Annotated in this window: 47 protein-coding genes and 2 pseudogenes (1 of these 49 only partly in view); 35 read left to right on the forward strand and 14 right to left on the reverse strand. The window is 73.1% G+C overall.

The window, feature by feature from the left end; translation table 11 throughout:
* Positions 1-405 precede the first annotated feature (405 nt).
* Entirely contained in the window at positions 406-2,172 is a 1,767-nt protein-coding gene (locus ACF09K_RS21810; RefSeq protein WP_392245832.1) for an NlpC/P60 family protein, read from the reverse strand.
* A gap of 544 nt (positions 2,173-2,716) precedes the next feature.
* On the opposite strand from ACF09K_RS21810, the gene ACF09K_RS21815 reads away from it, so the two are divergent.
* Complete coding sequence (locus ACF09K_RS21815) at positions 2,717-3,631, forward strand: HipA family kinase (protein ID WP_392245834.1); 915 nt, start codon at positions 2,717-2,719, stop codon at positions 3,629-3,631.
* Positions 3,632-3,668: 37 nt separating this feature from the next.
* Here ACF09K_RS21815 and aceB read toward each other — a convergent pair whose 3' ends face one another.
* On the reverse strand, positions 3,669-5,300 hold the full coding sequence (aceB, locus tag ACF09K_RS21820) for a malate synthase A (RefSeq protein ID WP_392245835.1): 1,632 nt from the start codon (positions 5,298-5,300) through the stop codon (positions 3,669-3,671).
* Positions 5,301-5,556: 256 nt separating this feature from the next.
* On the reverse strand, positions 5,557-6,156 hold the full coding sequence (locus ACF09K_RS21825) for an NTP transferase domain-containing protein (RefSeq protein WP_392245837.1): 600 nt from the start codon (positions 6,154-6,156) through the stop codon (positions 5,557-5,559).
* Between the two features lie 227 nt (positions 6,157-6,383).
* On the opposite strand from ACF09K_RS21825, the gene ACF09K_RS21830 reads away from it, so the two are divergent.
* The gene (locus ACF09K_RS21830) at positions 6,384-6,671 is read left to right on the forward strand and encodes a DUF5955 family protein (RefSeq protein ID WP_392246013.1); all 288 of its coding nucleotides are present in this window, start codon (positions 6,384-6,386) and stop codon (positions 6,669-6,671) included.
* Positions 6,672-6,727: 56 nt separating this feature from the next.
* Here the strand turns inward: ACF09K_RS21830 and ACF09K_RS21835 are convergent, their stop codons facing one another.
* A complete protein-coding gene (locus ACF09K_RS21835; RefSeq protein ID WP_392245838.1) occupies positions 6,728-7,528 on the reverse strand; it encodes an IclR family transcriptional regulator in 801 nt (266 codons plus the stop codon).
* 327 nt (positions 7,529-7,855) lie between these two features.
* Here ACF09K_RS21835 and allB point away from each other — a divergent pair, with 327 nt between their 5' ends.
* Together allB and alc are read left to right on the forward strand one after the other, a co-directional pair.
* Positions 7,856-9,193 (forward strand): allantoinase AllB, encoded by a 1,338-nt coding sequence (gene allB, locus ACF09K_RS21840; protein ID WP_392245840.1) that lies wholly within the window; start codon positions 7,856-7,858, stop codon positions 9,191-9,193.
* A gap of 71 nt (positions 9,194-9,264) precedes the next feature.
* On the forward strand, positions 9,265-10,434 hold the full coding sequence (gene alc / locus ACF09K_RS21845; protein ID WP_392245842.1) for an allantoicase: 1,170 nt from the start codon (positions 9,265-9,267) through the stop codon (positions 10,432-10,434).
* Positions 10,435-10,708: 274 nt separating this feature from the next.
* Here the strand turns inward: alc and ACF09K_RS21850 are convergent, their stop codons facing one another.
* Positions 10,709-11,731 (reverse strand): Gfo/Idh/MocA family oxidoreductase, encoded by a 1,023-nt coding sequence (locus ACF09K_RS21850; protein WP_392245844.1) that lies wholly within the window; start codon positions 11,729-11,731, stop codon positions 10,709-10,711.
* A gap of 130 nt (positions 11,732-11,861) precedes the next feature.
* On the opposite strand from ACF09K_RS21850, the gene ACF09K_RS21855 reads away from it, so the two are divergent.
* The 9 genes and pseudogenes from ACF09K_RS21855 to ACF09K_RS21895 form a co-directional block, all read left to right on the forward strand.
* A complete protein-coding gene (locus tag ACF09K_RS21855; protein WP_392246015.1) occupies positions 11,862-12,599 on the forward strand; it encodes a GntR family transcriptional regulator in 738 nt (245 codons plus the stop codon).
* Between the two features lie 262 nt (positions 12,600-12,861).
* On the forward strand, positions 12,862-13,866 hold the full coding sequence (locus ACF09K_RS21860) for a sugar ABC transporter substrate-binding protein (protein ID WP_392245845.1): 1,005 nt from the start codon (positions 12,862-12,864) through the stop codon (positions 13,864-13,866).
* Complete coding sequence (locus tag ACF09K_RS21865; protein ID WP_392245847.1) at positions 13,863-14,894, forward strand: ABC transporter permease; 1,032 nt, start codon at positions 13,863-13,865, stop codon at positions 14,892-14,894. Before ACF09K_RS21860 ends, ACF09K_RS21865 begins: the two co-directional genes overlap by 4 nt.
* Complete coding sequence (locus ACF09K_RS21870; RefSeq protein ID WP_392245848.1) at positions 14,891-15,694, forward strand: ATP-binding cassette domain-containing protein; 804 nt, start codon at positions 14,891-14,893, stop codon at positions 15,692-15,694. Before ACF09K_RS21865 ends, ACF09K_RS21870 begins: the two co-directional genes overlap by 4 nt.
* Positions 15,695-15,954: 260 nt before the next feature.
* Positions 15,955-17,106, forward strand: a complete 1,152-nt coding sequence (locus ACF09K_RS21875; protein ID WP_392245851.1) for an ROK family glucokinase — start codon at positions 15,955-15,957, stop codon at positions 17,104-17,106.
* Positions 17,103-17,696 (forward strand): sugar kinase, encoded by a 594-nt coding sequence (locus ACF09K_RS21880; RefSeq protein ID WP_392245853.1) that lies wholly within the window; start codon positions 17,103-17,105, stop codon positions 17,694-17,696. The genes ACF09K_RS21875 and ACF09K_RS21880 overlap by 4 nt, the downstream gene beginning before the upstream one ends.
* Before the next feature lie 150 nt (positions 17,697-17,846).
* Positions 17,847-20,693: an SNF2-related protein gene (locus ACF09K_RS21885; RefSeq protein ID WP_392245854.1), complete on the forward strand. Its 2,847-nt coding sequence runs from the start codon at positions 17,847-17,849 to the stop codon at positions 20,691-20,693.
* The gene (locus ACF09K_RS21890; RefSeq protein WP_392245856.1) at positions 20,693-22,837 is read left to right on the forward strand and encodes an SWIM zinc finger family protein; all 2,145 of its coding nucleotides are present in this window, start codon (positions 20,693-20,695) and stop codon (positions 22,835-22,837) included. Before ACF09K_RS21885 ends, ACF09K_RS21890 begins: the two co-directional genes overlap by 1 nt.
* A 269-nt stretch (positions 22,838-23,106) precedes the next feature.
* Positions 23,107-23,295 (forward strand): annotated as a pseudogene (locus ACF09K_RS21895) (IS481 family transposase); the annotation flags it as partial.
* Between the two features lie 14 nt (positions 23,296-23,309).
* Here the strand turns inward: ACF09K_RS21895 and ACF09K_RS21900 are convergent.
* From ACF09K_RS21900 to ACF09K_RS21915, 4 genes are all read right to left on the reverse strand, one after another.
* Positions 23,310-23,885 carry a YdeI family protein gene (locus ACF09K_RS21900; RefSeq protein WP_392245858.1) on the reverse strand — a complete coding sequence of 192 codons (576 nt, stop codon included), beginning with the start codon at positions 23,883-23,885 and terminating at the stop codon, positions 23,310-23,312.
* A gap of 320 nt (positions 23,886-24,205) precedes the next feature.
* A complete protein-coding gene (locus tag ACF09K_RS21905) occupies positions 24,206-24,487 on the reverse strand; it encodes a DUF427 domain-containing protein (protein ID WP_392245859.1) in 282 nt (93 codons plus the stop codon).
* The gene (locus tag ACF09K_RS21910) at positions 24,487-25,026 is read right to left on the reverse strand and encodes a DUF1697 domain-containing protein (protein WP_392245861.1); all 540 of its coding nucleotides are present in this window, start codon (positions 25,024-25,026) and stop codon (positions 24,487-24,489) included. Before ACF09K_RS21910 ends, ACF09K_RS21905 begins: the two co-directional genes overlap by 1 nt.
* A gap of 186 nt (positions 25,027-25,212) precedes the next feature.
* The gene (locus tag ACF09K_RS21915) at positions 25,213-26,178 is read right to left on the reverse strand and encodes a glycoside hydrolase family 6 protein (protein WP_392245863.1); all 966 of its coding nucleotides are present in this window, start codon (positions 26,176-26,178) and stop codon (positions 25,213-25,215) included.
* 373 nt (positions 26,179-26,551) lie between these two features.
* Between ACF09K_RS21915 and ACF09K_RS21920 the strand changes: the two genes are divergently transcribed.
* Positions 26,552-27,565 carry a LacI family DNA-binding transcriptional regulator gene (locus ACF09K_RS21920; RefSeq protein ID WP_392245864.1) on the forward strand — a complete coding sequence of 338 codons (1,014 nt, stop codon included), beginning with the start codon at positions 26,552-26,554 and terminating at the stop codon, positions 27,563-27,565.
* On the opposite strand, the gene ACF09K_RS21925 is transcribed toward ACF09K_RS21920, so the two are convergent.
* Positions 27,501-27,719 (reverse strand): endo-1,4-beta-xylanase, encoded by a 219-nt coding sequence (locus ACF09K_RS21925; RefSeq protein WP_392245866.1) that lies wholly within the window; start codon positions 27,717-27,719, stop codon positions 27,501-27,503. The genes ACF09K_RS21920 and ACF09K_RS21925 overlap by 65 nt on opposite strands.
* 340 nt (positions 27,720-28,059) lie before the next feature.
* On the reverse strand, positions 28,060-29,697 hold the full coding sequence (locus ACF09K_RS21930; protein ID WP_392245868.1) for a glycoside hydrolase 43 family protein: 1,638 nt from the start codon (positions 29,695-29,697) through the stop codon (positions 28,060-28,062).
* Positions 29,698-30,061: 364 nt separating this feature from the next.
* Between ACF09K_RS21930 and ACF09K_RS21935 the strand changes: the two genes are divergently transcribed.
* The 8 genes from ACF09K_RS21935 (at position 30,062) to ACF09K_RS21970 (ending at position 38,088) form a co-directional block, all read left to right on the forward strand.
* Positions 30,062-31,708 carry a glycoside hydrolase family 27 protein gene (locus ACF09K_RS21935; protein WP_392245870.1) on the forward strand — a complete coding sequence of 549 codons (1,647 nt, stop codon included), beginning with the start codon at positions 30,062-30,064 and terminating at the stop codon, positions 31,706-31,708.
* A gap of 31 nt (positions 31,709-31,739) precedes the next feature.
* Positions 31,740-33,044 carry a cellulose binding domain-containing protein gene (locus ACF09K_RS21940; RefSeq protein WP_392245872.1) on the forward strand — a complete coding sequence of 435 codons (1,305 nt, stop codon included), beginning with the start codon at positions 31,740-31,742 and terminating at the stop codon, positions 33,042-33,044.
* Positions 33,045-33,541: 497 nt separating this feature from the next.
* Entirely contained in the window at positions 33,542-33,745 is a 204-nt protein-coding gene (locus ACF09K_RS21945) for a cold-shock protein (RefSeq protein WP_023586116.1), read from the forward strand.
* A gap of 345 nt (positions 33,746-34,090) precedes the next feature.
* Positions 34,091-35,584, forward strand: a complete 1,494-nt coding sequence (locus tag ACF09K_RS21950) for a DEAD/DEAH box helicase (protein ID WP_392245874.1) — start codon at positions 34,091-34,093, stop codon at positions 35,582-35,584.
* Positions 35,585-35,629: 45 nt separating this feature from the next.
* On the forward strand, positions 35,630-36,034 hold the full coding sequence (locus ACF09K_RS21955) for a CBS domain-containing protein (protein ID WP_392245876.1): 405 nt from the start codon (positions 35,630-35,632) through the stop codon (positions 36,032-36,034).
* 49 nt (positions 36,035-36,083) lie between these two features.
* Positions 36,084-36,392: an SCO5918 family protein gene (locus tag ACF09K_RS21960; protein WP_392245877.1), complete on the forward strand. Its 309-nt coding sequence runs from the start codon at positions 36,084-36,086 to the stop codon at positions 36,390-36,392.
* A gap of 909 nt (positions 36,393-37,301) precedes the next feature.
* Positions 37,302-37,640: a MerR family transcriptional regulator gene (locus tag ACF09K_RS21965; protein WP_392245879.1), complete on the forward strand. Its 339-nt coding sequence runs from the start codon at positions 37,302-37,304 to the stop codon at positions 37,638-37,640.
* Between the two features lie 244 nt (positions 37,641-37,884).
* Positions 37,885-38,088, forward strand: a complete 204-nt coding sequence (locus ACF09K_RS21970; RefSeq protein ID WP_030052720.1) for a cold-shock protein — start codon at positions 37,885-37,887, stop codon at positions 38,086-38,088.
* Between the two features lie 376 nt (positions 38,089-38,464).
* On the opposite strand, the gene ACF09K_RS21975 is transcribed toward ACF09K_RS21970, so the two are convergent.
* Positions 38,465-40,150, reverse strand: a complete 1,686-nt coding sequence (locus tag ACF09K_RS21975) for a ribonuclease J (RefSeq protein WP_392245881.1) — start codon at positions 40,148-40,150, stop codon at positions 38,465-38,467.
* Between the two features lie 225 nt (positions 40,151-40,375).
* On the opposite strand from ACF09K_RS21975, the gene pcaC reads away from it, so the two are divergent.
* The 5 genes from pcaC (at position 40,376) to ACF09K_RS22000 (ending at position 44,852) form a co-directional block, all read left to right on the forward strand.
* Complete coding sequence (gene pcaC / locus ACF09K_RS21980; protein ID WP_392245883.1) at positions 40,376-41,677, forward strand: 4-carboxymuconolactone decarboxylase; 1,302 nt, start codon at positions 40,376-40,378, stop codon at positions 41,675-41,677.
* A 148-nt stretch (positions 41,678-41,825) separates the two neighbouring features.
* Positions 41,826-42,461 (forward strand): MBL fold metallo-hydrolase, encoded by a 636-nt coding sequence (locus tag ACF09K_RS21985; protein ID WP_392246017.1) that lies wholly within the window; start codon positions 41,826-41,828, stop codon positions 42,459-42,461.
* A 39-nt stretch (positions 42,462-42,500) separates the two neighbouring features.
* Positions 42,501-43,280 (forward strand): exodeoxyribonuclease III, encoded by a 780-nt coding sequence (locus ACF09K_RS21990; RefSeq protein ID WP_392245885.1) that lies wholly within the window; start codon positions 42,501-42,503, stop codon positions 43,278-43,280.
* 200 nt (positions 43,281-43,480) lie between these two features.
* Entirely contained in the window at positions 43,481-43,903 is a 423-nt protein-coding gene (locus tag ACF09K_RS21995; protein ID WP_392245886.1) for a DUF6278 family protein, read from the forward strand.
* A gap of 205 nt (positions 43,904-44,108) precedes the next feature.
* Entirely contained in the window at positions 44,109-44,852 is a 744-nt protein-coding gene (locus ACF09K_RS22000; RefSeq protein WP_392245888.1) for an amino acid ABC transporter ATP-binding protein, read from the forward strand.
* Positions 44,853-45,102: 250 nt separating this feature from the next.
* Here ACF09K_RS22000 and ACF09K_RS22005 read toward each other — a convergent pair whose 3' ends face one another.
* On the reverse strand, positions 45,103-45,864 hold the full coding sequence (locus ACF09K_RS22005; protein WP_392245890.1) for a hypothetical protein: 762 nt from the start codon (positions 45,862-45,864) through the stop codon (positions 45,103-45,105).
* Positions 45,865-46,004: 140 nt separating this feature from the next.
* Here ACF09K_RS22005 and ggt point away from each other — a divergent pair, with 140 nt between their 5' ends.
* Entirely contained in the window at positions 46,005-47,840 is a 1,836-nt protein-coding gene (gene ggt, locus ACF09K_RS22010; RefSeq protein ID WP_392245891.1) for a gamma-glutamyltransferase, read from the forward strand.
* Positions 47,841-47,944: 104 nt separating this feature from the next.
* Here ggt and ACF09K_RS22015 read toward each other — a convergent pair whose 3' ends face one another.
* Positions 47,945-50,491 (reverse strand): ATP-dependent Clp protease ATP-binding subunit, encoded by a 2,547-nt coding sequence (locus ACF09K_RS22015; RefSeq protein WP_392245893.1) that lies wholly within the window; start codon positions 50,489-50,491, stop codon positions 47,945-47,947.
* Between the two features lie 344 nt (positions 50,492-50,835).
* Between ACF09K_RS22015 and ACF09K_RS22020 the strand changes: the two genes are divergently transcribed.
* The 7 genes and pseudogenes from ACF09K_RS22020 to ACF09K_RS22050 form a co-directional block, all read left to right on the forward strand.
* Positions 50,836-51,144 (forward strand): helix-turn-helix domain-containing protein, encoded by a 309-nt coding sequence (locus tag ACF09K_RS22020; RefSeq protein ID WP_392245895.1) that lies wholly within the window; start codon positions 50,836-50,838, stop codon positions 51,142-51,144.
* Between the two features lie 180 nt (positions 51,145-51,324).
* Positions 51,325-52,806 (forward strand): hypothetical protein, encoded by a 1,482-nt coding sequence (locus tag ACF09K_RS22025; RefSeq protein WP_392245896.1) that lies wholly within the window; start codon positions 51,325-51,327, stop codon positions 52,804-52,806.
* A 182-nt stretch (positions 52,807-52,988) separates the two neighbouring features.
* Positions 52,989-53,831, forward strand: a complete 843-nt coding sequence (locus tag ACF09K_RS22030) for a nitrilase-related carbon-nitrogen hydrolase (protein ID WP_392245898.1) — start codon at positions 52,989-52,991, stop codon at positions 53,829-53,831.
* On the forward strand, positions 53,828-55,111 hold the full coding sequence (locus ACF09K_RS22035; protein ID WP_392245900.1) for an aspartate aminotransferase family protein: 1,284 nt from the start codon (positions 53,828-53,830) through the stop codon (positions 55,109-55,111). Before ACF09K_RS22030 ends, ACF09K_RS22035 begins: the two co-directional genes overlap by 4 nt.
* A gap of 12 nt (positions 55,112-55,123) precedes the next feature.
* Positions 55,124-55,459: pseudogene (locus ACF09K_RS22040) on the forward strand (acyltransferase); the annotation flags it as partial.
* 93 nt (positions 55,460-55,552) lie between these two features.
* Positions 55,553-56,956 carry a dihydropyrimidinase gene (hydA, locus tag ACF09K_RS22045; RefSeq protein ID WP_392245902.1) on the forward strand — a complete coding sequence of 468 codons (1,404 nt, stop codon included), beginning with the start codon at positions 55,553-55,555 and terminating at the stop codon, positions 56,954-56,956.
* Positions 56,957-56,966: 10 nt separating this feature from the next.
* Positions 56,967-57,671 carry the 5' portion of a TIGR03842 family LLM class F420-dependent oxidoreductase gene (locus ACF09K_RS22050; RefSeq protein WP_392245904.1) on the forward strand. Its footprint extends 315 nt past the window's final position, so only the first 705 of its 1,020 coding nucleotides appear in the window; the start codon lies at positions 56,967-56,969; its stop codon lies off the right edge, out of view.

The following is a 57,671-nucleotide window of genomic DNA, read 5'->3' on the forward strand; positions in this document are numbered from 1 at the left end:
ACGCCCACCCCCGGGGTGCGGGGGGGGTGGGCGGGCGCCGGCCCCCGCGGCGCCCCCCGCCCCCCCCCCCGCCCCCCCCCCCCGCCCCCACGACCTCGGTCACCGAGGCGCGGGCGCCGGGCGGCAGGTCCGCCAGTGAGCGCGGCAGGGCGTCGGCGACGGAGACCCCCGGACCGTCCGCTTCGTCGAACACTCCGCCCGTGCGCCTCATGTGCGTCTCCACCCCGTCACGCCGGGCACGTCCGCCCGGCAGCCGATCACCGACAAGGTGAGGCTAGGCTTACCTGGAGAAGAAGGCCTGGGGCTTGCGACCTCCGGGGCATGGGCCGCCCGGCCCCATCGACCAGGGCCACCCGGCCCACCCGGCCGCAGCGAGAAGGCCGAGCACCCCGCCGGCTGCGCGGATCACAGGCGTCGGATCACCCGCAGCGTGTCCGTGTAGAGGTCGCCCGGCGTGCCGTCGACGATCGACTTCCCGCCGACGTCGGCCATGGTCGGCCCGTCCGGTGTCTTGCGGCTGGAGACGAAGCGGCGCCTGCCGTGCTGGTCGACGCCCAGGTGGATGCCGGTGTGGGAGACGGCGCCGTCGTCGGGGTCGTTCCAGAAGAGCAGGTCGCCGATCCGCAACGCGTCGAGCGGGGGCGGCGCGTCGGTGGCCCGGGCGGCGACGACGCCGGGGCTGGAGGCGGCCTGCCACTGCGACCTGCGCGGCAGGTACCGGCCGTCGGGGTCCTCCGCGAGGCCCAGGGGGACGCCCAGGTGGTAGCCGTAGACCATCCGGACGAAGCCCGAGCAGTCGAGGTTCCCGCGCCACTTCGGGTCCGGGGTCCCGGTGCTCTCGCCGCTGGGGAAGGTCCAGGCGAGCCCCATGTACTCGTGGAAGTCGGCGCCCACCTCGCGCAGCCCGGAGGCCAGCAGCGGGCTGTACCCGGACTCGCCGAGCACGGCCGCGTTCTGGCGCGCGGGGTCGGTGACGGCCGGCGCGAACGGCCGGTACATCGAGGAGTACGTGAGCGCGTCGGGCGAGGTGTCGCCCGCCCACGTGCGGATCCGCTGCTCCAGTGCGGCCGTCCACGTGCCGTCGAAGGGCTCCGGGAGGATCCGGACCCACGTGTCGTGGGTGACGACGGGCGGATCGGTCCAGGTCGCCGTGTCGATCCTGAAGTCGTAGACCCTCGCCTGCGGGAGAACCGTGGCACCGGTGGAGGCGAGGCCGCGGACCCCGACGGTGCCCGAGCGGAAGACGGCGTCCGGGGCCTTCTCCGGGTCGCGCACGCTGTGGTGCCACACGTCCGCCGGCTCGTCGGCCACGTCCGACGTGACGTGCCGCCAGGCACGGGCGCGCAGGACGTCACCGGTCTTCTCGACCCGGACCCACCAGTGGTCGAACGCCTTGAAGCCGGTGCCGACCGTCACGGCCTCGCTCAGGACGGTCGACGCGTCGGCGAGTTCCTTCTCGAGGACGAGCTGGACCTCTCCGGCGGGGGTGACGATCAGCCGGGCCCGGTAGTGGTTGTTCACGTCCTGGGCGGCGAAGACGAGGCCGAGGGAGACGGGCGCCCCGACGGGCAGCCTGTCGAAGGAGAACCGGGCGGCGGCGCTGACGTCGCCGATCCCGCGGTCGGGCAGCAGGGAGTAGCGGCTCCTGCCGGCGGCGAGCGTGATGGCGGCCCGGCCGCCCTCGACGAAGTAGTCCGTGTCGGCTCCGTTGTGGTGGGACCACGTCCCGCCGCCGGGCGACATGCCCCAGCCGCCGGTGGGCGGGGTCCGGTCGAAGGCGTCGCGGACCGCCTTCTTCTGCTCGGTGAACCAGCGCCGCGCCCCGCGCAGCGTCACCGTCCGTGCCCCCGTGGTCAGCGTCGCCAGCACGCCCTTGCCGTCCGAGACCTCCAGGCCGCCGGCGACGGCACGGGTGGTCAGCGCCCCGGCCGGGTGCGGGGCGTAGTGCCAGGGATCGCTCGGGTCGATCAGCACCGGGGCCCGGAAGCCGGGCGCCTGCGCGACGGTCCCGGCCGAGGCCGCCGTCACCGTCGGAAGGGACGCCGGAGGGGCTGCCGGGGCGGCGGCGGTCGCCGGCGGCGCCGCGGCGAGCGGCAGGGCGCTGCCCGCCGCCGCTCCGGCGAGGACGGTGAGCGCGGCTCTGCGGCTCAGCGGGAATTCCGGTGCGGACATGCGAGAGACCCCCAGGGCGGAAAAGCGCGATCGGACGATCATGCGAAGGGGGACACTACCCAGCTCCCTGTCCGCGCGCCGGAGCGGTGTGGTCCGAGCCGGACGACCGTCGTGGTGCTGTGCCACGGCGAGGTGGCCGCGCTCACCGCCCTCCCGGACACCGGTCCCGGCCCGCGCGACGGCGGGGAGTGAACCGCTCCGGGACCGGTGGAGGCTCCGGGGCTTCCTGAGTCCGGTGGAGTCGTGTCGACGCCGGCCGCCGGTCGCGGCCGGCGGCGGGGAGTCCGCGGTGCCGCCGGTACGACGGCTCGGGTGTTCCCCGCCGGGTGTCACACTTGGTCACTATGCTCACTTCATGCCGGGGACCGGAAGGGAAGCGGGGGCCGCACCGCCCCCGACGGGCTGCCGCCGGGGAAGGGGGACGAGCGTGCCGGTCGAAACTCCCCGGATTCCCCCCAGGGGTGAGCGCGGGTGTTCCCCCGAACCGCAGCGCCTCGGGGGTGGCCGTGGAATCTGAGGTGGACGCGCGAGGAGGCCCGCGAACATGCTGAGAGAGGTCACCGCGACCCGCTACGTCACGCCCCTCCGCTCCGGCGGCTCCGTCCCCGCCGTGGTCGAGGCCGACGACCTGGGGACGTACGTCGTGAAGTTCACCGGCTCCGCGCAGGGCCGCAAGGCGCTGGTCGCCGAGGTGGTCGTGGGCGAGCTGGCGCGGGCGCTCGGGCTGCGCTTCCCCGAACTGGTCCTGGTCCACTTCGACCCGGCGATCGCCGGCGACGAGCCCCACCAGGAGGTGCGCGACCTGCACGCCGCCAGCCACGGCGTCAACCTCGGCATGGACCATTTGCCGGGCGCGCGGGACTTCACCCCCGACGTCGCCGAGGCGTTCCCCGTGGACCCCCTGGAGGCCGGCCGGATCGTCTGGCTCGACGCCCTCACGGTCAACGTCGACCGGACCGTGCACAGCTCCAACCTGATGGTGTGGCCGACGTCCGGCACCGTGCCGCCGCGCCTGTGGCTGATCGACCACGGGGCCGCCCTCGTCTTCCACCACCGCTGGGACGGATCCGACCCGGCGAGGAGGTACGACTTCCGCCACCACGCCCTCGGCCGCTACGCGCCCGACGTCCGGGCCGCCGACGCCGAACTGGCGCCCAGGGTCACCGGGGAACTCCTGCGGCGGATCGTGGCCGAGGTCCCGGACGCCTGGCTCCTGGACGAGCCCGCCTTCGCCACCCCGGACGAGGCCAGGGCGGCGTACGTGGACCACCTCCACGCGCGCGTGCGGGCCTCCGCGGCCTGGCTGCCCACGGACTTCCCCACCGGGGACGAACTCGCCGCCGAGGAGGCCCGACGGGCGGCGAGGACCCGGCAGGGGCGGCCGGACTGGCTCAAGCGGGTCCCCGACCTGCACGGCAGGCCGGCCGCGGAACAGGACTGGTCGGTGCACCTCGGATGACGGACACGCGGTCCGGGGAGAGCGGCCCGCGGCGGCGTCAGCCCTCGAGCCGTTCGTAGGCCGGCAGGGTGAGGAAGTCGGCGTAGTCCTCGTCGAGGGCGACGGTCAGCAGCAGGTCGTGGGCCTGCTGCCAGCGGCCGGCCGCGAAGGCCTCCTCGCCGGTCCCGGCGCGGATCGCGGCCAGTTCGGCGGCGGCCACCTCGCGGGTCAGCTCCGGCGTCACCCGTACCGTCGTGCCGTCGCGCTCGACCTCGACGCCCGCGTCGATCCACTGCCAGATCTGCGAACGGGAGATCTCGGCCGTCGCCGCGTCCTCCATCAGGTGGAAGATGGCGACCGCGCCCACCCCGCGCAGCCACGCCTCGATGTAACGGATGCCGACCTGCACGGCGTTGACGAGACCGGCGTACGTCGGGCGCGCCTCCAGCGAGTCGACGGCGATCAGGTCGGCCGCCTTCACGTCCACGTCCTCGCGCAGCCGGTCCTTCTGGTGGGGCCGCTCGCCGAGCACCCGGTCGAAGGACGCCATGGCGATCGGCACCAGGTCGGGGTGGGCGACCCACGAACCGTCGAAACCGTCGTCCGCCTCGCGGTCCTTGTCGGCGCGGACCTTCTCGAAGGCGACCCTGTTGACCTCAGGGTCCCGGCGCGAGGGGATGAAGGCCGCCATCCCGCCGATGGCGTGGGCCCCGCGCTTGTGGCAGGTGCGCACGAGGAGTTCGGTGTAGGCCCGCATGAACGGGGCGGTCATCGTGACGGCGTTGCGGTCCGGCAGCACGAACCGGGCGCCGCCGTCCCGGAAGTTCTTCACGAGGGAGAACAGGTAGTCCCAGCGGCCCGCGTTCAAACCCGAGGCGTGGTCGCGGAGTTCGTAGAGGATCTCCTCCATCTCGTACGCGGCGGTGATCGTCTCGATGAGGACGGTCGCGCGCACGGTGCCCCGCGGGATGCCGAGGTGGTCCTGCGCGAACACGAACACGTCGTTCCACAGGCGGGCCTCGAGGTGCGACTCGGTCTTCGGGAGGTAGAAGTACGGTCCCCTGCCGAGGTCGAGCAGCCGCCGGGCGTTGTGGAAGAAGTACAGGCCGAAGTCGACGAGGGCGCCGGGGACCGCCCGGCCGTCGACCCGCAGGTGCCGCTCGTCGAGGTGCCAGCCGCGCGGCCGCATGACGACGGTCGCCAGCTCCTCCTCGGGGCGCAGGGCGTACGCCTTGCCGGACACCGGGTCCGTGAAGTCGATGTTCCCGCGGTACGCGTCGATCAGGTTGAGCTGGCCGCCGACGACGTTCTCCCAGGTGGGCGCGGAGGCGTCCTCGAAGTCCGCGAGCCAGACCCTGGCGCCCGAGTTGAGGGCGTTGACGGTCATCCTGCGGTCGGCGGGTCCGGTGATCTCGACGCGGCGGTCCTCCAGCGCGGCGGGCGCGGGGGCCACTTTCCAGGAGGCGTCGGCGCGGATCGCGGCGGTCTCCGGGAGGAAGTCGAGCGTGTGGGTGCGGGCGATCTCGGCGCGGCGCTCCGCACGGCGGGCGAGGAGCTCGTCGCGGCGCGGCGTGAACCGGCGGTGCAGCTCGGCCACGAAGGACAGGGCCGCGTCGGTGAGGACCTCCTCCTGCCGGGGCAGGGGTCCGGCGTCGACGACGGCCGCCGGGGACGGCACGGGTGCGGACATGAGCGGTCACTTCCTTCAGCGAGCCTGGCACCGGGGGCCAGGAAGCCAGGGGGCCAGGGGGCTCGGGTACGGCGGGGGAACGCCCGGGGAACGACCGAACGCCCCCGCTTCGCGGATATTAATTTCCTCATCGTGGAAGTTCAACGGTTTGTCGATGTCGAGGCCCTTCAGGGTGAGGAGAGGTGGTGCTCGGTGCCGCTCTCCCCGCCGGACACCGACCCGCGCGCCACTCCCTGTCCCCCCGCGCGCCGTCCGTTCACTCGAGGTGGACCAGGTCGTCGACGGTGTCGATGTCGTAGGGCCGTGCCACGTCCCCGCACTCCACCAGCCGGATCTCCTCCTCGTGGGCCGTCAGGTAGGCGCGCGCCCCCCGGTCGCCGGTCGCGGTCGCCGCGACGCCGGCCCAGTGGGCGGCGCCCAGCAGTACGGGATGCCCCCGCCTCCCGTCGTAGGCGGCGGACACCAGCGACGTCTCGTCCTCGTAGGAGGCGAGCACCCGCGCCGGGGCCCGCTCCCCGATGCCCGGCTGGTCGACCAGGCAGACCAGCGCGGCCCGCGCCCCCGTCCCGGCCAGCGAGTCCAGGCCCGCCCGCAGCGAACCGCCCATGCCCCGCTCCCAGTCCGGGTTCACCACCACCACGCACCCGCCGAGCCGCGCCCGCTCCCGTACGGCGTCGGCGTCGGCCCCCAGGACCACGTGCACGCGCGTGCACCCGGCCGCGCGCAGCGACTCCACCGCGTGTTCGACGAGCGGGCGCCCTCGGTGCGTCAACAGGGCCTTCGGGCGTCCGCCGAGGCGCCGCCCCCCGCCCGCGGCGAGGATCACCCCGGCGACCGGGGCTTCCGTGTGCGTCATGGGTCCTGCATACCCGACGGGGCGACGGCCGCACGGTGTCGTAGGGCTGAATTTCGGCCCCCGGTGTGGCGGAGCGGGCGCCGCGTGGCGTTTACTGGCCCGCGTCCTCGGCACGCCTGACCACCGTCACGAGGACGCTATGTACGGACGCGCGGACGCACGGACGCACGGACGCATGGACGCGTGCGCAGGGGGGAGCCGTGGTGCGGAGCTTGGGGCAGAGGCCGGTGGCCGACAGCGACGAGGATCCGAGGGTGGCGGAACTGCGGGCCGCGGTGTCCCGGCTGCGCCGCGAACTCGCCGCGCACCCGGCCGAGTTCCCGGACCGGGGCATCGCCGAGGAGGAACTCGCCGCACTCGCCGCGATGGCGGCCCACGGCACCCCGGAGATCCCGCGGCTGCGCCGCTCCCTGCTGTTGATCGCGGGCGCGATCGGCTCGGTGAGCGCGCTGGCGCGGGGGCTGTCGGACGTACGGGGCGCGGTGGAGCTGTTCGGGGACTCGCGGCGCAGGTGAGGACCCGCCGGCCGCGGTGTCGCCCGGGAGCTCAGGCCGGCGTGCCGCCCGGCACCTCAGGCCGGCGTGCCGCCCGGCTTCGACAGTGCCTCGGACAGGTCCCGGGCCACCTGCTGGAGCACCGGCACGATCCTCCCGGTGGCGGACTCGGTGACGCGGCCCGCCGGGCCGGAGATCGAGATGGCCGCCGCGGTGGGGGAGCCGGGCACCGGGACCGCGAGGCAGCGCACGCCGATCTCCTGCTCGTTGTCGTCCACCGCGTAACCGGTGCCGCGGACCTCCTCCAGCGCCGCCAGGAAGGCCTCCGGAGTGGTGATCGTCCGGTCCGTCGCGGCCGGCATGCCGGTACGGGCGAGCAGCGCGCGCACCTCGGCGTCCGGGAAACCCGCGAGCAGGGCCTTTCCCACGCCCGTGGAGTGCGGCAGGACGCGCCGGCCGACCTCGGTGAACATCCGCATCGAGTGCTTCGACGGCACCTGCGCCACGTACACGATCTCGTCGCCGTCCAGCAGCGCCATGTTGGCCGTCTCCCCGGTCTCCTCGACCAGGCGGGCCAGGTGGGGGCGGGCCCAGGTGCCGAGCAGCCGGGCGGAGGACTCGCCGAGGCGGATCAGCCGCGGGCCGAGCGCGTAGCGGCGGTTCGGCTGCTGGCGTACGTATCCGCAGGCGACCAGGGTGCGCATCAGCCGGTGGATCGTCGGCAGCGGGAGCCCGCTGCTCGCGGACAGTTCACTGAGGCCGACCTCCCCGCCCGCGTCCGCCATCCGCTCCAGCAGGTCGAAGGCGCGCTCGAGGGACTGGACCCCGCCGCTCCTCGACTTGGCGGACTCGGTGGTGCTGGCGCTGGACGTCGGCACGGCGCGTTCCTTTCGAAACCGGCGGGAGGGGCTGAAGCCTACCCGGCGGCCGGTCGACTCCCCGCTGGTGCGGGACGGTGTTCTGACGGTCGGAACATCGGTTTCGCCCTGTGGAAAAGCCGGAGCGGCGGCGGTGGCCGCGCCGGGGGGAGGGGCGGGAGAGGGTGGGCCCTTGACGGCGCGACGGCCCGGAGTGAAGACTCCTTCAACAGAACGTTGAATTCTGTTACGAGGAGGTTGCGCGGGAGCGCGCCCCGAGCGCGTCCCCGGCCTCCTTCCGCCCCCGGAGACGAACGGCGGCAGAGCGCCGAGAAGAGAGGGGCCCGGGTGTCCGACGCCGAACTGGTACTGCGCTCGACGCGCGTCATCACCGCGGAGGGGGCCCGTGCCGCCTCGGTCGCGGTGTCCGCCGGCACGATCACGGCCGTACTCCCGTACGACGCCGCCGTACCGTCCGGCGCCCGCCTGGAGGACCTCGGCGACGACGTCCTGCTGCCCGGCCTCGTCGACACGCACGTCCACGTCAACGACCCGGGCCGCACCGCGTGGGAGGGCTTCTGGACCGCCACGCGCGCGGCGGCGGCCGGCGGCATCACCACCCTCGTCGACATGCCCCTCAACTCCCTCCCGCCGACCACCACGGTCGGACACCTCCGCACCAAGCGGCGGGTGGCCGCGGACAAGGCGCACGTCGACGTCGGCTTCTGGGGCGGCGCCCTGCCCGGCAACCTCGAGGACCTGCGCCCGCTGCACGACGCCGGGGTCTTCGGCTTCAAGGCCTTCCTCTCGCCGTCCGGCGTGGACGAGTTCCCCCACCTCGACCAGGACCGGCTGGCCCGCTCGCTGGCCGAGATCGCCGGGTTCGACGGCCTGCTGATCGTGCACGCCGAGGACCCCCACCACCTCGACGCCGCCCCCCGGCGGGGCGGACCCCGGTACGCCGACTTCCTCGCCGGCCGTCCGCGCGCCGCCGAGGACGCCGCCGTCGCGAGCCTCGTCGCACAGGCGGAACGCCTCGGCGCGCGCGTGCACGTCCTGCACCTGTCCTCCGGCGACGCGCTGCCGCTGATCGCCGCCGCGAAGGCCGGGGGCGTGCGCGTCACGGTCGAGACCTGCCCGCACTACCTCACCCTCACCGCCGAGGAGGTGCCCGACGGGGCCAGCGAGTTCAAGTGCTGCCCGCCCATCCGCGAGGCCGCCAACCAGGACCTCCTGTGGCAGGCGCTGGCCGACGGCACCATCGACTGCGTGGTCACCGACCACTCCCCGTCCACCGCCGACCTCAAGACCGGCGACTTCGCCACCGCCTGGGGCGGCATCTCCGGCCTGCAGCTCAGCCTCGCCGCCGTCTGGACGGAGGCCCGGCGGCGCGGCCACGGCCTGGAGGACGTGGTCCGCTGGATGTCGACGCGCACGGCGGCACTGGCCGGCCTCGACCGCAAGGGCGCCATCGAGGCGGGCCGGGACGCCGACTTCGCGGTCCTCGCGCCCGACGAGACGTTCACCGTGGACCCGGCGGCCCTCCAGCACCGCAACCCCGTCACCGCCTACGCCGGCAGGACCCTGCACGGTGTCGTGAAGTCCACCTGGCTGCGCGGCGAACGCGTCTTCGCCGACGGCGGGTTCACCGAACCGAAGGGCCGCCTCCTCACCCGCGGCCACTGACGAACCCCCTCCCCCTTCCTTCCCCGCACCCGCCCGCACGCGGCCGGCCCCGAAAGGAACCCCTGATCACCGTGACGGCGATCCCCCGCTTCACCGGCGACGCGCGCCCCTACGGCGGCGGCGACCCCTACGCGGACCACCGCACCGCCGACTTCCCCTTCGCCCGGTACACCGACCTCGCCGACCGGCGGCTCGGCGGGGCCGTCGTCGCCGCCAACGACGAGTTCTTCGCCCAGCGGGAGAACCTGCTGCTGCCCGGCCCCGCCGTGTTCGACCCCGAGCGCTTCGGGCACAAGGGCAAGGTCATGGACGGCTGGGAGACCCGCCGGCGCCGCGGCGGCTCCGCCGAGCACCCGTGGCCGGACGCCGACGACCACGACTGGGCGCTGGTCCGGCTCGGCGCGCCCGGCGTGATCCGCGGGATCGTCGTCGACACGGCCCACTTCCGCGGCAACCACCCGCAGGCCGTGTCGGTCGAGGGCGCCTCGGTGCCGGGCTCGCCGTCGCCCGGCGAACTCCTGGGGAACGACGTCGAGTGGACGACGCTCGTCCCGCGCACCCCCGTCGGCGGCCACGCGGCGAACGGCTTCGCGGTGTCGGCCGAACGGCGCTTCACGCACCTGCGGGTCAACCAGCACCCCGACGGGGGCATCGCCCGCCTCCGCGTGTACGGCGAGGTCGTCCCGGACCCCGCGTGGCTCGCCGCCCTCGGCACCTTCGACGTCGTCGCCCTCGAGAACGGCGGGCGGGCCGAGGACGCCTCCGACCTCTTCTACTCACCGGCCGCCAACACCATCCGGCCGGGACGCTCGCGCAAGATGGACGAGGGCTGGGAGACGCGGCGGCGCCGGGACCGGGGCAACGACTGGATCCGGTACCGGCTGGCGGCGCGGGCGGAGATCCGGGCACTGGAGATCGACACGGCGTACCTCAAGGGCAACAGCGCCGGCTGGGCGGCGGTGTCCGTACGGGACGGCGGGAGCGCCGAGAACGCCGGGAGCGCCGGGAGCGCCGGGAGCGCCGGGAGCGCCGGGAGCGGCGACTGGCGGGAGGTCCTCCCGCGCACCCGCCTCCAGCCGGACACGAACCACCGCTTCGTGCTCCCCGCCCCGGTGGTGGGCACCCACGCGCGCGTGGACATCTACCCGGACGGGGGCATCTCGCGCCTGCGCCTCATCGGCTCCCTGACGGAGGACGGCGCGGCGGCCCTGCGGACCAGGCACCAGGAACTGGGCGGCTGAGCGGACGGCCCTCCGGTCCGAATCCGGGGGCGACGGCCCCCGGATCCGGACGAGAAGGGGCGGAGGGGACGAGCCCCCGCCGGGCCCGTCGGCGGGATCCCACCGGTCTCCTGTCGGTCTCCCGACGGAACCCCGCCGGGGGCTCACACCGCGTGGCCTGCCAGTGCGCCGCTGGAACGGGGCGGACCCGTGAGGGCCGTCCCGCCCCGCACGTGCCGCGAGTGCCGCCGGACCGCACGCACCGCCGGGGCGCGGCGCCACCGGGAGCCCCCGCTCACACTCCCGCCGCTTCCGGCGCCCCCGGGATCTCCGCCGGCGACACCGCCCGCCGCTCGCGGCGGGAGACCTCGCAGGCCTCGGCGATCCGCAGGGCCCGCAGGGCCTCGCGGCCGTCGCAGGGGTTGGCCCGCCCGCCCCGTACGACATCGACGAAGGCGATCAGCTCCGCCTCGTACGCGGGTCCGAAGCGCTCAAGGAACCCGGTCCACGGCTTGTCGGCCGCCGGCGGCCCGGTCGGCTCGGTGGAGGCGATCGGCGTGCGGTCGTCGAGTCCCACCACGACCTGGTCGAGTTCCCCGGCCAGCTCCATCCGGACGTCGTACCCCGCACCGTTCAGCCGCGTCGCCGTGGCCGTGGCGAGGGTGCCGTCGTCGAGGGTGAGGACCGCGGCCGCGGTGTCGACGTCCCCCGCCGCGCGGAACATCGCGGGCCCGGCGTCCGACCCGGCGGCGTACACGTCGGTCACCTCGCGCCCGGTCACCCAGCGCAGGACGTCGAAGTCGTGGATCAGCGCGTCCCGGAACAGCCCGCCGGACACCGGCAGCCACGCGGCGGGCGGCGGCGACTGGTCGGAGGTCACCGCGCGCACGGTGTGCAGCCGCCCGAGCCGGCCCGAGCGGACCGCCTCGCGGGCGCCCGTGTACCCGGCGTCGAAGCGGCGCTGGAACCCCATCTGGAGGACCGTCCCCGCGGCCTCCACCTCGGCGATCGCCGCCAGGGTGCCGGCCAGGTCCAGGGCGATCGGCTTCTCGCAGAACACCGGCAGCCCGGAGCGCGCCGCCCGGCCGATCAGTTCGGCGTGGGCCGAGGTCGCCGTCGTGATCACCACCGCGTCCACGCCCCACCGGAAGATCTCCTCGACCCCCGGCGCGGCCGTCTCGCCCAGCCGCAGCGCCAGCTCCGCCGCCCGCGCGGGTTCCGTGTCCGTCAGGATGAGGGATCCGACCTCGCGGTGACGGCTGAGCGTGTTCGCATGAATGGTGCCGATGCGGCCCGTCCCGATGACCCCGATGCGCATGGAATCAAGGTGACGTCGGAGACCGGAACCTGTCAATGTCTTTGTCCGGACAATCTGACTACACGACTTCCCGTCAACCGGCCACGGAGCTACGCTCGAGTCCGTGCCCAAAGCAGAGGTGAACCCGACCGTGCAGCTCGAACTCCATGTGGACCGAAGCTCTCCGGTGCCGCTGTACTTCCAGCTGTCCCAGCAGCTGGAGGCGGCGATCGAGCACGGAGAGCTCACCCCGGGCAGCCTGCTGGGCAACGAGATCGAGCTGGCCGCCCGGCTCGGCCTGTCCCGCCCGACCGTCCGCCAGGCCATCCAGTCCCTCGTGGACAAGGGCCTGCTGGTCCGCCGCCGGGGCGTCGGCACCCAGGTCGTGCACAGCCAGGTCAAGCGGCCCCTGGAGCTGAGCAGCCTCTACGACGACCTGGAGGCGGCCGGCCAGCGCCCCGCGACGACGGTCCTGGTCAACACCGTCGTCCCCGCGTCCGCCGAGGTCGCCGCCGCGCTCGCGGTGACGGAGGGCAGCGAGGTGCACCGCGTGGAACGGCTGCGGCTCGCGCACGGGGAGCCGATGGCGTACCTGACCAACCACCTCCCCTCCGGCCTGCTGGACCTCGACACCGCCCAGCTGGAGACCACGGGCCTGTACCGGATGATGCGGGCGGCCGGGATCACCCTGCACAGCGCCCGCCAGTCCATCGGCGCCCGCGCCGCCACCGCCGCCGAGGCCGGGCGGCTCGGCGAGCCGGAGGGCGCCCCGCTGCTCACCATGCGGCGCACCACCTTCGACGACACGGGCCGCGCGGTCGAGTTCGGCGACCACATCTACCGTCCCGCCCGGTACTCCTTCGAGTTCCAGCTCCTCGTACGGCCGTAGGGACTGTCCTCGGACGCCGCGGGGCCGCCCTCCGGGCGACGCCGGGAGTCCGACGACAGCCCCTGGCCCGCCCGTACCGCCGCGGGCTCCGGAGCGGCCCTTCCGAGGCCGTCCTCGTCGCAATGTCCGGACAAGGCGAACGACTCGCGGTCCCCGGCCGTGCGACACGTGATCCCCGTGTTCGATACTGGGGCGTTTGCGTCCGGTGGGAGAACGCCGAAGGCGCGCGTACGGCAGCACACGGCAAGAAGGGCACGGCCTCGTGGCACGGTTTGGGACCTGGACAGGGATCGCGTTGGCGGGGGTGCTCTGCGTCTCCCTCGCGGGGTGCAGCAGTACCGGGGGAAAGCGTGCCGAAGACGCCCGCAAGGCCGCGGCCGCGCAGGGCCGGGCGGCGGTCGACACCCCGCGCTGGACCTTCGCGATGATCACCCACTCGGGTGACGGCGACACCTTCTGGGACATCGTCCAGAGCGGCGCGAAGCAGGCCGCCGTCAAGGACAACATCAACTTCCTGTACTCCCACGACGACGAGGCCCAGCAGCAGGCGCAGCTCGTCGACGCGGCGGTCGACAAGAAGGTCGACGGCATCATCGTCACCCTCGCCAAGCCCGACGCGATGAAGGCCGCCCTGGCCCGCGCCCGCGCGGCCGGCATCCCCGTGATCACGGTGAACTCCGGCTCGGCGGAGTCGAAGGCGTTCGGCGCGCTCACCCACATCGGCCAGGACGAGACGATCGCCGGCGAGGCCGTCGGCGAGGAGCTGAACCGGCGCGGGAGGAAGAAGGCGATCTGCGTCCTGCACGAGCAGGGCAACATCGGCCACGAGCAGCGCTGCGACGGCGTCGCCAAGACCTTCACCGGCAAGGTGACCGACCTCTACGTCACCGGCACCAACATGCCCGACGTGCAGTCGGCCATCGAGGCCAGGCTCCAGGCCGACCCCTCGACCGACGCCGTCGTCACCCTCGGCGCGCCGTTCGCCGACACCGCCGTCAAGGCCGGGCGGGGCGCCGGCAGCAAGGCCGAGATCGACACCTTCGACCTCAACGCCAAGGTGGCCGCGGGCCTGGCGGACGGCACCCTCGGCTTCGCCGTCGACCAGCAGCCGTACCTCCAGGGCTACCAGGCCGTCGACCTGCTGTGGCTGTACAAGTACAACGGCGACGTCCTCGGCGGCGGCCGCCCCGTCCTGACCGGACCGCAGATCATCACGAAGGACCAGGCGGACGAGCTGGCCGCGTACACCGAGCGGGGCACCCGATGAGCACGGCCGCCCCGGACGAACGGCTGCTGCGGGTCTCCCCGCTGCGCAAGCTCCTCGGCCGCCCCGAACTGGGCTCGGTCGTCGGCGCGCTCGCGGTGTTCGCCTTCTTCGCCCTCGCCGCCGACAGCTTCCTGCGCGCGAGCAGCCTCAGCACGGTCCTGTACGCGTCCTCGACCATCGGCATCATGGCCGTCCCGGTCGCGCTGCTGATGATCGGCGGCGAGTTCGACCTCTCGGCGGGCGTGATGGTCACGTCCTCGGCGCTGGTCTCGTCGATGTTCAGCTACCAGATGACGGCGAACGTCTGGGTCGGCGTCGCCGTCTCCCTGCTGGTCACCCTGGCCGTCGGCGCCTTCAACGGCTTCATGCTCACCCGCACCGGCCTGCCCAGCTTCATCATCACGCTCGGCACCTTCCTGATGCTGACCGGCATGAACCTCGGCTTCACCAAGCTGATCGACGGCACCGTCTCGACGAAGACCATCGCCGACATGGAGGGCTTCCCGAGCGCCCACGACGTCTTCGCGTCCACCCTGACCGTCGGCGGCGTCGACTTCAAGATCACGATCCTGTGGTGGTTCGCCCTGGTCGCGGTGGCCACCTGGATCATGCTGCGCACCCGCGCCGGCAACTGGGTCCTCGCCGTCGGCGGCAACCAGGACGCCGCCCGCGCGGTCGGCGTGCCCGTCGGGAAGACCAAGATCGGCCTGTACATGGGCGTCGCCCTCGGCGCCTGGATCTCCGGCCAGCACCTGCTGTTCTCGTACGACGTCGTCCAGTCCGGCGAGGGCGTCGGCAACGAGCTGATCTACATCATCGCCGCCGTCATCGGCGGCTGCCTGATCACCGGCGGCTACGGCAGCGCGGCCGGATCGGCGGTCGGCGCGCTCATCTTCGGCATGACGAGCAAGGGCATCGTCTTCGCCGAGTGGAACCCCGACTGGTTCAAGTTCTTCCTCGGAGCGATGCTGCTCCTCGCGACCCTGCTCAACGCCTGGGTCCGCAAGCGCGCGGAGGCCACCAAGTGACCCGGACCCCGGTACCCGCCGACAGCTCCACGCCGCTCGTCGAGCTGTCCGACGTCAGCAAGCGGTACGGCAACGTCCGCGCCCTCGAAGGCATCTCCCTGGAGGTCCACGCCGGCCGCATCACCTGCGTCCTCGGCGACAACGGCGCGGGCAAGTCCACCCTCATCAAGATCATCGCCGGTCTGCACGGGCACGACGGCGGCACCCTGCGCCTCGACGGCGAGGAGACCCGGCTGTCCTCCCCGCGCGAGGCCCTGGACCGCGGCATCGCCACCGTCCACCAGGACCTGGCCGTCGTCCCGCTGATGCCGGTCTGGCGCAACTTCTTCCTCGGCTCGGAACTCCGCAAGGGAGCCGGCCCCTTCGCACGCATGGACGTCGACCTCATGCGCCGCACCACCCACGCCGAACTCCTGCGCATGGGCATCGACCTGCGCGACGTGGACCAGCCCATCGGCACCCTCTCCGGCGGCGAACGCCAGTGCGTCGCCATCGCCCGCGCGGTGTACTTCGGCGCGAAGGTCCTGATCCTCGACGAGCCGACGGCCGCCCTCGGCGTCAAGCAGTCCGGCGTGGTCCTGAAGTACGTGGCCGCCGCCCGCGACCAGGGCCTGGGGGTCGTCCTGATCACCCACAACCCCCACCACGCCTACCTGGTGGGCGACCGGTTCGTGCTGCTGCGGCGGGGGACCATGGCGGGAAGCCGCACGCGGGACGAGATCACCCTGGAGGAGCTGACCGAGCAGATGGCGGGCGGCAGCGACCTGGACGCCCTGCGCCACGAGCTGCGGCGTCCCTGAGACCGCGTGCGGCACCGGCGCCCGCACCGGCATCGGCACGCGCCCGCACCGGCATCGGCACGCGGTTGCGCCGCGCGGGCGCGGCGGGCCGTGACGGCGCCGCACGGGCCGACGACGCCACGGCGGTACCGCGCGGGCGCGCGGCGCCACGGCGGTGCCGCGCGGGCGCGCCGCGACGGTGCCGCGCCCGGTGCAGGTCATGGGGCGCCCCACCCCTCCCCGCACCCGTTCGGCGTGAGCGTGAGGCAGAATCGGCGACGATGAGCACCTACCGCGACCTCACCGCCCCCATCGGCTCCCGCCGAGCCACCGCGCTGCGCACGGTCGGCACCCGCGAGCGCCGCTCCCACCTGACCGCACCCCGGGTGCCCACGGTCGGGATCGACATCGGCGGCACCAAGGTGATGGCGGGCGTCGTCGACGCGGACGGCACCATCCTGGAGAAGGTCCGCACGGAGACCCCGGACAAGTCCAAGAGCCCCAAGGTCGTCGAGGACACGATCGTGGAGCTGGTCCTGGACCTGTCCGACCGGCACGACGTGCACGCGGTCGGCATCGGCGCCGCCGGCTGGGTCGACGCCGACCGCAACCGCGTCCTGTTCGCCCCCCACCTGTCCTGGCGCAACGAGCCGCTGCGCGACCGCATCGCCGGCCGCCTCGCGGTGCCCGTCCTCGTCGACAACGACGCCAACACCGCCGCCTGGGCGGAATGGCGCTTCGGCGCGGGCCGCGGCGAGGACCACCTCGTCATGATCACGCTCGGGACCGGCATCGGCGGCGCCATCCTGGAGGACGGCCAGGTCAAGCGCGGCAAGTACGGCGTCGCGGGCGAGTTCGGCCACATGCAGGTGGTCCCCGGCGGCCACCGCTGCCCGTGCGGCAACCGCGGCTGCTGGGAGCAGTACAGCAGCGGCAACGCGCTGGTCAGGGAGGCCAAGGAACTGGCCGCCGCCGACTCCCCGGTGGCGTACGGGATCATCGAGCACGTCAAGGGGCAGATCGGTGACATCACCGGCCCGATGATCACCGAGCTGGCCCGCGAGGGCGACGCGATGTGCATCGAACTGCTCCAGGACATCGGCCAGTGGCTCGGCGTCGGCATCGCCAACCTGGCCGCCGCCCTCGACCCGTCCTGCTTCGTGATCGGCGGCGGCGTCTCCGCCGCCGACGACCTGCTCATCGGCCCCGCGCGCGACGCGTTCAAGCGGCAGCTCACCGGACGCGGCTACCGTCCGGAGGCCCGGATCGTCCGCGCCCAGCTCGGCCCCGAGGCCGGCATGGTCGGCGCCGCCGACCTGGCCCGCCTCGTCGCCCGCCGCTTCCGGCGCGCCAACCGGCGCCGCGTCGAGCGCCACGAACGCTTCGAGCGGTTCGCGGAGGCCGCCCGCCGCGCCACCGGGGACACCGCGTGACGGCCGCCCTCGCCCACCGCCCCGCGTCCCCGGACGAGCCGCCCCGCCCGCCCGAGACCCGCGGCCACGTGGTCCGCCGCCGCGCGCTCACCCTGCTCATCATCGTGCTGCTCATCGGCGTCCCGGCCGGCTACCTGGTGATCTCCGCCAACCAGAGCCGCGACAGCGGCAAGGACAAGGAGGCCAAGTACTCGGCGACCGGGCTCACCGAGGCCTGGCCGTCCAGGGTCCAGCAGCGTCTCTACCAGGTGCCGGTCCCGCACCCGTCGAACAAGGTCGCCTACTACGAGACGAACAACTGGCGCACCAGCCGTCTCTACGTCCAGTTCCAGACCACCCACGCGGGTCTGGACACCTTCCTCGCCGAACTCGGCTACAGCCGGTCCGACCTGGAGAAGGACGACATCACGATCAGCGAGCGCGACCGCGGCATCACCGGCTGGAAGTTCTCCGGACCCGGCTCCCGGCCCGGCGACTACTACGGCTTCGTCCGCAAGCAGAAGGCCCCCCAGCCCACCCAGGACGTGGTGGTGAACACCGCCAACCCGATATTCCCCATGGTGTACGTCGTCTCGCGCACCGTGCCCTAGGTGTGTTGCCTGGGTGCTCCGGAGGCCCTCAGGGTCTTCAGGGGGCCTCCAGCGGACCTCCGGAGGACCTCCTCCGGACCGGTTGTCAGACCCCGCCCGTAGAGTCGTGGACGAATGATCCGACACGCGGACGGGAGGTGGACACCCCACATGAGCGGCACGATCGCGGTCGCCGGGCACCCGGCGGAACCCGTCGGCGCGCACCTCGCCGCCGTCTTCCTGCCCGCGCCCCTCCCGCGCGAGGGCCGGGTCGCCTTCTGGGACCCGGACGACGGCCCGCTGCCCGGACCGGCGCACGCCGAGCGCACCGAACTGACCGTCGTCCACCGCCACGGGGCATCGGTCCGCCGCCGGCAGGCCCCCGCCCTCTCCCTGCCCGTCGAGGCGGCCCTCCCGCTCCTGGTGCGCGCCCGGCACGACCCCGCCGCCCACCCCGCGACCGCCTGCTGGGGCGCCGCCGCCCTGCACGCGCTGCGGCTCGCCGCCCGCGGCCGGCTGCTGCCGGGCCTCACCCCGGCCGGCCACGACGCCTGGCGGGCCGGCCCGCTCGAACCGGAGGACGTCGCCCACCTGCGCGCCGTCGCCGCCGCCCTGCCGTACGAGGGCCACGCAGTCCCCCTGCCCGGCCCCGGTCCCCTCCGCCTGCCGCAGCCGGAAGCCCTGGTGCGCTCCTTCCTGGACGCCGTCGCCGACACCCTGCCCCGCACCCCCGCCGCACCCCACGCATCCGGCAGGCCCTTCGCCGACCGCGGGCCGCAGCGGCTGCCCGGCGCCCGGGACTGGGCGGCCGAGGTCGCCGCCGGCATGGACGCGGGCGTGCGGATCTCCCTGCGCCTCGACCTGTCGGCGTACGACCTGTTCGACGACGGCGAAGGAGCCCGGCGCGCCGGGGCGGCCGTCGTCCAGGTGCACAGCCTCGCCGACCCGACCCTGGTGACCGACGCGGCGGACCTGTGGGAGGGCCGGGCCGACACCGCCTTCGGCCCGCGCGCCAGGGTGGACGCCGCCCTGGCCCTGCGGCGCGCCGCCCGGGTCTGGGCGCCCCTCGCCCGCCTCACCGACCAGGACGCGCAGGACGCGCGGACACTCGAGGCACTGGCCCTGTCCGAGGACGAGCTGAACGACCTCCTCGGCGTGGCCGCGACCCGCCTCGCGGCGGCCGGCGTCGCCGTGCACTGGCCGCGCGACCTCGCCCAGGACCTCAGCGCGGCCGCGGTGGTCCGGCCCGCGCCGGGTTCCGCGACCGACGGCACCGGCTTCTTCGAGAGCGAGGACCTGCTCCGGTTCCGCTGGCAGCTCGCCCTCGGCGGCGACCCCCTCAGCGAGGCCGAGATGGACGCCCTCGCCGAGGCCCACCGCCCCGTCGTCCGGCTGCGCGACCAGTGGGTCCTCGTCGACCCCGCCCTCGTCCGCAAGGCGCGCAAGCGCGAACTGGGCCTGCTGGACCCGGTGGACGCCCTCGCCGTCGCGCTCAGCGGCACCGCCGAGGTCGACGGCGAGACCGTGGAGGCGGTCCCCGTCGGCGCGCTCGCCACCCTGCGCGACCGCCTCACCGCCGGCCTGCGGCCCGCCGAGCCGCCCCCCGGCCTCGACGCCACCCTCCGCGACTACCAACTGCGCGGCCTGGCCTGGCTCGACCTCATGACCTCCCTCGGCCTCGGCGGCTGCCTCGCCGACGACATGGGCCTCGGCAAGACGGTCACCCTCATCGCCCTCCACCTGCGCCGGGCCCGCCCCGAACCCACCCTCGTGATCTGCCCCGCCTCCCTCCTCGGCAACTGGCAGCGGGAGATCACGCGCTTCGCCCCGGGCGTCCCCGTGCGCCGCTTCCACGGCTCCGACCGCACCCTGGACGGCCTCACCGGCGGTTTCGTCCTCACCACCTACGGCACGATGCGCTCGGCCGCCGACACCCTGGCCCGGCAGCCGTGGGGCCTGGTCGTCGCCGACGAGGCACAGCACGTCAAGAACCCCTTCTCGGCGACCGCGAAGGCACTGCGCACCCTTCCCGCCCCCGCGCGCGTGGCCCTCACCGGCACCCCCGTCGAGAACAACCTCTCCGAGCTGTGGGCCCTCCTGGACTGGACGACACCGGGCCTGCTCGGCCCCCTGAAGGCCTTCCGGGCCCGCCACGCGCGCGCGGTGGAGAACGGCGAGGACGAGGAGGCCGTCGAGCGACTCGCCCGCCTGGTCCGCCCGTTCCTGCTGCGGCGCAAGAAGTCCGACCCCGGCATCGTCCCCGAGCTGCCGCCCAAGACCGAGACCGACCACCCCGTCCCGCTCACCCGCGAACAGGCCGCGCTGTACGAGGCGGTGGTGCGCGAGTCGCTGCACCTCATCGAGACGGCGGACGGCATCGCCCGCCGGGGCCTGGTCCTCAAGCTGCTCGGCGCGCTCAAGCAGATCTGCGACCACCCGGCGCTCTACCTCAAGGAACAGGACCCCGCCACCGGCGACGCCCTCGCCGCCCGGTCGGGCAAACTCGCCCTGCTCGACGAGCTGCTGGACACGCTGCTGGCCGAGGACGGCTCGGCCCTGGTCTTCACCCAGTACGTCGGCATGGCCCGGCTGATCACCGCCCACCTGGCCGGCCGCGCCGTCCCGGTGGAACTCCTGCACGGCGGCACGCCGGTGCCCGAGCGCGAACGCATGGTGGACCGCTTCCAGGGCGGTGCGACCCCTGTCCTGGTGCTGTCGCTGAAGGCGGCCGGGACCGGCCTGAACCTCACCCGCGCGGGCCACGTCGTCCACTTCGACCGCTGGTGGAACCCGGCCGTGGAGGAACAGGCCACCGACCGCGCCTACCGCATCGGCCAGACCCAGCCGGTCCAGGTCCACCGGCTCATCACCGAGGGCACCGTCGAGGACCGCATCGCGGAGATGCTCCAGGCCAAACGCGCCCTCGCCGACGCGATCCTCGGCTCCGGCGAGTCCGCCCTCACCGAGCTGACGGACCGTGAACTGTCCGACCTGGTCAGGCTGCGGAGGGAGGCGTGATGACGGAGGCGAGCACGGGCGGTCCGGCCGGAGCGGGCGGCCCGGCCGAGGCGGTCCGCCGGGCCCTGCGGGCGGCACGGGAGCGCGAGGACGGCGCGGCACCGGCATCAGCACAGGCACCGGCACCCGCGGAACCCTCCGAGGTGCCCGGGGACCTGCCCCGGGAGGAGGCCGCGCCCGCGGAGTCCGGCACGGGGCGGCCCGAAGGTGCCCCGTCCCGCCCGGGGGACGCCGCCCGCGCCGCCCTGCGGCGTGCGGCCGACGCGCCCCGGGCCCGTGAGGAGGCCCCGCGGACCGACGTGCCCCCGGCGGCGGACGTACCCCCGGACCCCCACGGGCCGCGCGGCGGGCCCGGCGCGCGGCCCGGCGACGTGGCACGGGAGGCCCTGCGCGCGGCCCGCGCCCAGGCACGGCTGACGCCGCCGGGAACCGGGGAACCGGGGGACGGGACGAGCGCGCGCCGGGCCGCCCGCCCCGCGGCGGCTCCCGCCGCGAACCCCGGCGCGGCCGCGAGCGCCGGCCGCCCCGGCGGCCGTGCCGCCGAGGCCCGCGCGCGGGACGTACGGACCTTCGCCGAGGACGCCTTCCGGATGCCGTCGGAAACCGACCCCGCGGCAGCGGCCGAAGCCCCCGGGCCCACCGGATCCGCATCCGGGGAGAGCGGTTCGCCCCACCCGGGCCCCGACCCGGCCCGCCGCCCGGTGACGGCTCCCGGTCCGGCCCCCCGCCCCGTGGCCGCCCCCGGCCCTGCTCCCCGTTCTTCGGCCTCGCCCGCCCCGACGCCCGCCCCGGCTCCCGCGACCCCCGCCCCGACGGCCGGACCGGCTCCCGCGACCTCCGTCCCGGCCGCCCATGGCCCCGCCGTCCCCCGCTCCATGGCCGCTCCGGGCCGCGACGGCGAGCACCGCCGGACCTTCGCCGCCTTCCCTCCCCGGCCGGCCGGGGAGGGCGGCGGATTCGCCGGGACCTGGTGGGGCGACGCCTGGATCACCGCGCTCGAGGAGGGCGCCCTCGACGCCGAACGGCTGGCGCGCGGGCGGGGCTACGCCGAGCGGGGGCACGTGGACGCCATCACCGTCACGCCCGGCCTGGTCCTGGCCTACGTGCGGGGCGGCCGGGCCCGCCCCTACCGCGTCCAGGTACGTCTGCGCACGCTCGGCGACGAGGACTGGGAGCGGTTCCTGGACGCCGCGGTCGAGCGGCCCGGGCACATCGCCGCGCTCCTCGACAAGGAGATGCCCGAGTCCCTCGCCGACTGCGGCGTGCCGCTGCTCCCCGGCCCGGGCGACCTCGCCCCCCAGTGCAGCTGCCCCGACCACGGACACCCCTGCAAGCACGTCGCCGCCCTGTGCTACCAGACCGCGCGGCTCCTCGACGCCGACCCGTTCGTCCTGCTCCTGCTGCGCGGCCGGGGCGAACGCGAACTGCTCGACACGCTGTCCCGCCGCAACGCCGCGCGGGCGGCCCGCGCCGCCCAGGAGCAGGAACCCGAACCCGTGCCGGGCGTCCGTGCCACCGACGCCCTCGCCGCACGCCGGCTCCCGCCGCTGCCGGCGCCCCTGCCCCCGCCGGCGCACCCCGGACAGCCGCCGGCCTACCCCGCCGTGCCGGACGGCCCCGACTCCTTCGTCCTCGACCAGCTCGCCACCGACGCCGCCCTCCGCGCCCACGCGCTGCTGACCACCGGTCACGACGAAATCGGCGGCCTGACCCTCTGGCAGGACGCCGTACGGCTCGCCGCGGCGCGTCCCGGCTCCGGACTGACCGCCACCAGCCGCACCCTCTACGCCTCCCTCGCCTCCGCCGCCGGCCGTACCCCGGGCGAGCTGGCCCGCGCGGTCGCCGCCTGGCGGCAGGGCGGCCCGGACGGACTCGCCGTCCTGGAAGACCTCTGGGACCCGCCCGCCGGCCGCTTCGACCGGGCCCGCCCCCTTCTCCGCGCCGCCGACCTCCCCGCCTTCCGCCCCTGGCGCAACCACCTCACCCACCCCCACGGCCACGTCCAACTCCGCCTCGGCCGCGACGGTTTGTGGTACCCGTACGAATCGGAGCCCGGCCGGGACGACTGGTGGCCGCGCGGCACCCCCGACATCGACCCGGTGGGCGCCCTGACCGGCCTGGCCACGTGGGCCGACGAGCTGTGAACCACCGCCCCGGCCGGTGCCCTCCACATCACCGCGGAAGACACGCTTCACATCGGCGCGGACGAGCGGCGGACCGTCCGCGGGCTCGAAGGAACCTGATGCCTTCCAGGGGGACAGCGGCTTCGTGGCGTGGGATTTCCATTCCTGCGGTCGAGGAGCCGACACGGAACGAGCGAGCACCGTGGTCCGGGTCACGCGTGGAGCGGACAGCCGAACCGATCAGCCGGCACCGGATCGGCTTGTGACGATCACTCCGTGGATCGCGATGCGACGGCACGGTCGAACGCTTCCACCGCGTCCTGCCGGACGAGTGGGCCCACGCCCGCCCCCACCGGTCGGAAGCCGGGCGCCGCGAAGCGTTCCCGCAACGGCTGCACACCTACGATCACCACCGGGGGCACACCGTCCTGAAGGGCCGGTCACCCGCCGGCCGCGTCCCCGACCCCACAGGGCGATACGGTCGGCGGTTCGGCTACGGGTGGAGCTTCTCGCCCTTGGCCAGCATCGCGACGAACTTCTCGATCCGGCGGGCCCGGGTCTCGGCCTTCTTGGCATCCTGGACCCGGTACAGGATCGCGTAGCGGTTCTGCCGGTCCAGGGTCTCGAAGAACGCGGCGGCGGCCGGCTCGGCGGCCAGTGCGGCGGCCAGGTCGTCCGGCACCGTCGAGGCCTTCGCGCCGTCGTAGGCCGCCTCCCAGCGGCCGTCCGCCTTGGCCCGGTCGATCTCGGCCTGCCCGGCGGGACGCATCCGGCCCTGCTCGATCAGCGCCGCGACCTTGTCCCGGTTGATCTTGGACCACTTGCTGTTCGCCTTCCGGGGGGTGAACCGCTGCAGCCACCACTCGTCATCGAACTTGCCCTTCTGGCCGTCGATCCAGCCGTGGCAGAGCGCCACGTCGAGGGCCTGCGCGTAGTCCAGCGCGACGATTCCCGGGCCCTTCTTGCGCAGCTTGAGCCAGATACCGGGGGAGGACGCGTGGTTTTCGGCGAGCCAGGTCTCGAACGCTTCGGCCGAGTCGAATGAGAGGATCTCCAACTCCTGAGTCACCTCAGCAGTGAACCACACCGAGTAGTCCGCGACCCGGCAACTGGTGCTTTCGGATGGTCCTTTGTCCCGCCGACGGTCTTTCTGCCGTACTGCCGTTCCTCTCGCTGATCCCGGTGGGGCGGCACGCGTCGGCCGGGCAGACGGACAGGACAGCGGCGGGGCTTCTCGACCAGGTTCCTACGAGGTCACGGACGCCTGTCCGGTCGCGTGCGAGGCGGCTTCTCCGAGCGGATCGACGAATCCAGTACAAGACGGTCGAGACGTCCGTCGGTCGGTCCGTGAGCCAGACCTGTCGGAGAAGCCACGTCACCTTCTCACCGTCAGTCCTCGACGGTGACGCCTCGCCAGAACGCGACATGGTGGCGGATCCGCGCGGCGGCCTCCGACGGCTCCGGGTAGTACCAGGCGGCGTCCGGGTTCGACGCCCCGTCGACCCGCACCGTCCAGTACGAGGCGGTGCCCTTCCACGGGCAGAACGTGGTGGTGCCACTGGCCACGAAGTAGCGGCGGTCGATCGACTCCGGCGGGAAGTAGTGGTTCCCCTCCACCACTTCGGTGTGCTCCGATTCGGCGAGCACCGCGCCGTTCCATACGGCGCGCATCAGGACGCCATCTCGTGCAGGGCGTTGACGGACTTCCAGTTGCGGGTGGTGGCGACGATGCCGAGCCGGCGCTCGATGAACGCGTTGTTCAGCTTGGTCCGCCCGTAGCCGCCCGGCACGTGCAGGTGGATCTCGTCGCCGAGCAGGGTGAACTCGGCGGTCTCCCCGGGGGGCGTCCGCAGGGCGGCCGCCTGCTCGGCGGTCGGCGTCCCGGCGAGGAAGGTGACGTGCAGCTTGGTCGGGTCGTCCTCGCGGTCCAGGTACGGGTTGGCGGCGACCGTCCGGCCCAGGGACTCGCCAGTGCGCAGCAGCACGCCGGCCGGTACGCCCAGTCCGTCGGCGAGGCGCTTCTCGATCCGCTCCCGCAGTTCGCCGGGCGCGGCCCCCGCCGGGTCGGCGAACACCACGTTCCCGCTCTGCAGGTACGTCCGTACCTCGTCGAAACCCAGCTCGCCGAACAGCTCGCGGAGATCCTTCATCGCGATCTTGGCATGGCCACCGACGTTGATGCCGCGCAGCAGTGCGACGTACTTCGTCATGCCCCTCACCCTTCCACACGCCTGTGGCATCGACAAGGAAGGACCGGGGCGGTGACGAGCCGGCCGGGGGAGCGCCCGCCGCCCCGGCGGACCACCGCCCGTCCCGGCGGACCACCGCCCGTCCCGGTGGTCCGCCGCCCGTCCCGGTGGAGTACCGGTCACCCCGGCGGGCGGCGGAGTCCCGGATCAGTAGCCGTAGATCATCTTGTAGGCGACCTCGGGGAGGAACTGCCCGGCCGTGGAGCCGGATCCGACGCCGCAGTTGCCGTCCGACTCGCCCGGGACCTTGATCCACAGGAGCATCTCGGCTCCTCCGCCCGTCCGGGTGGGCGTGCCGATGCGGCGGCCCGAGGGGTTGCACCACTGTCCGTCGGAGCCGTTGCCGTTGCGGCTGGTGTCCACGACGAACGGCTTGGTGTAGCCGTAGCGGGCGCCGAGTTCGCTGTTGACGGCGTTGCCGTAGGCGGTGTTCTCCGCGGTGGTGAAGTAGTTGGAGACGTTGAGCGAGAAGCCGTGGGCCTGACGGAGGCCGGCTTCGTGGAGGCGCCGGGCCATGGTCGCCGCGTCGACCCAGCGCGGGTTGCCGGCGTCCATGTAGACCCAGGTGTTGGGGGCCTGGCGGTTGAACCGGGTGAGGGCGTCCGTGAGCATGGCCTCGCGCTCGTCGATCTGCGCCTGGTTCATGCAGCCGTAGTCCCCGAGGGAGTCCGGCTCGAGGATGACGACGGCCGGGCGGTTGCCGATCCCGCCGGCGAACCGGCCGATCCAGTCGGCGTAGGCGGACGGCGAAGCGGCTCCGCCGGCGGAGTGCCCGCCGCAGTAGTCGCGGTGGTAGACGTTGTAGGCGACGAGGAGGGGCAGCTTGTCCCGCTGGTCCGCGGCCCCGACGTAGGCACTCGTGGCGCTGTCGACGGCGCCGCTCCAGGAGCCGAACCAACGGGCCGTCGGCGTGTTGGCGATGGACGCGTTGATCGCGGCCGCCCGGCCGTCGCCGGGGTTGGCGGCCACCCACCTCTTCGCGCTGGAGTCGGGGTCCACGTAGAACCCGCTGGTCATGGTGGTCGGGTCGGCCGCGTGGGCGGACGGTGCGGCGGCGAACGCCAGCGGCAGGGCGAAGAGCGCTGCGGCCAAGGCGCGGAGTCTGCGGCGCATGACGGAACCTCGTTCTCCTGGCAGGGATGCCCCGCACGCTCTCGTCCCGAGCGTGCGAGGCGCTGAGGAAGTGCGGTGGTGCGACCATGTCTGGGAGCGCTCCCACTGGAAGCGCTCCCAACAACGCGGCAAAACTGTCGGGATGTGATCGGTATGGTGTGACGGGGCGGTTGGACTGTCAAGGGTCAACGCGCAAGCGTCCTCTGCGACTTGTGTGTCGGAGGGCCTGTGGCTCGGAAGCTGGAAGCGCTCCCGGTCGGCCGGTCGCTGACGGCCCTCGGCGTTCCCCCTCGTCCTCCACCGGGCGGGTGGCAGCGGCACGGGCCGAGGTGAGACGCTGCCCGTCCGGTCGAGACGGAAGGGCCCGTGGTTCATGGCAGAGGGTGTGCCGCGTCGGCAGCCGACGCTCGACGAGGTGGCCGAACGCGCCGGTGTGTCCCGCTCCGTGGCCTCCCGCGCCCTCAACAACGCTCCGCACGTCAGCCGCGCCAAGCGGGAGGCGGTCGAACGGGCCGTCCGGCAACTCGGGTACGTACCCAACCCGACCGCGCGCGCTCTGGCCACGCGGCAGACGGGAGCGGCCGCCCTGGTCGTCTCGGGAGAGGATCCGTCGATCTTCGCCGATCCCTTCTTCGCCCGGGTGATCGTGGGGGCGTCGGCCGCCCTGGAGGAGGCCGATCTGCATCTGATGCTGTGCCTGGCCGCCTCCGACCGGGGCCGCAAGCGGGTCGAGGAGCTCCTTCGCTCCAAGGGCGCGGACGGGGCCATGCTGATGGCGCTGCGCGAGGACGATCCGCTGGCCCGCATGGCCGACGAGGCGCAGATGCCCGTCGTGTTCGGTGGCCGCCCGGTCGGTCCGGCTCCCCGGTGGTACGTGGACGTCGACAACGCCGGTGGAGCACGCGAGGCGACCGAGTACCTGCTCTCGCGCGGCCGGAGGCGCGTGGCCGCGATCTGCGGGCGTCTGGACACCGAGGCCGGGCGCGCCCGGTACCGCGGCTACCGGGACGCCGTGCTGGGCGCCGGCCTCGATCCGTTCCCTCCGCAGGAGGGCGACTTCACCGAGCCCAGCGGGGCCGGCGCCATGGCCGCACTGCTGGCGGAACACCCCGGCGTGGACGGGGTGTTCGCCGCCAACGACAACATGGCGGCGGGAGCGCTGCGCACGTTGCGGGAGGCCGGCCGACGGGTCCCCGCCGACGTCGCCGTGGTCGGCTTCGACGACCTGACGGTCGCCCGGATCGCCGATCCGCCGCTCACCACCGTCCATCAGCCCGTGGAGGCCTTCGGACGGGAGATGGCGCGCATGCTCGTCGCGCTCGTCAACGGGCGGGAGCCCACCCCGCTGATCCTTCCGACCCGCCTGGTCGTCCGCTCCAGCGCCTGACGGCGTCGACGATCCGGTCCGCGGGGCCGAGGTCGAACGAGCCGCGGGACGGCCCGGTCGCGTCCCGCTTCATCTCGGTCCCGGGGGTGACCGAGGTGAACCCGCGGTCCGGCAGAGCGGTGCACGTGCCGTCACCGAGCCGTCCGGTGGCCACGGCGGTGCCGAGGAACCGCCGTGGCCGCCGGACCGGGCCGCCTGAGGCCGCCCGCCCCGGGCCGCCCCGGGCCGTCCGGGGCGGACGGAGGCGGACGGAGGCCTGGACGGCGTCGGGTGCGTCGGTCGCGATACCGGGGGTGTCACCAGGAGGGTGGCGGCCGGCAGGCCCAGGACGCAGACCCAGGACGCGGGCCCAGGACGCGGGCCCAGGACGCAGACCCAGGACGCGGGCCCAGGACGCAGACCCAGGACGCGGGCCCGGCGTCGGCCGGGCCGCTCCGGCGGGTTCACGGTTCTCCTCGCAGGGGTGGGGCCGGTGGTGGGTTCGGCGGATCGGTTCAGGGTGCGGACAGCTCGAACCGCGCGACGCGGACCGCGCCGCCGAGTGCCCGGGTGGCGTGGTTGAAGAGGGCGAACCGGTAGCCCATGAAGAACCGCCAGTCGTTGCCCAGGGAGAAGGCGGGCCCGAGGCGGGTGAAGGTGGTGCCGTCGGTGCTGTAGGAGAAGGTGCCCGGGCGGGGCGCGCCGGGGCGGATGTCCGCGTTCGCACGCAGCCAGATCCGGCCGCCGGAGACGGACGCGCCGGCGAGTTCGGTGCCGGTGTGGGTGGTGTTCCAGCTGGTGTCCATGGCCAACCCGCCGACCATCACGACCCGGGTCACGCCGCCGTCGCGCTTGAGGCCGATCCAGGCGGAGGAGTCACGCAGCAGCGCGAGTCCGGCCCGGTCGCCGTCCCGCATCGCCGAGAAGTCGAGCTGGACGGTCGCGGTGGAAGTGGGTCCCTGGATGCGGTGGGTGAGGGTGTTGCGGGCCCAGTAGAGGTCGTTGGTGACGGTCGCGGTCCGCAGGGTCAGGCCGCCGCCGACCGACCACCTGGTGTCGTCCGGGTTGTGGTTCCACTCCCACCTCGGTGTGAGGGCCGTGCCGTCGAAGGTGTCGACGCCGGTCATCGGGGTGACCGGGCGGGGCGGAGCGGGTACGGCCGGGCTGGGGTACGACGTGCCCCACGCGCCGTTCACCAGTTGCACGACGGGCCAGCCGTCCGGGGTCCAGGTGACCGGTGCCAGGGCGGGCACGCGGCCGCCGGGGTACGCGTCGACGAAGGCCAGGTAGTACCAGGCGCCGCTCTGCGTCTGCACCAGGCCGCCCTGGTGCGGGACGCCGCCGCCGGGGATCGGTCCGCGCAGGTCGAGGAGGACCTGCCGCATCGTGTACGGACCGAAGGGGCCACCGGACGACTTCAGGACGTACTGGCCGTTCGCGGGGCGGGTCAGGAAGATGTAGTACTGCCCGTTGATCCTGTAGAAGCGGGCGCCCTCGAGGGTGCCCACGCTCGACGGCGTCCTGAACACCTCCTGTGTACGGACCTGCTCGCGGCCGTCGGGCGAGAGCCGGGCCACGCTGATGACGGTGTTCCCGTACGCCACGTACAGGGAGTCGTCGCTGTCGACGAGCAGCCCGGCGTCGTAGTAGGGGGTGCCGATCGTCGTCAGCCTGTTCCACGGCCCCTCCACCGCGGTGGCGGTGTAGACGTACGTCCGGGCGAAGTCGATCTGCCCGAGCCAGTAGAAGGTCCTGTTGCTCGGGCGGTAGGCGAGTGACGACGCCCAGATTCCTCTGACGTAGCCGCGGGCGCCGTTCAGGTCGTACTTGGCGCCGAAGTCGAGGCGGGGCACCGAGTGGCCGGCGATCTCCCAGTTCACCAGGTCGTAGGAGCGCAGGACGGGTGCGCCCGGCGAGTAGTGCATCGTCGAGGCCGAGGCGTAGTAGGTGTCGCCGACGCGGATGACGTCGATGTCGGCGAAGTCCTGCCAGATCACCGGGTTCGTGTACTCCGCGGCGGCCGTGAGAGCGGGCCCGTGGGACTGGTGGGCCCCGTGGGCCGCGTGGGGGAGGAAGGCGCCGGCGGCCAGGCCGGTGGCGGCCGCGAGCGTACGGCGACGGGTGAGATTTTGATGCGTCCATGACATTTCCATGTGGGCTCTTCTCGGCTTCGCGGAGCGCGGAGGGCTTTCTGGTGTTCGAAATGTCGAATGTGGATCGGTCTGTCGAGCATTTTGGATGATAGGAGGCCGGTGCACTCCGTCAACCCCTCTCGCAGGGTTCGCTCGCTCCGTCGAAACATTCGGAAAATCCCGGTGTCGAGTCTCCCCAGGTGAGCGCCCCGGCGGCGCGGACGTCCCGCCGCGCGGCCTCCTGGCGGCGCCGTGAAGTCGGCCCGACGCGTGGTGTTGACATGTCCAGGCTCCTCTCTAGGATCCGTGGGGCCGCTTCGAGTTTCCGAATGCTGCTCGAAATTTCGAACCGCTCTTCTTCCGCTGCGTACCGAAGGAGTCCTTGGTGCCCAGACGATCAGGCGGACGACTGATCCGCCTCCTCACGGCCGCCGCACTGACGGTCACCGCGTCCGTGACCGCCGCCGTCCAGCCGACCGCCTCGGCCGCACCGGGCAGTCCGGCGGTCACCCCGCCACTGGGGTGGAACAGCTGGAACAGCTTCGGGTGCGGGGTCACCGAGGCGCAGGTCCGCCAGGCCGCCGACGCGATGGTGTCCTCGGGGATGCGGGACGCCGGCTACCGGTACGTCGTGGTCGACGACTGCTGGTTCGACCCGCAGCGCGACGCGGCGGGCAACCTGCGGGCCAACCCCACCAAGTTCCCGAGCGGAATGAAGGCGCTCGGGGACTACATCCACGGCAAGGGGCTGAAGTTCGGCATCTACCAGGTGCCGGGCGAGCGTACCTGCGCCCAGGCGACGGGCAGCTACCCGGGGTCCACGGGCAGCAGGGGACACGAGGCGCAGGACGCCGCCGCGTTCGCCTCCTGGGGCGTCGACTACCTCAAGTACGACTGGTGTTCGTCCAGCGGCACCCGGGACGAACAGGTCGCCCGGTTCACCCTCATGCGCGACGCCCTGCGTGCCACCGGGCGGCCGATCGTCTACAGCATCAACCCCAACAGCCTGCACGCCATCACCGGCGCCGACCACGACTGGGGCGGGGTCGCCGACCTGTGGCGGACCACCGAGGACCTGCTCGACATCTGGCAGAACGGCAACACCAACAGCTACCCGATGGGCGTCGGCAACGTCCTGGACGTCACCGCGCCCCTCGCGGCGCAGTCCGGCCCGCGGCACTGGAACGACCCCGACATGCTGGTCGTCGGCCGTCCCGGCCTGTCACTGACCGAGTCCCGCTCCCACTTCGCCCTGTGGGCCCTCATGGCCGCCCCGCTCATGGCCGGCAACGACATCCGCACCATGTCCGCCGACGTGAGCGCGATCCTGCGCAACCCGCGACTGCTGGCGGTGAACCAGGACCCGCTGGGCGCGGGCGGGCGCAGGGTGCGCGACGACGGCACCACCGAGGTCTTCGCCAAGCCTCTGTCCGACGGTTCGGTCGCGGTGGGCCTGTTCAACCGGGGCGGCGGCACCGCCACGGTCACCACCACGGCCGCGCAGGCCGGCCTGTCGGGCGGGCCGTTCACCCTCACGGACCTGTGGACCGGCGGCACGTCGAGCACATCCGGGCAGATCTCGGCGAGCGTCCCCGCGCACGGCGTGGCCGTGTTCCGGGTGAGCGGTGGCACCCCCGTGGCCTCCACCACCTCGCGGCTGCGCGGCGACGCGTCCGGCCGTTGCGCGGACGTGGACAACGCCTCCACCGCGGCCGGGGCCACGGTGCTGCTCTGGAACTGCCACACGGCCGCCAACCAGCTGTGGACCACCTGGGCCGGCGGTGAGATCCGCGTCTTCGGCGACAAGTGCCTGGACGCCTACGACCAGGGCACCGCCAACGGCACCCGCGTCATCACCTGGCCCTGCAACGGCCAGAACAACCAGAAGTGGACCGCCGGTTCCGACGGGACGATCCGCAACGTCCACGCCGGACTGTGCCTCGACGCCGACCGGGCCGGCACCGCCGACGGGACCCGGCTGGTCCTGTGGGCCTGCAACGGCCAGGCCGGCCAGAAGTGGACCCGCACCTGACCGACCGCGTGACGAGAAGAGGAGTTTCACGATGACGAGGACAAGAACCCTCGTGTGGCCCGCCGTGGTCGCGGTGCTGGTCGTCCTGAGCCTGGGAGGCACGGCCCTGGGCCACGACCGGGGCGAGAACGCCCCGCCGACGGCCGCCCGCCCCGCTGCCGCGTCCGTCGGCGCCGCCGCCGCTCCCAGTTCCGGTTGCGGCAGGACCCCCACCCTGACGAGCGGGACGCACACGATCCTCAGCGGCGGGAAGAACCGGAACTTCATCCTGCGGATCCCCGACGGGTACGACCGCGGCCGCGCCCACCGGCTGGTGTTCGGGTTCCACTGGCTGGGCGGCACCTCGACCGACGTCGCCACGGGCCGCACCGTGGAAACGGGCACCTGGGCCTACTACGGGCTCCAGCGGCTGGCGGGCGAGAGCACCGTCTTCGTCGCCCCGCAAGGCCTCGACAACGGCTGGGCCAACGCCGGCGGGGAGGACGTCGCCTTCGTCGACGACATGATCAGGCGGATCGAGGCGGACCTGTGCGTCGACACGACACAGCGTTTCGCCCTGGGCTTCAGCTACGGCGCCGCCATGTCGTACGCCCTCGCGTGCTCGCGCGCGACGGTCTTCCGCGCGGTCGCGGTCCAGAGCGGCGGGCAGCTCAGCGGATGCGCGGGCGGCACCCAGCCCGTCGCCTACCTCGGAGTGCACGGCCTCAGGGACGGCGTCCTCAACATCTCCGGCGGACGGGCGATGCGGGACAGGTTCGTCAGGAACAACGGCTGCACCCCCCAGAGCCCGCCGGAGCCGGCACCGGGCAGCCTGACGCACCGGATCACCACCTACTCGGGCTGCTCGGCCGGGCACCCGGTCGCCTGGGCCGCGTTCGACGAGGGCCACATCGCCGCCCCGCAGGACGGGGCTCCCGGGGACAGCGGCTCCCGGACCTGGCTGCCGGGCGAGGTGTGGAGGTTCTTCGCACAGTTCCAGGCCTCCGACCCGCCGCCGGACTCGGCGTCCTGCCGGACCGCCACCACCGTCAGCGCCTGGAACACCGGCCTGACCTCGAACATCACCGTCACCAACACCGGCACCACCGCGATCGACGGCTGGTCCCTCGTCTTCACCCTGCCCGCCGGCCAGACCATCACCTCCGGCTGGAACGCCCGGTACGCGCCCGCCTCCGGCCGGGTGACGGCCGGGAACGTCGCCCACAACGCCACGATCCCTCCAGGAGCGTCGGTCGACATCGGCTTCCAGGCGACCCACACCGGCGACACCACCCCGCCGGACTCCTACACCCTGAACGGCACCGCCTGCGCCATCGCCGGGGGCGCGCGGAGCTGACCCGAGGTCCGACGCCCGAGCGGAGCATCGGCCGCCGACGAAAACCCTCGGGCGATCGGCGGGGGAGCGGCCGTGCTCCAGCGCCGGCCTGCCGGATCGAGCCGCCGGGCACCCTCCGACGGCGATGCCGTGGACGGCCGCGTCGGCGGTCGCGCCGCGTCGGCCGCGGTCGCGGCCGACGGCACCGTTCTTCCTGACCACATCGCATCCGGGTCAATCAATATCTGTCCCTGCGAGGTGAGAGTTTGACGGAGCGCGCGGTGAGAGTTTTTGCCGCAATGAACGGAGTGGAATTATGTGGCGTACACGGTCCGTTGCGGCGTGCTACTGTCGATCCCGGTTGCAGTTGTGGTTCCCGAAACTTCAAGTGCCCCGCCTCGTTCTTTCGGCCGGGAGCACTTTTATATTTCCGGTCATTTCCGGGCGGGGTGATCATCGCGGCGACACGGCGTCCGCGCAGCGCGGATCCCGATGTACTGCCCCAAAGGAGACATGACATGGCTGCCGGTACCGTCAAGTGGTTCAACGCGGAAAAGGGCTTCGGCTTCATCGAGCAGGACGGTGGCGGCGCCGACGTGTTCGCCCACTACTCGAACATCGCCGCGCAGGGCTTCCGCGAGCTGCTCGAGGGCCAGAAGGTGACCTTCGACATCGCACAGGGCCAGAAGGGCCCGACGGCCGAGAACATCGTTCCTGCCTGACCCTGACGCACAGACCGCAGCTGGGGCCCGCATCCTTAGGGGTGCGGGCCCCAGCTGCAAGCATCTCCCGCGGTGGTTTCCCCCGCGGGACGACTCGGAGGAATCCGTAGTCCCGCCACGCGCAACTCCTCCCTCGGTGACGCACGGACGTCCTGAAGGGCTGCGCCACGGCCGATGCCCGGATCTCACGTCCCCATCGCGCCACCCGTTTCAGCGCCCGTGCCCCCGGATTCTTCCGCCGGCCGGAAGCTGTTTTCTTTTGCCGCCGGTCCATACTTGTAATTCTCCGAGTAGCTCATTGCTGCGGGAATTCCTTGATATGTGCCACATCGAGGAAGGTTCCGCATGAACCGCACGTACACGAACGACCGCTCCGCCCGCTCCCGTGACGGCAGTGCCGACGCGGGAAGGGGCGGCGGCCGCTTCGGCCCGCAGGCGCAGCCCCGTTCGGGCGGCCCCGCCCGGTCCGGTGGTCACAGCCGCCGGCCCGCCGCGGCGCGGGGTGAGTTCGCACTGCCCAGGACGATCACCCCCGCACTGCCGGCCGTCGAGGCGTTCGCCGATCTCGACATGCCCCAGCAGCTGCTGGCCGAACTCGGCAGGCAGGGGGTGACCGTGCCGTTCCCGATCCAGGGCGCGACGCTGCCGAACTCCCTGGCGGGCCGTGACGTCCTGGGCCGTGGCCGCACCGGCTCCGGCAAGACCCTCGCGTTCGGTCTCGCGGTGCTGGCCCGTACCGCCGGACAGCGGGCCGAGCCCCGTCAGCCGCTGGCCCTCGTCCTGGTGCCGACCCGCGAGCTGGCGCAGCAGGTCACCGACGCGCTCACCCCGTACGCCCGCTCCGTGCGGCTGCGGCTGGCCACGGTGGTCGGCGGGATGTCGATCGGCCGCCAGGCCGGTGCCCTGCGCACCGGCAGCGAGATCGTCGTCGCGACGCCGGGCCGGCTGAAGGACCTCATCGACCGGGGCGACTGCCGCCTCGACGAGGTCGCCGTCACCGTCCTCGACGAGGCCGACCAGATGGCCGACATGGGCTTCATGCCGCAGGTCACCGCGCTGCTCGACCAGGTGAAGCCCGACGGGCAGCGGATGCTGTTCTCGGCCACCCTGGACCGCAACGTCGACCGGCTGGTGCGCCGCTACCTGACCGACCCGGTCGTGCACTCCGTCGACCCGTCGGCCGGCGCGGTCACCACGATGGAGCACCACGTCCTGCACGTCCACGGCGCCGACAAGCACGCCGCCACGACCGAGATCGCCGCCCGTGACGGCCGCGTGATCATGTTCCTGGACACCAAGCACGCCGTCGACCGGCTGACCCAGGACCTGCTCGACAGCGGGGTGCGCGCCGCCGCGCTGCACGGCGGCAAGTCCCAGCCGCAGCGCACCCGCACGCTGGCGCAGTTCAAGACGGGGCACGTCACCGTGCTGGTGGCGACCAACGTCGCGGCGCGCGGCATCCACGTCGACGACCTCGACCTGGTCGTCAACGTGGATCCGCCGACCGACCACAAGGACTACCTGCACCGCGGCGGCCGTACCGCCCGCGCCGGCCGGTCCGGCAGCGTCGTCACGCTGGTCACGCCGAACCAGCGCCGCGGCATGGTCCGCCTCATGTCGGACGCCGGGATCCGGCCGCAGACCACCCAGGTCCGCTCGGGAGACGAGGCACTGAGCCGGATCACCGGCGCCCAGGCCCCTTCCGGCATCCCGGTCGTCATCACCGCACCGGTGGCCGAACGCCCCAGGCGCAGCGCCTCCTCCCGAGGCCGGCGCCGCCCCTCCTCGACGCCCCGGCGGACCCCTGTGAACCGCCCCGTCCTCGACGCGGCGGCCTGAACCTTCGTGATCAGGAAGCTGACCCATCTCTGCAGGAGGCACCTTTTGACGCTGGTCCAGATGCAGTTCCGCCCGGCGGACTCCCACCCCGTGCACAGGACGGCGGTGGAGGTCATGGACGCGGCCGGACCGCAGGTCTGCGACGACATGAGCGTCGAGGTGGCACTGGCCGTCATGGCCGCCGCACGCACGGGCCGACTGGTCGTCTGCGACCAGGACGACCAGCGCATCGGCCTGGTGACCCGAACCGACCTCACCGCCGTCCGCGACAGCGGCGCTCGCACGGATCGCGTCCGCCTGCGCGACATCCTCGGCGACCACGGACCGTTCACCTCGCCCCTGACCGCGACGGGCGAAGCCGAGCACGGGACGCGCTCCCGTCGGCTCGGCGCCCTGCGCGTCGTCGAGGAGCAGGACAGCGCGCCGGGCGACCTCGCCCTCTCCCGCTGAAACGCCTCACCCCGGTCGGACCGTTCTTCCCTTCTCCCTGTGAGGCCCCATGCGCTGCGTCATCGCCCGCTTCCCCTTCGAGCTCACCAAGGGCGGGGTGCTGGAATCGATGAAGGGCGTCAAGCCCGAACCGGTCGTCGGGGAATCGGTGATCATCGGCCGCCGCCACTACCCCGTCAAGCAAGTGGGCCACGTCATCACCCGCCAGGACCGCCGTGACTTCAGCGCCGCCGAGGTCGTCCGGGCCATGACCCGGCTCGGCTTCACCTGCCGTGCCCTCCCCGAGGCCGCGACGGTGGGCGTCCCCGGCTCGCTGCAGTACGCCTCCGCGATGCTCGGCACCCCCGTGACGCTCTGACCGGAGCGACAGGCGCGAGCCGACATCCGACCAGCAGTGTGGGCCCGACCGGTACGCCGGTCGGGCCCACACCGCGTACGGCGGCCCCCGCCGTACGCGGGGCGGCCCGGCGAGCCGCGGTCTGCCCGGACCAGCCATGAACCGCTCGAGGCGGATTACCTCGCCCTCCGACACGCGGAAATCTGTGTCGGCCAGAGTAGACATTGGGTGTCGGCGTGGTTATGGTTTCTCTCGTAGCCGAGATCGAGCGAGGCCCGGCAGAGATGAACTGCCGGGCAGCAGTACCGCAGTTGCAGTTCGCAGGGCGGTGCGGTGGTGGAGTTCCGAAGCCAGAGCGGTTGCAGGACGGCGACGGGACTGACGACCGGACCGGGTGGCCCGCAGTGATCAGGGGCCGCCATGAGCAGTACCGCAGTGGCAGTACCCGTAAGGGAGAGTTCGCAGTACCCGGCAGCGAAGTAGGTGAGCAGCACCTCGGTGAAGGCGTCGGCTGCGGGCGCGCGCATCGGGACGTTCGGCAGTGGGGTTCCAAGCCAGAGCAGACGCACGACGGGCGACGGGGCTGGCTGCCGAAGGGTGGCGCTGTTCGAGGCCACCAGCAGTTCGCAACACCAGCAGTTCGCAGTTTCCGTCAGTGAGCAGTTGATCAAGAGGGAAGAACGGAGGAGCCCAGCGCCATCAGGATCGCCCGGGTGGAAGTCCAGCGCCCGGGTACCGCAGGACATCGATAGTGAGGTGGTCTCCGGTCGAGCAACCGCGATCCCCGCGTCCCCGACAGCGTCTCGGTCGGTTCCGCGGAAACAGAGGGCCGGTGCGGTATCAGGGCCGGCAGATGGTGTAGTAGTTCCTTCGGGGCCCTGGTGCCGGTACGGCGCCAGGGCCCCTCCACGCGTTCCGCAGAGAGGTGCGATGACAGCAGACGACATGTTCGGCCGTCTCGACGACGACGATTACCCCGCCTACACCATGGGCCGGGCCGCTGAGATGCTCGGCACCACACAGGGCTTCCTCCGCGCCATCGGCGAAGCCCGCCTCATCACCCCGCTCCGCTCCGCGGGCGGCCACCGTCGCTACTCCCGCTACCAGCTGCGCGTCGCCGCGCGCGCCCGGGAACTCGTCGACCGCGGGACCCCCATCGAGGCCGCCTGCCGGATCGTCGTCCTCGAGGACCAGCTCGAGGAGGCCCGGCGCATCAACGCCGAACATCGCCGCGCCGCCGCGTCGGCGAACCCGACGGCAGCAGCATGAGGTGAGCGGGCCCGTCGGCGCCGGCGGGCACCGCACGCACGGTTTCACCGTCCGGTGTGATCATTTCCTGTGGTGACACGGTGTGCGGGCGTGTAGCGTCTGTGTCAGCTGTCGTGGTTCGGAATTCCCTCCTGCCCACGCCTTCGGCGTGGGCGTTTTGCTGTGCTGTGCCGCAGGGACCAGGGCGATCACCTCCGTCTGCCACATCGGGTGGGAGGCGTTCATCGACTGGAAGGCATGAGACATGGCTACGGGAACTGTGAAGTGGTTCAACGCGGAGAAGGGCTTCGGCTTCATCGCCCAGGACGGCGGCGGCCCGGACGTCTTCGCGCACTACTCCGCGATCAACTCCACGGGCTTTCGCGAGCTCCAGGAGGGCCAGGCCGTGACGTTCGACGTCACCCAGGGCCAGAAGGGTCCGCAGGCCGAGAACATCAACCTGGCCTGACCTCGCGGACCTGCCCGAGGGACCGCGCACGCCGCGTCCGGTGACCGCCGTCCGGGTGGGCCCTGCCGCCCACCCGGACGAAGGCGCCTGCTCCCGTGCGGGGCCGACACGGATCAGGGGCCGCGCAGCCATGGCTGCGCGGCCCCTGATCCGTTGGTCGGTTGATCCGCCGATCCGCCGATCCGCCGATCCGCCGATCCGTTGATCGGTGGAGGCCCGGGCCCGTGCGGCCTCGGCCCGGGACTTCCCGACCTCGGTCGCCGCAAGCGCCGTCGGGCACCGGAGCCGCATGTCCCGCGCGGCTCCCGTGCGGCTCGGCGGATGCCGCGCCCGGCCCGGTGCCGGCGGGGCCGGGACCGTCCTGCCGGGCCGTGGCTCAGGCGTCGATGATGACGGGGATGATGAGGGGCTTGCGGCGGTGGGTGCGGAACGCCCAGTTCGCCACGGCGCGGGCGATGAGCTGTTCGAGCTGGCGCGCGTCCCCGACGCCTTCCTCGGCCGCGGCGGCCAGGGTCTTCTCGATGACGGGGACGACCGGCTCGAAGGTGGTGTCGTCGTGGACGAAGCCGCGGGCCAGGAAGTCGGGGGCCTCGGCGAGGGCGCCGGTGTCCGCGTCGACGATCGCCACCACCGTGACCACGCCCTCGGCGGCGAGGGTGAGGCGGTCCTTGAGGGACGCTTCGGTGGCGCCGCCGACCTCCATGCCGTCCACGTAGACGTTGCCGGCGGGGACCTTGCCGGTGATGGACGCGCGCCCGTCGACGAGGTCGACGACGACGCCGTCCTCGGCGATCACCACCCGGTCGGGATCGACGCCGGTACGGATGGCCAGGTCGCCGTTGGCCCGCAGGTGGCGCCATTCGCCGTGCACGGGCATGACGTTGCGCGGTTTGACGATGTTGTAGCAGTAGACGAGCTCGCCGGCGCTGGCGTGCCCGGAGACGTGCACCTTGGCGTTGCCCTTGTGGACCACGTGGGCGCCCCACCGGGTGAGCCCGTTGATCACCCGGTAGATGGCGTTCTCGTTGCCGGGGATGAGGGAACTGGCCAGCAGGACGGTGTCGCCCTTGCCGATGCGGATCACGTGGTCGCGGTTGGCCATCCGCGACAGCGCGGCCATCGGTTCGCCCTGGGAACCGGTGCACACCAGGGTGATCTTGTGGTCCGGGAGCTTCTCCAGCTCCTTCGTGCTCACCACCAGACCGGAGGGGACCTTCAGATAGCCCAGGTCGCGGGCGATGCCCATGTTGCGGACCATCGACCGGCCGACGAAGGCGACCTTGCGGCCGTGCTGGTGGGCGGCGTCCAGGACCTGCTGGATGCGGTGCACGTGGCTGGCGAAGCTGGAGACGATGACGCGGCGCGGCGCGGTGCGCATCACCTGCTCGATCGCCGGGTTCAGCTCCCGCTCGGAAGTGGTGAAACCGGGGACCTCGGCGTTGGTGGAGTCGGTGAGGAACAGGTCCACACCCTCCTCGCCGAGCCGGGCGAAGGCGCGCAGATCGGTGATGCGGTCGTCGAGAGGGAACTGGTCCATCTTGAAGTCGCCGGTGTGCAGCACCATCCCGGCCCGGGTGCGGATCGCGACCGCGAGGCTGTCGGGGATGGAGTGGTTGACCGCCACGAACTCGCAGTCGAAGGGGCCGAAGCCGCGCCGGTCGCCCTCGCGCACCCGCACCGTGCGCGGCCGGATGCCGTGCTCCTTGAGCTTGGCCTCAAGGAACGCCAGCGTCAGCTTGGAGCCGACGACCGGGATGTCCCTCCGCTCGCGCAGCAGGTACGGCACGCCGCCGATGTGGTCCTCGTGGCCGTGGGTGAGTACCACGGCCACGACGTCGTCCAGCCGGTCCCGGATCGAGGTGAAGTCCGGCAGGATCACGTCCACACCGGGCTGGGTCTCCTCGGGGAACAGCACGCCGCAGTCGACGATGAGCAGTTTGCCGGCGTGCTCGAAGACGGTCATGTTGCGGCCGATCTCACCCAGGCCGCCCAGGGCGATGACGCGCAGCCCTCCCTCGGGCAGGGGCGGGGCGGCTTTCAGTTCGGGGTGTGGATGACTCATACCCTGACGGTACCCGGAGAGCGGGACAGGGTGATCCACCGCCTGCGTGCCGTCCCGCGCACCCGGGACCACTGCGGACACCGCGGCAGGGAGGGCAAGGCCCTTCGCGAAATCGTCCGCCGCCCCGAACGCTACGCTGCCCGGGAGGTCTTCCACCGGGTCGGGCCCACACAGCCGCAACCCCCGTCGGCAGGGGCAGTCGTGAGAGATGAGAGGGTCTGACGGGTGAGCGAGACACCACCGAACACCCTGCAATACCGCTTTGACGGGCCGGGAGACGCTCCGGTCCTGATCCTGGGCCCCTCACTGGGCACCACCTGGCACATGTGGGACCGGCAGGTCCCCGAGCTGGCCCAGCAGTGGCGGATCTTCCGGTTCGACCTGCCCGGTCACGGCGGGGCGCCGGCCTATCCGGCGGGTTCCGTCAGCGATCTCGCCGAGCGGCTGCTCGCCACGCTCGACGCGCTCGGCGTGCAGCGCTTCGGCTACGCGGGCTGTGCGCTCGGCGGCGCGGTCGGTGTGGAACTGGCGCTGCGTCGCCCCGAGCGGGTCGCCTCGCTCGCGCTCATCGCGGCCTCGCCGCGGTTCGGTACGGCGGACGAGTTCCGCCAGCGCGGGGTGATCGTGCGGACCAACGGCCTCGACCCCATCGCCCGCACCTCGCCCGACCGCTGGTTCACCAGCGGCTTCGCCGCCGCCCAGCCCGCGATCACCGAGTGGGCCGTACAGATGGTGCGCACCACCGACCCCGGCTGCTACATCGCGGCCTGCGAGGCGCTCGCCTCGTTCGACGTGCGGGCCGAACTCGGCAGGGTGGGCGTGCCGACGCTGGTCCTCGTCGGATCGGACGACCAGGTCACGGGCCCCGCCGAGGCCCGCACGCTCGTCGCGGGCATCCCCGACGCACGGCTCGCCGTCGTTCCCGGCGCCTCCCACCTGGTGCCGGTCGAGCAGCCCGCCGCCGTCACCGACCTGCTGGTCCGGCACTTCTCCACCGCCTGGCAGCCGGCGTACGAGCACAGCACGGGGCAGACCGCCGTCCCCGGCGTCTCCCTCAGGCCGGTGCAGTCCCCGCCGCCGCCGACCGCGCCGATCGCCGAGATCGCGCCCGCGCCCGTGGCGGTGCCCCAGCAGGTCATGGGCCGCCCCGACCCGTACGACGCCGGGCTGAAGGTGCGGCGTGAGGTCCTCGGCGACGCCCATGTGGACCAGGCGCTGGCACAGGCCGACGACTTCTCGGGCGACTTCCAGGAGCTGATCACCCGTTACTCCTGGGGCGAGGTCTGGGACCGCCCCGGCCTCGACCGGCGCTCGCGCTCCTGCGTCACCCTGACCGCGCTGGTGGCCGGCGGGCACCTCGACGAGCTGGCCGCCCACACCCGTGCCGCCCTGCGCAACGGCCTCACCCCGGACGAGATCAAGGAGGTGCTGCTCCAGACGGCGGTCTACTGCGGCGTACCGGCCGCGAACAGCGCGTTCCGCGTGGCGCAGCAGGTCATCCGGGAGGAGACCACGCCCACCGAGTGAGCCGGCCGCCGGGCGGAGGCAGGATGGACCCATGACCCCCACCACCCCCGACCGGCCCACCACCCCCGGCCGGGCCGGCGCATCCCGCCGGCCCGGCACCTCCCACCGGTCCAGGAATCCCGAGACTCCCATGACGCCCCCGGCTCCCCTGAAGCTCACGAAGAAGTCGCACGCCTGTGTCCGCCTGGAGAAGGACGGCCGCACCCTCGTCCTCGACCCGGGCGGGTTCACCGAGGCGGACGCCGTGCTCGGCGCGGACGCCGTCCTCGTCACGCACGAGCACCCCGACCACTTCAGCGAGGAGCGGCTGCGGGCGGCCCTGGAGACCGACCCGGCCGCCGAGATCTGGACCCTCCGGTCGGTCGCGGAGAAGATCGCGGGCGCCTTCCCGGGACGCGTCCACACCGTCGGCCACGGGGACGCCTTCACCGCGGCGGGTTTCGACGTCCAGGTCCACGGCGAACTGCACGCCGTGATCCACCCGGACCTGCCGCGCGTCACCAACATCGGCTTCCTGATCGACGACGGCCGCGTCTTCCACCCCGGCGACGCCCTCACCGTCCCCGACCACCGGGTGGAGACCCTCCTGGCCCCGGTCATGGCCCCCTGGAACAAGATCGCCGAGGTCATCGACTACGTCAGGGAGGTGCGGCCGCGGCGGGTCTACGACATCCACGACGCCCTCCTCACCGACCTCGCCCGCCCGATCTACGACACCCATCTGGGCAACCTCGGCGGCGCCGACCACCAGCGGCTGGCGTCGGGAGCGTCGGCGCAGATCTGAGCGAGGCCGCTGTCGGACCCTGCGGGTAGGTTGTCGTCCATGCGCATCGCGACCTGGAACGTGAACTCGATCACCGCCCGCCTGCCGAGGCTCCTGGCCTGGCTGGAGAGCAGCGGCACCGACGTGCTCTGCCTCCAGGAGGCCAAGGTCGCCGAGGCGCAGTTCCCGTTCGACCAGCTGCGCGAGCTGGGCTACGAGGCGGCGGTCAACGCCACCGGACGGTGGAACGGCGTGGCGCTGGTCTCCCGGGTCGGCCTCGAGGACGTGGTCAAGGGCCTGCCCGGCGATCCGGGGTACGAGGACGCCGTCGAGCCCCGCGCGATCTCCGCGACGTGCGGTCCGGTCCGCCTCTGGTCGGTCTACGTCCCCAACGGCCGGGAGGTGGACCACCCGCACTACGCGTACAAGCTGCAGTGGTTCGAGGCCCTCAGGGCCGCCGTCGCCGGCGACGCGGGGGGCAGCCGCCCCTTCGCCGTGCTGGGCGACTACAACGTGGCGCCGACCGACGACGACGTGTTCGACCCGGCCGTCTTCGAGGGCTCCACCCACGTCACCCCCGCCGAGCGCGCCGCCCTCGCCGCCCTGCGCGAGACGGGCCTCTCCGACGTCGTCCCGCGCCCCCTGAAGTACGACCACCCGTTCACCTACTGGGACTACCGCCAGCTCGGCTTCCCCAAGAACCGCGGCATGCGCATCGACCTGGTCTACGGCAACGCGCCGTTCGCCAAGGCCGTGAAGGACTCCTACGTCGACCGCGAGGAGCGCAAGGGCAAGGGCGCCTCGGACCACGCGCCGGTCGTCGTCGACCTCGACGTGTAGGCCCGTGCGCGGGGCCGGCCGGTGCGGGGGAGCGGGCCGGGCCGGCGACCCGGCCCGGTCCGGCCGGCCGTCCCGGCGCCGCGGGGAAAAGCGCCGTGTGCCGGCCGGTCCACCGGGTGGGCGGGGAAGGGGAGTCCGGCCGCTCGCGGCCGTCCGCGCGCCTGTGGTGCGCACGCCGGTGTGAATGTCACGCTGGGCGTATGAACATCCCTTTCCTGGGCAGCAGGCGCAAGAGGCACGCCGAGGCGACGCTGACCGCCGCGGACCCCGAAGGGGTCGCCGAACTCCTCTCCGAGTGCGAGTTGCTGCGCACCCTGGCGGAGCGGGAGGGCATCCGGCTCGACGACACACCGGCCTCGTTGGAGGCGCTCGACCAGCTGCTGCCGCGCTGGCGCGACGACGCGGAGATCCTGCCGTGGCTGGGCAACGACGCGGGCCTCTACCTCGGCACGGTCATCGTGCGCACCGTCCCCGGCGCCGCCTGGGAGGTCTGGCCCGGCGGTCAGCCCGTCGTACGGCTCGCCTCGGGCCGGGAGTTCGACGTGGTGACGGCCGGACAGGAGTGGGCCGTGAACGGCGTGCCGGAGCTGTCCCAGCACTACGGCGAGGTGGCGGAGGTCTGAGGCGCGGGGCGGGGTGCGCGGCACGGACGCAGGGCACGGGCGTGCGGCGGCCGGCGGCGGGGTGTGTGGCACGGGCGTGCGGCGGCGGTCTGCGGTGGGGCGTAAATACGGCTAATGTCCGAAAGGTGCGTGTCGCGTCTTTCCGTGGGTTTTGTCTGGATAGTTTGCGGCAGCACGGGACAGCCGAGAGTGAGTAGGGCTGCGCATGGCCGTCGATCCGTTGATCGAGCTGCGTGACGTCAACAAGTACTTCGGGGAGCTGCATGTCCTCCAGGACATCGACCTCACGGTCGGCAAGGGGGAGGTGGTCGTGGTGATCGGCCCGTCGGGGTCGGGCAAGTCGACGCTCTGCCGGGCGGTCAACCGGCTGGAACCCATCGAGTCCGGCACGATCCTGCTGGACGGCAGACCGCTGCCGGCGGAGGGCAGGGAACTGGCCCGGCTGCGCGCCGACGTCGGCATGGTCTTCCAGTCCTTCAACCTGTTCGCGCACAAGACCGTCCTGCAGAACGTGACACTGGGCCAGATCAAGGTCCGCAAGGTGGACAAGGCGAAGGCCGAGGAGAAAGCCCGTGCCCTGCTCGACCGCGTCGGCGTGGCCGGCCAGGCCGACAAGTACCCCGCCCAGCTCTCCGGCGGCCAGCAGCAGCGCGTGGCCATCGCCCGGGCCCTCGCCATGGAGCCCAAGGCGCTGCTGTTCGACGAGCCGACCTCCGCCCTGGACCCGGAGATGATCAACGAGGTGCTGGAGGTCATGCGGCAGCTCGCCCGGGACGGCATGACGATGGTCGTCGTCACCCACGAGATGGGCTTCGCGCGGTCGGCCGCGAACCGCGTGGTCTTCATGGCCGACGGCCGCATCGTCGAGGACCGCGGCCCGGAGGAGTTCTTCACCGATCCGCGCAGCGACCGGGCCAAGGACTTCCTCTCCAAGATCCTCAAGCACTAGGTCCGTGCACGCCCGCACGACCCCCGGCGGCCCTCGTCTAGGATGGGTCGTTCATCCGGGCCGCAGGGGCAGCACTCAAGGAGCCATACCCGCCCGGCGCCGGCCGGAGATCACTGTTCGCACAGCGGAATCGCCCCGTACGACGGGTCGTTCGCCGGCGAGGAGAAGGTCAGCCGTGCGCCGGACGGGTTGTGCTCGCTGTGGAGCGGGCCGACCGCGTCCACGCCCCACCGCCGGCCGGTGGCGGGGATCAGGACGCGCGGTGCGAGGTGCGGGAGGAGACGGACTGCGCGGGCAGCGGCGTCTGGGCCGCCCGCGTCACGTCCGCCACCAGTTCCACCACGTCGGGGCCGTACGCCTGGGAGTTGACGACCTTCAGCAGCAGCACGAAGGAGTTGTTCCCGTGCTTGCGGTGCAGGCGCTCGTGATGGCGGGCCAGGTAGCGGGTGGCGGCCTGGTTGGTGATCGCGCGCTGGCCGCAGAAGAGGAACACCGGCCGGGCGTCACGGCGTTGGGCGGCGGTGAGCCGGGCCAGCAGCACGTACTCGGTGACGCCCGCCTCCATCCGGTGGCGTTCGGTGCCGATCTGGAACGCGCCCCGGTCCGGGCCCGGTTCGGCGTCGACGTTGACCCGCACCCCGGGCAGCAGGGCCGACATGTGCGCCATCATGCGCCGGTTGGAGGCGGGACCGCCGACACAGAACTCGGTGCGCTCCCCGAAGCCCTGCTGGGCCGCGTCCTGCGTGACCACCTGGACGTTGGCGCCGCAGTCCTTGACCAGCGCGGACAGCTCCAGGAGCGCGAACACGTCGATGCGGTGGACCGCGGGCTCCGGGGACGCCGGATCGCGGTTGACGACGAGCAGGCACTCCGAGTTGTCCGGCAGCCCGAAGAAGGCCTGCTTGCGGCGTAGTCTCCGTCGCCAGAGGTAGGTGCGGGCCACCCAGCCGAGCGCGGCACTGATGCCGGCCGCGACCACACCCAGAACGATGTTGCGCACGTCGTCATTCATGGGCGCGCATAGTAGTGGGGTCCCATGGCCGGAACGTACCCGTGTTCGATGCGGCAGTCGTACGACACTGCCCGGAAGGGGCTGTCGGGGCACGGGTGTTGTGGTTACGCTGCGCGGACGTTCCCGGACTGGAGGTACGGATGCGTCGCTCTGTCGCGCGGAAACTGTCGGCCGCGCGGAAACTGTCGGTCCTGGCGGTCTCGGCCGCCGTGGTCTCGGTGGGAGCGGCGGCGCCACCCGCCGCCGTCGGGAAACCCGCCGCCGGGAGGGCGCCGGCCGAGAAGGTGCCCGTCGCCGTGGGCTACGGCGGCGCCGTGGCCAGCGTCGACGCGGACGCCTCCGCGGCCGGCATCGAGGTGCTGCGCAAGGGCGGCAACGCGGTCGACGCGGCCGTCGCCACCGCCGCCGCCCTCGGCGTCACCGAGCCCTACTCCTCCGGTATCGGCGGAGGCGGCTACTTCGTCTACTACGACGCCAAGTCCCGCGGCGTGCGCACGATCGACGGCCGGGAGACCGCGCCGCTGACCGCCGGACCGGACCTCTTCCTCGAGAACGGCAAGCCCCTCGCCTTCGCCGACGCCGTCAGCAGCGGCCTCGCCGTCGGCACCCCGGGCACGCCGGCCACCTGGGCGACGGCCCTCGACCGGTGGGGCAGCAGGAAGCTCGGCACGCTGCTCAAGCCCGCCGAGCGCCTGGCCCGCGACGGCTTCACCGTCGACGCCACCTTCCGCAGCCAGACCGCCGCGAACGAGGCGCGCTTCCGCCACTTCCCCGACACCGCCGAGCTGTTCCTGCCCGGCGGACAACTCCCGGTCGTCGGCTCCACCTTCAAGAACCCCGATCTCGCCCGCACCTACGCCGAGCTGGGGCGCAAGGGGGTCGGCGCGCTCTACCGGGGCGACATCGCCGAGGACATCGTCGCCACCGTCGACAAGCCTCCGGTGGACCCGGCCTCGGGCTGGAACGCCCGGCCCGGCGACCTGTCCGCGAAGGACCTCGCCGCCTACCGCGCCAAGCTCCGGGCGCCCACCGAGACCACCTACCGCGGCCTCGGCGTGTACTCCATCGCCCCCTCCTCCTCCGGCGGCACGACCGTGGGCGAGGCCCTCAACATCCTGGAGCGGACCGACCTGTCCGAGGCGAGCCGGGCCCAGTACCTGCACCGGTTCATCGAGGCCGGCCGCATCGCCTTCGCCGACCGCGGGCGCTGGGTCGGCGACCCCGCCTTCGAGGACGTACCGGTGAAGGAACTGCTGTCGCAGCGGTACGCCGACTCGCGGGAGTGCCTCATCAGGGACGACGCGGTGCTGACCAGCCCCCTCGCGCCGGGTGACCCGCGCCGTCCGGCCGACTGCGCCGGCGGCGGCACGGCGGCGCCGACGACGTACGAGGGCGAGAACACCACGCACCTGACGGTCGCCGACAAGTGGGGGAACGTCGTCTCCTACACGCTCACCATCGAGCAGACCGGCGGCAGCGGCATCACCGTCCCCGGCCGCGGGTTCCTCCTCAACAACGAGCTGACGGACTTCTCCTTCGCCCCGGCGAACCCGGCCGTGCACGACCCGAACCTGCCCGGTCCGGGCAAGCGGCCGCGCTCGTCGATCTCGCCGACCATCGTCCTCGACCGGCACCACCTGCCGGTGGTGGCCCTCGGTTCGCCCGGCGGCGCGACCATCATCACCACCGTGCTCCAGACCCTCACCGGGTTCCTCGACCGCGGGCTCCCGCTCGTGGACGCCATCGCGGCACCCCGCGCCAGCCAGCGCAACACCGCCCAGACGGAACTCGAACCGGGCCTCTACGGCAGCGACCTCGCCGGGCAACTGGAGTCCATCGGGCACTCGTTCAAGCTCAACCCGGAGATCGGCGCCACGACCGGCGTGCAGCGGCTGCCGAACGGCAAGTGGCTGGCGGCGGCCGAGACCGTGCGGCGCGGCGGCGGTTCGGCACAGGTGGTGCTGCCGGCACCGTAGGACGCGGGCGGCATCACGCCGTGCGCCGTATGCCGTGAACCGTGTGCTGTGTGCCGTGAACCGTGTGCGGTGAGCCGCCGGCCCGGTCGTCCGGGCCGGCGGCCTCACAGCTCGGGAGCGGGTGCCTCGTCGTGGCTCGTGCGGAACGCGAGCCGCCCCTCCTCGACGTCGACCGTCACGGCGGCGCCCTCCCGGACCTGCCCGTCGAGCAGCAGCCGCGACAACCGGTTGTCGACCTCGCGCTGGATGGTGCGGCGCAGCGGGCGGGCGCCGTACTCGGGCTGGTACCCGCGTTCGGCGAGCCAGTCGACGGCGGCGTCGGAGAACCGCACGGTGATGCCCTGGGAGTGCACCAGCCGGCGGGTCCCCTCCAGCAACAGGTCGGTGATCCGCCGCAGTTGCTCCGTGCTGAGCTGCCGGAAGACGACGATCTCGTCGATGCGGTTGAGGAACTCCGGCCGGAAGTGCTCGCGCAGCGGGCGCAGGATCTGCTCCCGCCGCGCCTCCTCGTCCGCGTCCGTGCCGCCGGCCCCGAAACCGATGCCGGCGCCGCGCCGCGTGATCGCCTCCGAACCCAGGTTGCTGGTCATCACGATCACCGTGTTGGTGAAGTCGACCGTACGGCCCTGGGCGTCGGTCAGCCGCCCGTCGTCGAGGACCTGGAGCAGGACGTTGAAGACGTCCGGATGGGCCTTCTCCACCTCGTCGAGCAGCAGCAGCGAGTACGGGTGCCGGCGCACCGCCTCGGTCAGCTGGCCCGCCTCCTCGTGGCCGACGTACCCGGGCGGGGCTCCCACCAGGCGGCTCACGGTGTGCCGTTCCTGGTACTCGCTCATGTCCAGGCGGACCATCCGCTCCTCGCTGCCGAACAGCGCCTCGGCGAGCGCGCGGGCCAGTTCGGTCTTGCCGACGCCGGTCGGGCCGAGGAACAGGAAGCTGCCGATCGGCCGGTCCGGGCTCGACAGCCCGGCACGCGAGCGCAGCACCGCGTCCGAGACGACCCGCACGGCCTCGTCCTGGCCGACGACCCGCTCGTGCAGGTGCTGCTCCAGGCCGAGCAGCCGGTCCTTCTCCTCCTGGGTGAGGCTGGCGACGGGAATGCCCGTCTGCCGGGACACGACCTCGGCGATCGCCTCGGTGGTGACCTCCAGGTGCTGTCCCTCGTCGACCTCGCCGCCCCCGGCCGCGTCCGTCATCCGCTGCTTCAACTCGACGATGCGGTCCCGCAGTTGGGTGGCCTGCTCGTACTGCTCGTCGGCCACCGCCTGGTCCTTGTCGCGGGTGAGCTGCTCGACCTCGCGCTCCATGGCGCGCACGTCCGTGCCCTTCGTGCGGGCCCCGAGGCGCACCCGGGCGCCCGCCTGGTCGATGAGGTCGATGGCCTTGTCGGGCAGCCGCCGTTCGGTGAGGTAGCGGTCGGACAGCTCCACGGCCGCCACCAGCGCCTCGTCGGTGTAGCGGACCTGGTGGTGGGCCTCGTACCGGTCGCGCAGACCGCGCAGGATCTCGACGGCGTCCGCGGCCGACGGCTCCGGCACCAGGATCGGCTGGAACCGGCGGGCCAGCGCCGCGTCCTTCTCGATCCGCCGGTACTCCTCCAGCGTCGTCGCGCCCACGACGTGCAGCTCGCCACGGGCCAGGGCCGGCTTGAGGATGTTGCCCGCGTCCATCGAGCCGGACTCCCCGCCACCGCCCGCGCCCACGACCGTGTGCAACTCGTCGATGAACACGATGAGCTGGTCGGAGTGCTCGCGGATCTCGGTCACGATGGCGTTGAGGCGCTCCTCGAAGTCGCCGCGGTAGCGGGTACCGGCGACCACGCCGGTCAGGTCCAGGGCGACGACCCGGCGGTCGGCCAGCACGTCCGGCACGTCGCCGTCCGCGATGCGCTGGGCGAGCCCCTCCACGACCGCGGTCTTGCCGACCCCCGCGTCACCGATCAGCACGGGGTTGTTCTTGCCGCGCCGCGACAGCACCTCGATCGTCTGCTCGATCTCGTCCTCCCGGCCGATCACCGGATCGATCCGCCCCTGGCGCGCCAGGTCGGTGAGATCCCGGCCGTACTTGTCCAGGGTGGGCGTGGACGTGGACCGCTGCCGCTCCTGGCGGGACTGCGGGGGCATGGCGTCCGGGGACTCGGACGGGCCGGCGGACGGCGCGAAGCGGGCCGCGTTGAGGATGTGCCCGGCCGCGGAGTCCGGGTTCGCGGCGAGCGCGCTCAGCACGTGCTCGGGACCGATGTAGCCGGCGCCGCGCGAGCGCGCCAGGTCGTGGGCGTCCAGCAGGGCCCGCTTGGCGGCCGGCGTCAACGACAGCGAGGTGGGCGGCGGCACCTCGCCCGGCGGGTGCTGTACGGGGCCCGAACGCTCGTCGATCTCCGACGCGAGGGAGTCGGGGTCCGCCCCGGCGCGGCTGAGCAGACTGCGCGTCGGCTCCGCCGAGAGGGCGGCGCGCAACAGGTGCTCGGTGTCCAGATCGCGGCTGCCGTGCTCGGCGGCGTACTGCGCCGCACCGCGGACCAGCTCCCTGGCCGGCTGGCTGAGGAGCTGGCCGATGTTGATCTGGCGGGGGCCGGGGCGGGGCCCGCCGAAGAAGCGGGCCAGGAATTCACCGAAGGGGTCGCCCTCCGGGCCGATGTAGCCGCTGGTCATGGCGTTCCGTTTCCATCGACTGCGTTGCCGGTGCCGACGAGTTTCCTGTCCGTGCCGGGCTACACCACGATGACACGTTCCTTTTGGGGCGGCATGTCCTGTGAAGGCGTGCGAGGGAAGGCGACGTCCAGCGATGTCCTGCGCGGCCCTCCTGTGGCACTTCCGTGGTCCTGCCTCATGGCCCTTCTGCGGTCCTGTGCGGTGCTGTGCGGCCCCGCGGCCGGTCCGGCCCCAGTGGCGACACCCCGCGTCGACGGCCCGGACCGCCTCGTGCCGGGCGCCGGTCGAGGGGCCCGCCCTCGATTCCGCCCCGCCAATTGTTATACCGGTATTAGAATGGCCGCATGGTACGCACCCCGCTGACCCCCGAAGAGCGTGAACGCGGAGAGCGGCTCGGCGCGCTGCTCCGCGAGGCCCGAGGCGGCCGCAGCATGGCCGTGATCGCCGCGGCCGCCGGCATCTCCGCCGAGACGCTCCGCAAGATCGAGACCGGCCGGGCGCCGACCCCGGCCTTCTTCACCGTCGCCGCCCTCGCCCGTGCGCTCGGCCTGTCCATGGACGAACTGGCGGCGCGGTGCGCCTTGGTGGCGGTCCCGCAGGGGGGCGCGGTCGAGGTGGCCGACGCGACCGGCGCGGTCGGGCGGGTCGCCTGAGCGGTCGCCCTCCGTACGGGGACCCGCTCCCTCGGCCGCCCTCGGCCGCCGTCGGTCGTCCTCGGTCGGCGGGACTGCGGGAGATCGCCGCGTCTTCTCCGAAAACTCCCCGTAGCCACGCCGTAACACGCATGGTGTTCCCTACGGACCGGAGTGTTCCGGTCGGGCGGGAGCTGGACGATGACTTTGGATCAACTCCCAGGGCGACTGAGGGAGTTCGCGAACCACCTGGACGGACTGCTGGCGCGCCTGGACCAGGGCGCCGGCTGGTGCGCGGTCTTCTGGCAGCGCGACCCGGAGGGTATGCGTGCCTGCCTCGACGGCCGTGAGGTGCCGCCCTGGGACGTCGTGGAGGCCCTCCTCCAGGACTTCGCCGCGCGCTACGGCGCACCGGCCGCCGCCCGGGAGGCGGAACGGGCCGGGCCCCTGCACGACGCGGCCCTCGCCGCCCAGGACGCCCGCCCCGGCGCCCGCGACGCCCTCCGGGACCGGCTCGACGTCATGCTGCGCGAACAGCGCCACGCCGCCGGCCGACAGGCCGAGCTGAGCCGTCTCCTCGCCGCCGCGACCACCCGCCAGGAGGCCGAGGCCCTCCGTCTCGACCTCGCCTGGGCCCACGACGACCACGAACGGGCCACCGCACGCTGCGCCGAACTCCGCCGCCGCCTGACCGACGTCGACCGACGCACCGGCGGCGGCCTCGGTGGCGGTCTTGACGGCGGTGCCGGCGGGAGCGGTGCCGGCCGGGACGAGGGCCGGCGGCCCCCGTCCTCCTCGGAGTCCCCGTACCTTGAGCCGGCTCCCGTCCAGGCCCCGGCGGCCTCCGACGCCCGCGGCCCGGGGGAGGCCGCCGTACCCCGCGGCCCCGCCCCTGACGGCTCCGCCCCGGGCGACGGCGCCCCCGCCCCCGTCCCCAGGCAGCGCAAGCGCCGCCGCGGCGGCGCGCGCTTCGCCGGGATGGCCGAGGAGGCGACCGCCCCCGTCGCCGTACCGCCCGCCGCCGGGGCACCGCTGCCGGCGCCCGCGCCCCCTCCGCGCCGCACCCCGCGCGGTGCCCGGTTCGCCGGGGCCGCCGCAGAGGAGCGGCCCCGGCCCGGGCCGTCGGCCGATCCGTCGGCCGGGCCGGGGGACGCGACGGCCCGCGAGGAGACCGCCCAGGCGGTGGAGCGGCTGATCCGGCTCCGCGCCGAGGGCCGCAGCGGCGAGGCGCACGTGCTGCTCGTCGAGCTGGCGTACTGGCCCGCCGCCCGGATCCCGCTGCTCGCCGCGAGCCTCCAGCGGTCCGGGCTCACCGCCGACTGGACGACCCTGCTGTGGGAGGCGGCCTCGCTGCCTGCCGACCGGCTCGTCGCCGCGGCGGACGCCCTGGTCGAGGCGGGCCGCACGGCCGACGGCGAGCAGATCCTGCGGCAGGGCGTCGCCCGTCCGGCCGGCGAGATCGGAGCGGCCGTCGGCGCCCTGGCGGCCGCGGGCCGCCGCCGCGAGGTGGACGCGCTGCTGGACGCCTACGTCCGGGTCCGCACCCCCGAGGAGGCGGCCCGCAGCGTCGCCCCCGACCCGCGGCTCCTGGTTCCGCTGCTGCTGGCCGCCGCCCGCGGCGTGTCGGACGAGCGGCACTGGGACCTGGTGCACGCCCTGCGGGTCGCCGGCTTCACGACCTGAGCCGTGGCCCGCCGGTACGCCGTACGCCCACGACTCACCCACCGGAGTGTGAAACGTGATCGACTCCGCGGGTTGACGGCGATGGTCTTGGCAAGCCCGTCCCGGAGGCTTACGTTCGTCCCTCTACGGCCCGCTTCTACGGGCGTAGAGGGCTCTGACGCCTTCCGTCGAAGGAGCAACTCATGGCCAACGTCGTACGTGCCGCCCTGGTCCAGGCCACCTGGACCGGCGACACCGAGTCCATGGTGGCGAAACACGAGGAGCACGCCCGCGAGGCGGCCCGGCAGGGCGCGCGCGTCATCGGTTTCCAGGAAGTCTTCAACGCCCCCTACTTCTGCCAGGTCCAGGAGCCGGAGCACTACCGCTGGGCCGAACCGGTCCCCGACGGACCGACCGTGCGCCGCATGCGGGAGCTGGCCCGCGAGACGGGCATGGTGCTCGTCGTCCCCGTCTTCGAGATCGAGCAGTCCGGCTTCTACTACAACACCGCGGCCGTGATCGACGCCGACGGCTCGTACCTCGGCAAGTACCGCAAGCACCACATCCCGCAGGTGAAGGGCTTCTGGGAGAAGTACTACTTCCGTCCCGGAAACCTCGGCTGGCCGGTCTTCGACACCGCCGTCGGCAAGGTCGGCGTGTACATCTGCTACGACCGCCACTTCCCCGAGGGCTGGCGCCAGCTCGGCCTGGGCGGCGCGCAACTGGTCTACAACCCGTCCGCCACCCACCGGGGGCTCTCCGCCCACCTCTGGCAGCTCGAACAGCCCGCGGCCGCCGTGGCCAACGAGTACTTCGTCGCCGCCATCAACCGGGTCGGCGTCGAGGAGTACGGCGACAACGACTTCTACGGCACCTCCTACTTCGTCGACCCGCGCGGACGGTTCGTCGGCGCGACCGCCGGCGACAAGGACGAGGAACTCCTCGTCCGCGACCTCGACTTCGACCTGATCGAGGAAGTCCGGCGGACGTGGGCCTTCTACCGCGACCGCCGGCCCGACGCCTACGAGGGGCTGGTGCAGCCGTGAACGACCTCCACGCCCGCCACCGCCGGGTCCTGCCGGACTGGCTCGCGCTCTACTACGACCGGCCGCTGGAGATCACCCACGGCGAGGGCCGCCACGTGTGGGACGCCGAGGGGAACAGGTACCTCGACTTCTTCGGCGGCATCCTCACGACCATGACCGCGCACGCCCTGCCCGAGGTCACCAAGGCGGTGAGCGAGCAGGCCGGACGGATCATCCATTCCTCCACGCTCTACCTCAACCGCCCCATGGTCGAACTCGCCGAACGCATCGCCCGGCTGAGCGGCATCCCGGACGCCCGCGTCTTCTTCACCACCTCCGGCACCGAGGCCAACGACACCGCCCTGCTGCTCGCCACCGCCTTCCGGCGCAGCAACACGATCCTGGCCATGCGCAACAGCTACCACGGCCGCTCCTTCAGCGCCGTCGGCATCACCGGCAACCGCGGCTGGTCTCCCACCTCGCTGTCCCCGCTCCAGACGCTGTACGTCCACGGAGGCGTGCGCACCCGCGGCCCGTACGCCGCGCTCGACGACACCGAGTTCATCGCGGCCTGCGTCGAGGACCTGAAGGACCTGCTCGGCCACACCCGGCCGCCCGCCGCCCTGATCGCCGAGCCCGTCCAGGGCGTCGGAGGCTTCACGTCCCCGCCCGACGGGCTGTACGCGGCGTTCCGGGAAGTGCTGGACGCCCACGGGATCCTGTGGATCGCCGACGAGGTGCAGACCGGCTGGGGCCGCACCGGCGACCACTTCTGGGGCTGGCAGGCACACGACCGCAACGGCCCGCCCGACATCGTCACCTTCGCCAAGGGCATCGGCAACGGCATGTCCGTCGGCGGGGTGATCGCCCGCTCCGAGATCATGAACTGCCTCGACGCCAACAGCATCTCCACCTTCGGCGGCACCCAGGTCACCATGGCCGCCGGCCTCGCCAACCTCACCCACCTGCTGGAACACGACCTCCAGGGCAACGCCCGGCGGGTCGGCGGACTGCTCATCGAACGGCTGCGGGCCGCCACCGCCCAGGACCCGGGCGTACGCGAGGTGCGCGGGCGCGGGCTGATGATCGGGATCGAGCTGACCCGGCCCGGCACCGACCGGGCCGACCTCGACCGGGCCGCCGCCGTCCTGGAGGCCGCCCGCGCCGGGGGCCTGCTGGTCGGCAAGGGCGGCGGCCACAGCACCAGCGCCCTGCGCGTCGCCCCGCCCCTGTCCCTGACCGTCGCGGAGGCCGAGGAGGGCGCCGCGATCCTCGAGAGCGCCCTGAGGAGCACGCGGTAGCGCGTCAGCCTCCTGGCGGGCACCGAGACCGTCTTCGACCCGTCCGCCACCTCGCGCGGCCTGTCCGCCTGCCGGTGGCAGCCGGAGCAGCCGGCGGACGCCGCCGACGAGTACTTCGTCGGCGAGACCGACCGGGTCGGCGTCGAGGAACTGGGCGACAACGACCTCTACGGGACCTCGTACTTCGTGGACCCGGAGGCGCGGTTCGCCAGCGAGGTGGCGAGCGACAAGGAGAGCGAACCGGTCGTCCGCGACCTGGACACGGCCGAGCCGCGCGAGGTCCGCGACCGCCGGCGGTTCCACCGGGACCGCCGCCCGGCGGCGTACGGCCCGCTGACCGCCCCGTAGCCGGCCGCGGCCGTCGCCGGTCCGGCGCCCGGGCCCGGACCGGCGACGGCCCCCGGGCACGGCACACGTGTTGAACACGGCAGGAGAGGGAGCATGAGCAGCCGAACCGTCATCCGGGGTGGCCTCGTCATCACCGCGTCCGACGAGATCCACGCCGACGTCCTGATCGAGGACGGCCGTATCGCCGCCCTCGCCGCCTCCGGCACACCGGCCGCCGAGGCCTGGACGGCCGGGCACGTCGTCGACGCCACCGGGAAGTACGTCATCCCGGGCGGCGTCGACGCCCACACCCACATGGAGCTGCCGTTCGGCGGCACCTTCGCCTCCGACACCTTCGAGACCGGCACCCGCGCGGCCGCCTGGGGCGGCACCACCACGATCGTCGACTTCGCCGTGCAGAGCGTCGGCCACAGCCTGCGCGCTGGCCTGGACGCCTGGCACGCCAAGGCCGAGGGCAACTGCGCGATCGACTACGGCTTCCACATGATCGTCTCCGACGTGAACCAGGACACGCTCGAGGAGATGGACCTGCTGGTGGAGGAGGGCGTCACCTCCTTCAAGCAGTTCATGGCGTACCCGGGCGTCTTCTACAGCGACGACGGGCAGATCCTGCGCGCCATGCAGCGCTCCGCCGGGAACGGCGGCCTGATCATGATGCACGCGGAGAACGGCATCGCCATCGACGTCCTGGTCGAGCAGGCCCTCGCCCGCGGCGAGACCGATCCCCGATACCACGGCGAGGTGCGCAAGGCGCTGCTGGAGGCCGAGGCGACCCACCGGGCCATCAGACTGGCGCAGGTCGCCGGCGCCCCCCTCTACGTGGTGCACGTGTCGGCGACGGAAGCGGTCGCGGAACTGGCCCGGGCGCGCGACGAGGGGCTGAACGTCTTCGGCGAGACCTGCCCGCAGTACCTGTTCCTGTCCACCGACAACCTCGCCGAGCCCGGCTTCGAGGGCGCCAAGTACGTGTGCAGCACGCCCCTGCGCCCCAGGGAGCACCAGGCCAAGCTGTGGCAGGGGCTGCGCACCAACGACCTCCAGGTGGTGTCGACCGACCACTGCCCCTTCTGCTTCACGGGCCAGAAGGAGCTGGGCCGGGGCGACTTCTCCAGGATCCCCAACGGTCTGCCGGGCGTCGAGAACCGCATGGACCTGCTCCACCAGGCCGTCGTCGACGGACACCTCTCGCGCCGCCGCTGGATCGAGATCGCCTGCGCCACCCCGGCGCGCATGTTCGGCATGTACCCGAAGAAGGGCACCATCGCCCCGGGCGCCGACGCGGACGTCGTGATCTACGACCCGCACGCGGAGCAGACCGTCTCCGCCGAGACCCACCACATGAACGTCGACTACTCGGCGTACGAGGGCAAGCGGATCACCGGCCGCGTCGAGACGGTCCTCTCGCGGGGCGAGCCCGTCATCACCGAACGGCAGTACACCGGTCGCGCCGGTCACGGCGCCTACACCCCGCGCTCCACCTGTCAGTACCTCACCTAGGAGTGGTGCCATGGACTTCGGACTCGTCCTGCAGACCGACCCGCCCGCCTCGAAGGTCATCAGCCTGATGCAGCGGGCCGAGCGCAACGGCTTCACCCACGGGTGGACCTTCGACTCCGCCGTGCTCTGGCAGGAGCCGTTCGTGATCCACAGTCAGATCCTCGCCAACACCAGCAGGTTGACGGTCGGGACGATGGTCACCAACCCGGGAACCCGCACCTGGGAGGTCACCGCCTCCACCTTCGCCACCCTCAACGACATGTTCGGCAACCGCACGGTGTGCGGCATCGGCCGCGGCGACTCCGCGATGCGCGTCGCGGGCCGCAAGCCCAACACCCTCGCCCGCATCAGCGAGGCCATGAAGGTCATCCGCGCCCTCGGCCGCGGCGACGAGGCCGACCTCGGCGGCACGGTGATCAGGTTCCCGTGGATCGGGCCGGGCGCCGAACTCCCCGTCTGGATGGCCGCGTACGGCCCCAAGGCGCTGAAGATGACCGGCGAGGAGGCCGACGGCTTCATCCTCCAGCTCGCCGACCTGTACCTCACCGAGTACATGGTCAAGACGGTGCGGGACGCCGCCGTCGCCGCCGGCCGCGACCCCGCCGAGGTGAGGATCTGCGTCGCCGCCCCGGCGTACGTCACCGAGGACGACTCGCCCGAGGCGCTCGCCCACGCCCGCGACCAGTGCCGCTGGTTCGGCGGCATGGTCGGCAAC

The organism is Streptomyces sp. NPDC014882, assembly GCF_043081325.1.
Lineage (GTDB): Bacteria > Actinomycetota > Actinomycetes > Streptomycetales > Streptomycetaceae > Streptomyces.

Excerpts from the sequence above, each read along its gene's own strand:
- ACF09K_RS21890 (WP_392245856.1), top strand. The coding sequence starts at position 20,693 with ATGACGGAGGCGAGCACGGGCGGTCCGGCCGGAGCGGGCGGCCCGGCC.
- ACF09K_RS21825 (WP_392245837.1), bottom strand. The coding sequence starts at position 6,156 with ATGACGCACACGGAAGCCCCGGTCGCCGGGGTGATCCTCGCCGCGGGC.
- ACF09K_RS22015 (WP_392245893.1), bottom strand. The coding sequence starts at position 50,491 with ATGACCAGCGGCTACATCGGCCCGGAGGGCGACCCCTTCGGTGAATTC.
- ACF09K_RS21920 (WP_392245864.1), top strand. The coding sequence starts at position 26,552 with ATGGCAGAGGGTGTGCCGCGTCGGCAGCCGACGCTCGACGAGGTGGCC.
- ACF09K_RS21815 (WP_392245834.1), top strand. The coding sequence starts at position 2,717 with ATGCTGAGAGAGGTCACCGCGACCCGCTACGTCACGCCCCTCCGCTCC.
- ACF09K_RS21885 (WP_392245854.1), top strand. The coding sequence starts at position 17,847 with ATGAGCGGCACGATCGCGGTCGCCGGGCACCCGGCGGAACCCGTCGGC.
- ACF09K_RS21905 (WP_392245859.1), bottom strand. The coding sequence starts at position 24,487 with ATGCGCGCCGTATGGAACGGCGCGGTGCTCGCCGAATCGGAGCACACC.
- ACF09K_RS21875 (WP_392245851.1), top strand. The coding sequence starts at position 15,955 with ATGAGCACCTACCGCGACCTCACCGCCCCCATCGGCTCCCGCCGAGCC.
- ACF09K_RS21910 (WP_392245861.1), bottom strand. The coding sequence starts at position 25,026 with ATGACGAAGTACGTCGCACTGCTGCGCGGCATCAACGTCGGTGGCCAT.
- ggt (WP_392245891.1), top strand. The coding sequence starts at position 46,005 with ATGCGTCGCTCTGTCGCGCGGAAACTGTCGGCCGCGCGGAAACTGTCG.
- ACF09K_RS21960 (WP_392245877.1), top strand. The coding sequence starts at position 36,084 with ATGCGCTGCGTCATCGCCCGCTTCCCCTTCGAGCTCACCAAGGGCGGG.
- ACF09K_RS21810 (WP_392245832.1), bottom strand. The coding sequence starts at position 2,172 with ATGTCCGCACCGGAATTCCCGCTGAGCCGCAGAGCCGCGCTCACCGTC.
- ACF09K_RS21850 (WP_392245844.1), bottom strand. The coding sequence starts at position 11,731 with ATGCGCATCGGGGTCATCGGGACGGGCCGCATCGGCACCATTCATGCG.
- ACF09K_RS22030 (WP_392245898.1), top strand. The coding sequence starts at position 52,989 with ATGGCCAACGTCGTACGTGCCGCCCTGGTCCAGGCCACCTGGACCGGC.
- ACF09K_RS21940 (WP_392245872.1), top strand. The coding sequence starts at position 31,740 with ATGACGAGGACAAGAACCCTCGTGTGGCCCGCCGTGGTCGCGGTGCTG.
- ACF09K_RS22020 (WP_392245895.1), top strand. The coding sequence starts at position 50,836 with ATGGTACGCACCCCGCTGACCCCCGAAGAGCGTGAACGCGGAGAGCGG.
- ACF09K_RS21990 (WP_392245885.1), top strand. The coding sequence starts at position 42,501 with ATGCGCATCGCGACCTGGAACGTGAACTCGATCACCGCCCGCCTGCCG.
- ACF09K_RS21945 (WP_023586116.1), top strand. The coding sequence starts at position 33,542 with ATGGCTGCCGGTACCGTCAAGTGGTTCAACGCGGAAAAGGGCTTCGGC.
- ACF09K_RS21975 (WP_392245881.1), bottom strand. The coding sequence starts at position 40,150 with ATGAGTCATCCACACCCCGAACTGAAAGCCGCCCCGCCCCTGCCCGAG.
- ACF09K_RS22005 (WP_392245890.1), bottom strand. The coding sequence starts at position 45,864 with ATGAATGACGACGTGCGCAACATCGTTCTGGGTGTGGTCGCGGCCGGC.
- ACF09K_RS21865 (WP_392245847.1), top strand. The coding sequence starts at position 13,863 with ATGAGCACGGCCGCCCCGGACGAACGGCTGCTGCGGGTCTCCCCGCTG.
- ACF09K_RS21970 (WP_030052720.1), top strand. The coding sequence starts at position 37,885 with ATGGCTACGGGAACTGTGAAGTGGTTCAACGCGGAGAAGGGCTTCGGC.
- ACF09K_RS22000 (WP_392245888.1), top strand. The coding sequence starts at position 44,109 with ATGGCCGTCGATCCGTTGATCGAGCTGCGTGACGTCAACAAGTACTTC.
- ACF09K_RS21930 (WP_392245868.1), bottom strand. The coding sequence starts at position 29,697 with ATGGAAATGTCATGGACGCATCAAAATCTCACCCGTCGCCGTACGCTC.
- ACF09K_RS22025 (WP_392245896.1), top strand. The coding sequence starts at position 51,325 with ATGACTTTGGATCAACTCCCAGGGCGACTGAGGGAGTTCGCGAACCAC.
- ACF09K_RS21950 (WP_392245874.1), top strand. The coding sequence starts at position 34,091 with ATGAACCGCACGTACACGAACGACCGCTCCGCCCGCTCCCGTGACGGC.
- ACF09K_RS21995 (WP_392245886.1), top strand. The coding sequence starts at position 43,481 with ATGAACATCCCTTTCCTGGGCAGCAGGCGCAAGAGGCACGCCGAGGCG.
- aceB (WP_392245835.1), bottom strand. The coding sequence starts at position 5,300 with ATGTCCGCACCCGTGCCGTCCCCGGCGGCCGTCGTCGACGCCGGACCC.
- hydA (WP_392245902.1), top strand. The coding sequence starts at position 55,553 with ATGAGCAGCCGAACCGTCATCCGGGGTGGCCTCGTCATCACCGCGTCC.
- ACF09K_RS21915 (WP_392245863.1), bottom strand. The coding sequence starts at position 26,178 with ATGCGCCGCAGACTCCGCGCCTTGGCCGCAGCGCTCTTCGCCCTGCCG.
- ACF09K_RS21965 (WP_392245879.1), top strand. The coding sequence starts at position 37,302 with ATGACAGCAGACGACATGTTCGGCCGTCTCGACGACGACGATTACCCC.